The 56,247-nt window shown below is 70.9% G+C and carries 50 protein-coding genes (2 of these 50 cut by a window edge); 23 read left to right on the top strand and 27 right to left on the bottom strand.

The window, feature by feature from the left end; translation table 11 throughout:
• Positions 1-254, bottom strand: the beginning of a protein-coding gene (locus ACX9TP_RS09345; protein ID WP_482979384.1) for a hypothetical protein. The gene continues 307 nt to the left of window position 1, outside the view; the window shows 254 of its 561 coding nt (coding positions 1-254); the start codon lies at positions 252-254; the stop codon falls past the left edge of the window.
• A gap of 211 nt (positions 255-465) precedes the next feature.
• On the opposite strand from ACX9TP_RS09345, the gene ACX9TP_RS09340 reads away from it, so the two are divergent.
• On the top strand, positions 466-1,677 hold the full coding sequence (locus tag ACX9TP_RS09340; protein WP_482979383.1) for a polysaccharide deacetylase family protein: 1,212 nt from the start codon (positions 466-468) through the stop codon (positions 1,675-1,677).
• Between the two features lie 74 nt (positions 1,678-1,751).
• On the opposite strand, the gene ACX9TP_RS09335 is transcribed toward ACX9TP_RS09340, so the two are convergent.
• Together ACX9TP_RS09335 and ACX9TP_RS09330 are read right to left on the bottom strand one after the other, a co-directional pair.
• Complete coding sequence (locus tag ACX9TP_RS09335; RefSeq protein WP_482979382.1) at positions 1,752-2,648, bottom strand: MaoC family dehydratase; 897 nt, start codon at positions 2,646-2,648, stop codon at positions 1,752-1,754.
• 299 nt (positions 2,649-2,947) lie between these two features.
• Entirely contained in the window at positions 2,948-3,433 is a 486-nt protein-coding gene (locus ACX9TP_RS09330; protein WP_482979381.1) for a hypothetical protein, read from the bottom strand.
• Positions 3,434-3,965: 532 nt separating this feature from the next.
• Between ACX9TP_RS09330 and ACX9TP_RS09325 the strand changes: the two genes are divergently transcribed.
• The 6 genes from ACX9TP_RS09325 to rimO all read left to right on the top strand — a co-directional run bounded on the left by ACX9TP_RS09325 (position 3,966) and on the right by rimO (position 12,275).
• Positions 3,966-6,872, top strand: a complete 2,907-nt coding sequence (locus ACX9TP_RS09325; RefSeq protein ID WP_482979380.1) for a serine/threonine-protein kinase — start codon at positions 3,966-3,968, stop codon at positions 6,870-6,872.
• Positions 6,873-6,975: 103 nt separating this feature from the next.
• A complete protein-coding gene (locus ACX9TP_RS09320) occupies positions 6,976-7,458 on the top strand; it encodes a hypothetical protein (RefSeq protein ID WP_482979379.1) in 483 nt (160 codons plus the stop codon).
• Between the two features lie 108 nt (positions 7,459-7,566).
• Positions 7,567-9,207, top strand: a complete 1,641-nt coding sequence (locus tag ACX9TP_RS09315) for a ribonuclease J (protein ID WP_482979378.1) — start codon at positions 7,567-7,569, stop codon at positions 9,205-9,207.
• A 21-nt stretch (positions 9,208-9,228) separates the two neighbouring features.
• Positions 9,229-9,726 (top strand): YajQ family cyclic di-GMP-binding protein, encoded by a 498-nt coding sequence (locus tag ACX9TP_RS09310; RefSeq protein WP_482979377.1) that lies wholly within the window; start codon positions 9,229-9,231, stop codon positions 9,724-9,726.
• A 12-nt stretch (positions 9,727-9,738) separates the two neighbouring features.
• Positions 9,739-10,845: a hypothetical protein gene (locus tag ACX9TP_RS09305; protein ID WP_482979376.1), complete on the top strand. Its 1,107-nt coding sequence runs from the start codon at positions 9,739-9,741 to the stop codon at positions 10,843-10,845.
• A 32-nt stretch (positions 10,846-10,877) separates the two neighbouring features.
• Positions 10,878-12,275, top strand: coding sequence for a 30S ribosomal protein S12 methylthiotransferase RimO (rimO, locus tag ACX9TP_RS09300; RefSeq protein ID WP_482982139.1), 1,398 nt, complete (start codon positions 10,878-10,880; stop codon positions 12,273-12,275).
• 120 nt (positions 12,276-12,395) lie between these two features.
• Here rimO and ACX9TP_RS09295 read toward each other — a convergent pair whose 3' ends face one another.
• From ACX9TP_RS09295 to rplU, 7 genes are all read right to left on the bottom strand, one after another.
• Entirely contained in the window at positions 12,396-13,364 is a 969-nt protein-coding gene (locus tag ACX9TP_RS09295; RefSeq protein ID WP_482979375.1) for a hypothetical protein, read from the bottom strand.
• A 130-nt stretch (positions 13,365-13,494) separates the two neighbouring features.
• Positions 13,495-15,153 (bottom strand): hypothetical protein, encoded by a 1,659-nt coding sequence (locus tag ACX9TP_RS09290; RefSeq protein ID WP_482982138.1) that lies wholly within the window; start codon positions 15,151-15,153, stop codon positions 13,495-13,497.
• 43 nt (positions 15,154-15,196) lie between these two features.
• Positions 15,197-16,087 carry a LolA family protein gene (locus ACX9TP_RS09285; protein ID WP_482979374.1) on the bottom strand — a complete coding sequence of 297 codons (891 nt, stop codon included), beginning with the start codon at positions 16,085-16,087 and terminating at the stop codon, positions 15,197-15,199.
• Between the two features lie 78 nt (positions 16,088-16,165).
• Entirely contained in the window at positions 16,166-16,843 is a 678-nt protein-coding gene (locus ACX9TP_RS09280; protein ID WP_482979373.1) for a TrmH family RNA methyltransferase, read from the bottom strand.
• Between the two features lie 4 nt (positions 16,844-16,847).
• Positions 16,848-18,272, bottom strand: coding sequence for a GTPase ObgE (gene obgE, locus ACX9TP_RS09275; protein WP_482979372.1), 1,425 nt, complete (start codon positions 18,270-18,272; stop codon positions 16,848-16,850).
• A 125-nt stretch (positions 18,273-18,397) separates the two neighbouring features.
• Positions 18,398-18,670: a 50S ribosomal protein L27 gene (gene rpmA / locus ACX9TP_RS09270; protein ID WP_163996080.1), complete on the bottom strand. Its 273-nt coding sequence runs from the start codon at positions 18,668-18,670 to the stop codon at positions 18,398-18,400.
• A gap of 38 nt (positions 18,671-18,708) precedes the next feature.
• Positions 18,709-19,017, bottom strand: a complete 309-nt coding sequence (rplU, locus tag ACX9TP_RS09265) for a 50S ribosomal protein L21 (RefSeq protein ID WP_163996081.1) — start codon at positions 19,015-19,017, stop codon at positions 18,709-18,711.
• A 257-nt stretch (positions 19,018-19,274) separates the two neighbouring features.
• On the opposite strand from rplU, the gene ACX9TP_RS09260 reads away from it, so the two are divergent.
• Positions 19,275-19,625, top strand: a complete 351-nt coding sequence (locus tag ACX9TP_RS09260) for a hypothetical protein (RefSeq protein ID WP_482979371.1) — start codon at positions 19,275-19,277, stop codon at positions 19,623-19,625.
• A gap of 50 nt (positions 19,626-19,675) precedes the next feature.
• Here the strand turns inward: ACX9TP_RS09260 and ACX9TP_RS09255 are convergent, their stop codons facing one another.
• On the bottom strand, positions 19,676-22,042 hold the full coding sequence (locus ACX9TP_RS09255; RefSeq protein WP_482979370.1) for a serine/threonine-protein kinase: 2,367 nt from the start codon (positions 22,040-22,042) through the stop codon (positions 19,676-19,678).
• Positions 22,043-22,217: 175 nt separating this feature from the next.
• On the opposite strand from ACX9TP_RS09255, the gene ACX9TP_RS09250 reads away from it, so the two are divergent.
• Positions 22,218-23,180: an isopenicillin N synthase family dioxygenase gene (locus tag ACX9TP_RS09250; protein WP_482979369.1), complete on the top strand. Its 963-nt coding sequence runs from the start codon at positions 22,218-22,220 to the stop codon at positions 23,178-23,180.
• Between the two features lie 26 nt (positions 23,181-23,206).
• Positions 23,207-24,265, top strand: coding sequence for a carbon-nitrogen hydrolase family protein (locus ACX9TP_RS09245; protein ID WP_482979368.1), 1,059 nt, complete (start codon positions 23,207-23,209; stop codon positions 24,263-24,265).
• Here ACX9TP_RS09245 and gatB read toward each other — a convergent pair.
• From gatB to ACX9TP_RS09225, 4 genes are read right to left on the bottom strand one after another with little or no spacing between them, the layout of a single operon-like run.
• A complete protein-coding gene (gene gatB / locus ACX9TP_RS09240; RefSeq protein ID WP_482979367.1) occupies positions 24,262-25,701 on the bottom strand; it encodes an Asp-tRNA(Asn)/Glu-tRNA(Gln) amidotransferase subunit GatB in 1,440 nt (479 codons plus the stop codon). The genes ACX9TP_RS09245 and gatB overlap by 4 nt on opposite strands.
• A gap of 34 nt (positions 25,702-25,735) precedes the next feature.
• Positions 25,736-27,196: an Asp-tRNA(Asn)/Glu-tRNA(Gln) amidotransferase subunit GatA gene (gene gatA / locus ACX9TP_RS09235; RefSeq protein WP_482979366.1), complete on the bottom strand. Its 1,461-nt coding sequence runs from the start codon at positions 27,194-27,196 to the stop codon at positions 25,736-25,738.
• 18 nt (positions 27,197-27,214) lie between these two features.
• Complete coding sequence (gene gatC / locus ACX9TP_RS09230; protein ID WP_482979365.1) at positions 27,215-27,502, bottom strand: Asp-tRNA(Asn)/Glu-tRNA(Gln) amidotransferase subunit GatC; 288 nt, start codon at positions 27,500-27,502, stop codon at positions 27,215-27,217.
• Between the two features lie 20 nt (positions 27,503-27,522).
• Entirely contained in the window at positions 27,523-27,858 is a 336-nt protein-coding gene (locus ACX9TP_RS09225) for a TFIIB-type zinc ribbon-containing protein (protein ID WP_482979364.1), read from the bottom strand.
• Between the two features lie 250 nt (positions 27,859-28,108).
• Between ACX9TP_RS09225 and ACX9TP_RS09220 the strand changes: the two genes are divergently transcribed.
• From ACX9TP_RS09220 to ACX9TP_RS09210, 3 genes are all read left to right on the top strand, one after another.
• Entirely contained in the window at positions 28,109-31,213 is a 3,105-nt protein-coding gene (locus ACX9TP_RS09220) for an FtsK/SpoIIIE family DNA translocase (RefSeq protein WP_482979363.1), read from the top strand.
• Positions 31,214-31,343: 130 nt separating this feature from the next.
• Entirely contained in the window at positions 31,344-31,628 is a 285-nt protein-coding gene (locus ACX9TP_RS09215; protein WP_482979362.1) for an antibiotic biosynthesis monooxygenase family protein, read from the top strand.
• A gap of 51 nt (positions 31,629-31,679) precedes the next feature.
• Positions 31,680-32,921: a THUMP domain-containing class I SAM-dependent RNA methyltransferase gene (locus ACX9TP_RS09210; RefSeq protein WP_482979361.1), complete on the top strand. Its 1,242-nt coding sequence runs from the start codon at positions 31,680-31,682 to the stop codon at positions 32,919-32,921.
• On the opposite strand, the gene plsY is transcribed toward ACX9TP_RS09210, so the two are convergent.
• Complete coding sequence (gene plsY, locus ACX9TP_RS09205; protein ID WP_482979360.1) at positions 32,838-33,416, bottom strand: glycerol-3-phosphate 1-O-acyltransferase PlsY; 579 nt, start codon at positions 33,414-33,416, stop codon at positions 32,838-32,840. The two genes, ACX9TP_RS09210 and plsY, sit on opposite strands and share 84 nt — an antisense overlap.
• A 9-nt stretch (positions 33,417-33,425) precedes the next feature.
• Entirely contained in the window at positions 33,426-33,857 is a 432-nt protein-coding gene (locus ACX9TP_RS09200; protein WP_482979359.1) for a DUF2752 domain-containing protein, read from the bottom strand.
• A gap of 89 nt (positions 33,858-33,946) precedes the next feature.
• Here ACX9TP_RS09200 and ACX9TP_RS09195 point away from each other — a divergent pair, with 89 nt between their 5' ends.
• Both ACX9TP_RS09195 and ACX9TP_RS09190 read left to right on the top strand, forming a co-directional pair.
• Positions 33,947-34,501, top strand: coding sequence for a DUF4920 domain-containing protein (locus ACX9TP_RS09195; protein WP_482979358.1), 555 nt, complete (start codon positions 33,947-33,949; stop codon positions 34,499-34,501).
• 9 nt (positions 34,502-34,510) lie between these two features.
• Entirely contained in the window at positions 34,511-35,137 is a 627-nt protein-coding gene (locus ACX9TP_RS09190; RefSeq protein WP_482979357.1) for a hypothetical protein, read from the top strand.
• A gap of 307 nt (positions 35,138-35,444) precedes the next feature.
• Here ACX9TP_RS09190 and ACX9TP_RS09185 read toward each other — a convergent pair whose 3' ends face one another.
• From ACX9TP_RS09185 to ACX9TP_RS09170, 4 genes are all read right to left on the bottom strand, one after another.
• Positions 35,445-36,362 (bottom strand): hypothetical protein, encoded by a 918-nt coding sequence (locus ACX9TP_RS09185; protein ID WP_482979356.1) that lies wholly within the window; start codon positions 36,360-36,362, stop codon positions 35,445-35,447.
• A 94-nt stretch (positions 36,363-36,456) separates the two neighbouring features.
• On the bottom strand, positions 36,457-38,019 hold the full coding sequence (locus ACX9TP_RS09180; protein WP_482979355.1) for a radical SAM protein: 1,563 nt from the start codon (positions 38,017-38,019) through the stop codon (positions 36,457-36,459).
• A 119-nt stretch (positions 38,020-38,138) separates the two neighbouring features.
• The gene (locus ACX9TP_RS09175) at positions 38,139-38,849 is read right to left on the bottom strand and encodes a hypothetical protein (RefSeq protein ID WP_482979354.1); all 711 of its coding nucleotides are present in this window, start codon (positions 38,847-38,849) and stop codon (positions 38,139-38,141) included.
• Positions 38,850-38,879: 30 nt separating this feature from the next.
• Positions 38,880-42,092 (bottom strand): TonB-dependent receptor, encoded by a 3,213-nt coding sequence (locus ACX9TP_RS09170; RefSeq protein WP_482979353.1) that lies wholly within the window; start codon positions 42,090-42,092, stop codon positions 38,880-38,882.
• Positions 42,093-42,319: 227 nt separating this feature from the next.
• Here ACX9TP_RS09170 and ACX9TP_RS09165 point away from each other — a divergent pair, with 227 nt between their 5' ends.
• The 5 genes from ACX9TP_RS09165 to ACX9TP_RS09145 all read left to right on the top strand — a co-directional run bounded on the left by ACX9TP_RS09165 (position 42,320) and on the right by ACX9TP_RS09145 (position 45,573).
• A complete protein-coding gene (locus tag ACX9TP_RS09165; protein WP_482979352.1) occupies positions 42,320-43,063 on the top strand; it encodes an energy transducer TonB in 744 nt (247 codons plus the stop codon).
• 68 nt (positions 43,064-43,131) lie between these two features.
• Entirely contained in the window at positions 43,132-43,815 is a 684-nt protein-coding gene (locus ACX9TP_RS09160; RefSeq protein WP_482979351.1) for a MotA/TolQ/ExbB proton channel family protein, read from the top strand.
• Positions 43,816-43,949: 134 nt separating this feature from the next.
• Positions 43,950-44,363 (top strand): ExbD/TolR family protein, encoded by a 414-nt coding sequence (locus ACX9TP_RS09155; RefSeq protein ID WP_163996100.1) that lies wholly within the window; start codon positions 43,950-43,952, stop codon positions 44,361-44,363.
• A complete protein-coding gene (locus ACX9TP_RS09150; protein ID WP_482979350.1) occupies positions 44,363-44,869 on the top strand; it encodes an ExbD/TolR family protein in 507 nt (168 codons plus the stop codon). Before ACX9TP_RS09155 ends, ACX9TP_RS09150 begins: the two co-directional genes overlap by 1 nt.
• Before the next feature lie 80 nt (positions 44,870-44,949).
• Positions 44,950-45,573: a DUF2378 family protein gene (locus ACX9TP_RS09145; protein ID WP_482979349.1), complete on the top strand. Its 624-nt coding sequence runs from the start codon at positions 44,950-44,952 to the stop codon at positions 45,571-45,573.
• Here the strand turns inward: ACX9TP_RS09145 and ACX9TP_RS09140 are convergent.
• Positions 45,474-46,145, bottom strand: a complete 672-nt coding sequence (locus ACX9TP_RS09140) for a hypothetical protein (protein WP_482979348.1) — start codon at positions 46,143-46,145, stop codon at positions 45,474-45,476. The two genes, ACX9TP_RS09145 and ACX9TP_RS09140, sit on opposite strands and share 100 nt — an antisense overlap.
• Positions 46,146-46,342: 197 nt before the next feature.
• Between ACX9TP_RS09140 and ACX9TP_RS09135 the strand changes: the two genes are divergently transcribed.
• On the top strand, positions 46,343-47,968 hold the full coding sequence (locus ACX9TP_RS09135) for a YifB family Mg chelatase-like AAA ATPase (RefSeq protein WP_482979347.1): 1,626 nt from the start codon (positions 46,343-46,345) through the stop codon (positions 47,966-47,968).
• Between the two features lie 18 nt (positions 47,969-47,986).
• On the opposite strand, the gene ACX9TP_RS09130 is transcribed toward ACX9TP_RS09135, so the two are convergent.
• Entirely contained in the window at positions 47,987-49,360 is a 1,374-nt protein-coding gene (locus ACX9TP_RS09130; RefSeq protein WP_482979346.1) for an NAD(P)/FAD-dependent oxidoreductase, read from the bottom strand.
• 369 nt (positions 49,361-49,729) lie between these two features.
• Between ACX9TP_RS09130 and recA the strand changes: the two genes are divergently transcribed.
• Complete coding sequence (gene recA / locus ACX9TP_RS09125; RefSeq protein WP_482979345.1) at positions 49,730-50,758, top strand: recombinase RecA; 1,029 nt, start codon at positions 49,730-49,732, stop codon at positions 50,756-50,758.
• Here recA and ACX9TP_RS09120 read toward each other — a convergent pair.
• The 4 genes from ACX9TP_RS09120 to pssA form a co-directional block, all read right to left on the bottom strand.
• Positions 50,755-51,264, bottom strand: coding sequence for a DUF1285 domain-containing protein (locus ACX9TP_RS09120; RefSeq protein WP_482979344.1), 510 nt, complete (start codon positions 51,262-51,264; stop codon positions 50,755-50,757). The genes recA and ACX9TP_RS09120 overlap by 4 nt on opposite strands.
• 57 nt (positions 51,265-51,321) lie before the next feature.
• On the bottom strand, positions 51,322-53,022 hold the full coding sequence (locus ACX9TP_RS09115) for a hypothetical protein (RefSeq protein ID WP_482979343.1): 1,701 nt from the start codon (positions 53,020-53,022) through the stop codon (positions 51,322-51,324).
• A complete protein-coding gene (locus ACX9TP_RS09110; RefSeq protein WP_482979342.1) occupies positions 53,019-54,290 on the bottom strand; it encodes a CinA family nicotinamide mononucleotide deamidase-related protein in 1,272 nt (423 codons plus the stop codon). Before ACX9TP_RS09110 ends, ACX9TP_RS09115 begins: the two co-directional genes overlap by 4 nt.
• Before the next feature lie 154 nt (positions 54,291-54,444).
• Entirely contained in the window at positions 54,445-55,317 is an 873-nt protein-coding gene (pssA, locus tag ACX9TP_RS09105; RefSeq protein WP_482979341.1) for a CDP-diacylglycerol--serine O-phosphatidyltransferase, read from the bottom strand.
• A 113-nt stretch (positions 55,318-55,430) separates the two neighbouring features.
• Between pssA and ACX9TP_RS09100 the strand changes: the two genes are divergently transcribed.
• Positions 55,431-56,247 carry the 5' portion of an alpha/beta fold hydrolase gene (locus tag ACX9TP_RS09100; RefSeq protein WP_482979340.1) on the top strand. Its footprint extends 302 nt past the window's final position, so only the first 817 of its 1,119 coding nucleotides appear in the window; it begins with the start codon at positions 55,431-55,433; the stop codon falls past the right edge of the window.

Genomic DNA, 56,247 nt, shown 5'->3' with positions numbered 1-56,247 from the left:
TTGAAGAGGCCGGGCACGTCCCGCAGGTCCACGTGCACCACGACGATGGGCTTCTGCTCGCGCACGGCGTAGATGAACTTGTAGACGGTCTGACGCAGCTCGTCACGAGTGCCACGGTTGGCATAGAGCACCAGCGTGGGACGCCCCTGCCCGATGGGAACCTCCTTGCCGAATACGTCCTTGAGCTCGGCGGCCTGGGCGGGAATGGCCCCAAGCAGTCCCAACAGACATGCGAGCGCCGCGATCTTCCTCATGTGACATATCCCTTTCGTGAAGTGCTGCGAGTCCTGACGAACAGGGTGAAGCGCGCCTCGAATCCCGCTGCTTTTCCGCCGCTTTACGCCCACGGACGCGGGCGCCATGCGAGGACTGGCGGGCCTGCCTGCTCGATTGCCCGGCGCACGGGACGTCTGCTATCGCCCCCACCCCACGCCACACCTGCGTGGCGCCTGGAGGGGGCACCCCATGTTGGACTCGCGCAAGGCCTTGAGAGGGATTGTCACGCTGTGCTTCCTGGCGCTGGCGCTGCCCGCGTCCGCCGCCAATCCCTTCGAGCAGGGGATGGTGACCATCACCCTGGATGACGGCTGGGCCACGCAGTACACGAAGGCGCGTCCGGCGCTCAACGCGCGGAACATGGACGCCACCTACGCGCTCATCACCCAGGCCCTCGCGCAGGGCTGGGGCGGCTACATGACGCCGACCCAGGCGCGGACGCTCGTCAGCGAGGGCAACGACATCGCCAGCCACACGCTCACGCACCCGGACCTGACGACGCTGACCGCGCCCCAGCTCACCTCCGAGCTGCAGGACTCGCAGGCGTGGCTGGTGAGCAACCTGAACCTGCCCGCCGTGCCCCACTTCGTGGTGCCCTACGGCATCTACGACGGCACCGCGCTCGCGGGCATCAAGCAGCACTACGCCAGCAGTCGCACCGTGAGCGCCGGCCGCAACTTCCGCGACACGGTGGTGTACGAACTGCGCGCCAATGACGTGGCGCGCTCGGTGACGGTGGCCACGGTGCGCGGGTGGATTGACCAGGCCATCGCCGAGAAGAGCTGGCTCATCCTCGTGTTCCACGAGTTCGTGGACGGCACGCCCACGCGCGACACGCAGTACAAGACGGCCAACTTCGCGGCCATCCTCGACTACATCCGCACGCGCGGCGCGCTCACCGTTACGCTGGCCCAGGGCGTGGCGATGATGGAGGGGAAGACGGAGCCGGACCCGACGGTGGGCCTGCCCATCTACACGGACGCGCTGGAGGGCGGCTTCCAGGACTGGAGCTGGGCGACGCACTCGCTCGACGAGACGGGCGTGGTGCACGCGGGCTCCAGCGCCATCCGCTTCGAGCCGGACGACTGGGCGGGGCTGATGTTCCACCACCCGGGGGTGGACCTGTCCGGGTACCAGGCCCTGGAGCTGTGGGTGCACGGCGGCACCACGGGCGGGCAGTCCGTGCAGGTGGTGCTCCATGACGGCACGCAGACGCTCGGGGCCGTGTCGCTGGACTCGGCGCTGGGGGCGCCCATCGCCGCGGGCACGTGGCAGAAGGTGACGGTGCCGCTGAGCAGCCTGGGAATCTCTTCGGGGACGCTGGTGGACCTGTACTTCCAGGACGCGTCGGGCGGGGACCAGGGCACGCTGTACCTGGATGACGTGTCGCTGATTCCCTGAGCGGCCGTGAAGCGTGGGGCCCCGGGGCGCGGCTTCAGGAGCCGCCGCAGCCCCGGGGAATGGGCAGACGAGGCTCAGGCGCCCGGCGTCAGCTCGCCGTGGACGTGGGGCTGCCCGTCCTCTGCCCTCACGCGGTAAGCCACCGCGCCGTCCTGCCGCGGTGCGGTCTGGAACACCACGCGCGAGGGGAGCAGCAGCGGGCGGCGGAACTCCGAGGTGAGCGTGAGAGCGCCGGCCTCCGCGGCCTCGCCCATCTCCGCCACGCAGCGCCCCACGGTCCACATGCCGTGAACGATGGCGCGCGGGAAACCGAAGAAGCGCGCGGTGAGGGCATACAGGTGGATGGGGTTGTAGTCCCCCGAGGCCTTCGCGTACCGCCGGCCGGTATCCTCGGGCACCGTCCAGCTCGCGGGGCGGCTGTTCGCGAAGAGCGTGTCCTCTTCCGTGGCGGCGGACATGCCCACGGGCTTCGGCTCGCGCGGGCGCGCATCGGCGCCGGGGAGGCGACGGAGCATGGTGGTGAGGGCGCTCCAGACGGGCGTGCCCTCCACCTCGACGTGGGTGTGCAGGTCCAGCTCGCGTCCCAGCCGCACCTCGCGCTGGCCCTCCACCCACGTGTGCACGGAGAGCGCGGTGCCTTCCACGAGCCGGCGGTGCTGGTGGATGCGATTGCGCACGTGAATCATGCCCAGCAGCCGGTAGGGAAAGTCCGGGTGGTTGAGCAGCGCGATGTGCAGCGGCGCGGCGAGCACCTGGGGAAAGGGCAACGGCAGATGGCCGTCGGCGGGGAAGCCGCAGACCTCGCGGTAGCGCGCGAGCTGGACCGGGTCCGGCGAGAAGTGCCGCAGCTTCACCTCCAGCCGGGGCACCTCGCCGGGGCGCGAGGGGCGGCGGGCCACGGCGGCGCGCAGCAGCTCCCGCGCGAGCGGCGGAGGCGAGGTGAGCTCGAGGACACGCGAAGTGGCGGACACGAAGGACTCCTGTCGGGAATCGGCCGGACGCGCCGCATGGCAGCATGCGTCGCAGCCGACGGGAAGCGGAGTCTCGGGCCCGGTGCACGGGAATCCACTCGGATGGCGGGCCCTGCCTGAAGTTGCCTGGGGAAAGCAAGTCCCCGGGCTCCGGGGTGGGCCCCTTCTCACGGACACGGAGCGTGGGGGAACATCCCGGCCGTGTCCTGCTTCGATGAGAAGACCGCCCGTTCGCTCGCCGCCGGGATGCTTCCCTCCGTGGAGGCCAATCGGCTGCGTCGCCACGCGGAAGGGTGCCGTCAGTGCGCGGCGCTCCTGGCCCGGGTGACGCCTCCGGGCACGGCTTCGCACCGGCGTGTCCCCGCGCCGGAGGACGAGGTGACGGGCAGGAATACCGCCGCACCGGGAAGCGACGCGCTGGGCGGCGGCGATGAGGAGCGTGTGACAGAGCCCATCGTCATCGCCCGGCTCTCGAAGGCGTGGACGGGCGCGAGCCAGGGCTCATCGGAAGCGCGCACGGAGGTCAACGTCGCGCCCGAGCCCGCCACGCTCGTCTCGCCGCAGCCCGAGCCGCGCGTTCCCGCGACGATTGTCTCGCCGCCGCCCGAGCGGCCCGAAGCACCGACGATTGTCTCGCCGCCGCCGGCCCCGGGGGCTGCACGGGCGAACCCGGGGCACGCGTCGGTTCCGCCCACGAGCTCGACTCCTGGCAACGGCGCCGCGCAGCCCGCGCCCTCGAAGCCAGGCAAGCGGTCCGCGACGCCCGTGCCCGCCGAGCCAGTCACCGCGTCTTCACCTCCATCCGCGACGTCAGAGGCGAGTCCCGCCGCCGTGCCGCCTGCCTCCGTCGGGCGAGCAGCCGCGACTCCGAACGCTGCCGCGGGCCCGGCCCGCACCGCCCCGCCCACGCCTGCCGCTGCTCCTGCCCACGCCGCTGCCCCTGCGGCCCCGCATGCCGCCTCTGCCCGCGCCGCGCCTGTGCCTTCCGCGCCGAGCCACAGCGCCGCGCCCGGGCCCGGGCCTGCCGCTGTTGCTCCTGGCCACGCCGCTGCCCCAGCGTCCCCGCATGCCGCCGCTGCCCGCGCCGCGCCTTCCCCTTCCACACCGAGCCACAACGCCGAGCCCGGGCCCGCGCCTGCTGCTTCTCCTGGCCACGCCGCTGTCCCAGCGTCCCCGCATGCCGCCACTGCTCGCGCCGCGCCTGCCCCTTCCGCACCGAGCCACACCGCCGCGCCCGGGCCCACACCTGCTGCAGTTCCTGGCCACACCGCCGCGCCCGCCCCTGCCGCCGCGAGCCCCGCCACCCCGCCCGCGCAGGTGACGCTGATAGTCCCGCCTCCCGCGCCCCCCCAGGGCGCCAGCGTCCGCATCCCTCCGCCCTCGCAGCCCCCGGGCGCCAGCGCACGCCCCGCTCCGCCGCCCAGCGCCAGCCCCCGCGCCCCTCCACCCGAGCGCGCCAGCCCCGAGCCCTTCTCCCCCGCCGACGCAATCCCCACCGTCCCCGGACGCAAGGTCCCCGCGGACCGCGAGCCGCCCTCACGCGCCTCGGTGGGCCGCTACCACATCCTCGACAAGCTGGGCTCCGGCGCCATGGGCGTCGTCTACAGCGCCTATGACCCGGAATTGCACCGGCGCGTCGCCATCAAGCTGCTGCACCCGGATGCCGACACCGTGGTCCGCGCCGACGGAGCCTCGCGCCTGCTGCGCGAAGCCCAGGCCATGGCCCGCCTCTCCCACCCGAACGTCGTCTCCGTCCACGACGCGGGCACCTTCGCCGGGCGCGTCTTCATCGCCATGGAGCTGGTGGACGGCCTGTCGCTGCGCCACTGGCTCCGCGCCGAGCACCGCACCTGGCGCGAGGTGCTGGAGGTCTTCCGCCAGGCCGGACGGGGACTCGCGGCGGCCCATGCGGCGGGCCTCGTGCACCGCGACTTCAAGCCCGCCAACGTGCTCGTCAGCCAGGAAGGCCGCGCGCAGGTGACGGACTTCGGGCTGGCGCGCACCACCGCGGACCTCGAGGCGGCGGAGGCGGGCCGGCGCACCGCGCCCGCGAAGGTGCCCATCCTCCAGAATGACCTGCTGGAGTCGCCCCTCACCGAGGCCGGCCTCGTCATGGGCACGCCCGCGTACATGCCGCCCGAGCAGCATGAAGACGGGCGCACCGACGCGCGCGGAGACCAGTTCAGCTTCTGCGCCTCCCTCTACGAAGCCCTCTACGAACAGCTTCCCTTCGAGGGAAAGCGCTCGGCGGAGTACCTCCTCGAGGTGAGCGCCGGCCGCGTGCGCCCGCCGCCCCGCGGCAGCCGCGTTCCCGCCTGGCTGCTCCGCGCCATCTCACGCGGCCTGTCCCCCGCCCCCGAGGCCCGCTACCCGTCCATGGCGGTGCTGCTGGACGAGCTCGGCCGGGACCCCTCCGCGGCCTGGCGCGTCCGTGGGGCCGTGGCCGCCGCCGCGCTGCTGCTCACCGGCGCCGTGGGCGTCACCTGGTGGATGGGCAACAGCCGTCAGGCCCTGTGCCTCGGCGCCGAGGCGCGGCTGGCCGGCGTCTGGGACGCGCAGCGCAAGGCCGACCTCCAGAAGGCCTTCACCGCCACGGGCCGGCCCCACGCCTCCGCGGCCTTCACCCGCGTGGCGGCGGCGCTCGACGGCTTCGCGCGCGAGTGGACCGGCATGCACCGCGAGGCCTGCGAGGCCACCCGCGTGCGCGGCCACCAGTCCGACGAGGTGCTGTCGCTGCGCATGGCCTGCCTGGACCGGCGCCGCTCCGCGCTCGACGCGGTGACGGGCGTGCTCGCGCAGACGGACGTGGAGTCGCTCGACGCCGCGCTGGACACGGCGCAGCGGCTGCCGCCCGTGTCCGGCTGCGCGGACGTGGAGGCCCTGCAGCGCGGCCTGCCCGAGTCCCCCGAGCAGCGCGAGCGCGTCCAGTCCCTGCGCGCCCACGTGGACCGCGCCACCGCGCTGGTGGACGCGGGCCGCTATGCCCGGGCCCGGGAAGAGCTGAAGACGGCGCTGGAGCAGTCGCGAGCGTCCGGCGCCCGGCCGGTGCTCGCGGAGGCACTGGAGCTGGAGGGCCGGCTCGGGCTCGTCACGGGCGACGAGGCCCGCGCCCAGGCCGCGCTGCGCGAGTCGCTGCTCACCGCGCAGGCCCTGCGCCATGACGAGCTCGCCGCCCGTGCCGCCGCGCGCCTCGTCACCACTGTCTCCTCCGAGCCCACGCTCGAGGAGTGGAGCGTCGCGCAGGCCCGCTCCTCCATCGAGCGCGCCGGCGGTGCCCCTGAACTGGAGGCGCTGCTCCAGACGAGCCTGGGCCGCAACGCCTTCCTCCGGGGCCAGTACGCCCAGGCCGCCGAGGCCTTCGGCCGCTCCGCCAGGCTGCGCGAGAAGTCCTTCGGCGCCGAGCACCTGCTCACCGTGGAGTCGCTCCGCAACCAGGCCGCGGCCCTGTCCCGCACGCCGGACACGGAGCGCGCCGCGGGCCTGCTGCGCAGCGTGCTGGAGACGACCGAGCGGGTGATGGGCCCGGACCATCCACAGACGGCCATGGCCGCCAACGCCGTGGGCTACCACCTGGTGTCCAGCCGCCGCTACGAGGAGGGCATGCCCTTCCTGCAACGGGCCATCACCCTGGAGGAGCAGGTGCTGGGCCCCGACAGCGCCACGCTGAGCTATCCGCTCAACAATCTCGCGGACGCGCTGGAGGCGCTCGGCCGCCATGCGGAGGCCCGCCCCCTGCGCGAGCGCGCCCTGGCCCTGGACCTGAAGGCCTACGGCCCCGCGCACCCGGAGACGGCCACCGACTTGACGGCGCTCGGTGAGCTGGCCCTGCGCGAGGGCCGGCCGCGCGACGCGGTGGACTTCGCCCGGCGCGGCGTGGAGGCCTACGAGGCCTTCCAGAAGGACCACCCGGACGTGGCCGCGCCGCTCACCACGCTGGGGCAGGCCCTGCTGGCCCAGGGACAGTCGCGCGAGGCCCACGCCTCGCTGGAGCGCGCGCTCGCCCTGCGCACGAGCAACCCCGGCCCGGGAGAGGACCTCGCGAAGACGCGCTTCGCCCTCGCCCGGGCCCTGGCCGCGAGGGACGCTCCCCGCGCCCGCGCGCTGGCCACCCAGGCCCTGGACTTCTACGCCTCGGATGCCGCCACCTTCTCCGCCGAGGCCGGCCATGTCCGGGAGTGGCTGAAGGGCCGGCGTCACGGGTCTCCCCGGACCCAAGCCCCCTGACCTGCCGCGTCGGCGCTTTGCCAAGCACTTCCGGAGGCCCTCGCCCCGATAACCAGGGCAGAAGGTCTACGCGGGTGTCGTTCCACCCGACCGGAGTCACGCCGTGCGCATCCCGTCCCAGCAGGCGCCCACCAGCCCCGCCGTCTCGCGTCCCGCCGCCGCCCTCCTGTCCGCCGCCTCCGCGCGGACGCCGGCCTTCCGGGCCCTGTTCCCGCAGCTCCGGCTGCTGGGGCACGTGCTGAAGGAGCTGCTGCCCCAGACGCCGCGCTGGCCCATGCCGTCCACGCCCCGCCCCGCGGGTCCGCGCAAGGGCCAGGGTGAGCCTGTCGTGGACCGCTTCGCGCCACCCGCCGGCCGGGGCATCCCCATCCGCATCAGCGCGTGCGGGCCCCGCCTCCCCACGGCGCCCCTGCCGCTCAGGCCGTGGCACGGCTCGCCCCTGAAGCCCTGGTGTGGCACCGCGCAGAAGCCGTGGGTCCACCTGCCGCACGTCTTCCTGCCGTTCCTCCGGCTCGGGCGCGCCGCCTGCCAGGTGGTGGACTGCGGCGGGACGCGCGGCAAGGGCATCCCCATCCGCATTTCGTGAGGCGCCGCCGGCCAGGGGGGCTGGCGGACGGGCATGGTCGCCCTCCTGCCTCCTCGCCATGCAACTTTCCACCGCGCGCGACGGCGTGAGTCCTTAGACTCCCGTCAAATGCTTCACGTCATTCCCCTGGGCGGTCTCGGCGAAATCGGCCTCAACTCCATGGTCGTCGCCTGTCGCGGGGAGATGCTGCTCATCGACGCCGGGCTGATGTTCCCCTCGGCGGGGATGCCCGGAGTGGACATCATCATCCCGGACTTCACCCACCTGAAGCAGAACGCCGCCCAGCTCAAGGGCGTGGTGCTCACGCACGGCCACGAGGACCACCTCGGCGCGCTCCCGTACCTGCTCAACGAGGTGCCCGTCCCCGTCTACGGCACGCGCTTCACGCTGGCCATGGCGCGCCACCGGCTCCACGAGATGGGACTGGACGCGGACCTGCGCGAAATCGAGCCGCGCGAGCCCTTCCCCGTGGGCACCGCGTTCAAGGTGGAGGCGAGCCGCGTCACGCACACCGTGCCGGACGCGGTGGGCTACATCATCCGCACCCCCGAGGGCACGCTCATCCACACCGGGGACTTCAAGCTGGACCCGGACCCCATCGACGGGCTGCGCACGGACCTGGAGCGCTGGGGCGAGGCCGGTGAAGAAGGCGTGCTGTGCCTCCTGTCGGACTCCACCAACTCCGAGCTCACCGAGGAGACGGGCAGCGAGCGCGTGGTGGAGCAGACCTTCGAGCGCCTCTTCACCGGCGCCACCGGCCGCATCGTCGTCGCCCTCTTCTCCTCCAACCTGCACCGCGTGCGGCACCTGCTGGCGCTGGCCGAGCGGCTGGGGCGCAAGGTGGCCCTCCAGGGCCGCAGCATGATTCGCAACGTGGAGATGGCGCGCGAGCTGGGCTACCTGGACGTGCCCGACTCGCTCTTCATCCACCTGGACACAGTGTCGCAGCTGGCGGCCCACCGCGTGCTCGTCATCACCACCGGCGCGCAGGGCGAGCCCCGCGCGGGCCTGTCGCAGCTCGCCTCCGGCGACGGCCCCGTGCGCCTGGACCCGGGCGACCTGGTGGTGCTCAGCTCGCGCCCCATCCCCGGCAACGAGCGCTCCGTGGGCGCCCTCATCGACGACCTCCAGTGGCGCGGCGCGAAGGTCGCCTACGCGCAGCTGGAGCCGGGAGTCCACGTCTCCGGCCACGCCAGCCGGCCGCAGCAGCGGCGGGTGCTGGATTTGGTCCGCCCGCGCCACTTCGTCCCCGTCCACGGAGAGGGCCGCCACCTGCACCGGCACCTGGCCACCGCGCGCGAGGCCGGGATGGAGCCCGCGCAGTGCCTGCTGGCGCAGGACGGGGACGTGGTGACGTTCGACGGGGGCCGGGGCCGCTTCAGCGGCAGCGTGCCGTCGGGCCGCATCCTCAAGGACCGCTCCAGCAGCGGCATCATCACCCCGGACGCACTCCAGGAGCGCGTGAGGCTGTCGGAAACGGGCATGGTGGCGGCCGTCGTCGTGCTCCAGCGGGACAACCAGAAGCTGGTGGCCGGGCCGCAACTGTCAGGCCAGGGACTGAACCTGGACGAGCAGGTGATCCTTCCCCGGGTCGCCCAGGAGGCCCGCGCCCTCTTCGAGGCCCTGTCGCCCCAGCTCCGGGGGGATGACGCCCTGGTGCGAGAGGAACTCACCCGGGCGGTGCGCCGCGCCTTCAAGCTGTACACCTCCCGGCGGCCCCTGGTGGTGCCCATGGTCGTCCGGGTGTAGGTATGGTAAGGGCCGCAGCCGATGCCATCCTTCGACGTCGTCTCGAAAATCGACCTCGCCGAGCTCGACAACGCGGTCAACCAGACCAAGAAGGAGCTCAGCACCCGCTATGACTTCCAGGGCACCCAGGCGGACGTCGTGGTCGCCCCGGACCATACCGCCATCACCGTGAAGGCCAACAGTGAAGAGCGCGTCCAGGCCGCCAAGGAGGTGCTGCTGGTGAAGCTGGCCAAGCGCAACATCAGCCTGCGCGCGCTGGAGTACGGCGACATCGAGAAGACGGGCCTGCACAACGTGAAGCAGGTCATCAAGCTCCAGCAGGGCATCCCCGTGGAGAAGTCCAAGGAGCTGGTGAAGCTCCTGAAGGACTCGAAGATGAAGGTGCAGGGCTCCATCCAGGCGGATCAGCTCCGGGTCACCGGGAAGAACCGGGACGACCTCCAGGCCGCCATCGCCCTGTTCCGCCAGGAGCAGGACCGACTGAAGCTGGACATGCAGTTCACCAACTTCCGCGATTAGAGAAGACGCCCCATGCGCGCCGCCGCCGCCCTGTCCCTCTTCATGCTCTGCGCCCCGGCCGTGGCTTCCGCCCAGGAGGCGGAGCGCGTCTCGAAGCCCGTGCCCTCGCTGGCGAAGGCTCCGAGCTTCCAGGGGGGCCTCAAGGGCCTCGCCTCGCCGCTGGTGCTCAAGCCCGCGCCCGCGGCGGGGGCCAGCGCGTCCTTCACCGCGAAGGTGGGCTTCCGCAAGGACACCCTCTTCGTGGGCGTGGAGGCCACGGACGACCAGCTCGGCGCGGCCGACCTGCTCACCGTGTCCCTCTTCTTCCCGGGCGCCGGCCCCACCGCCACCGGCCACACGTGGCGCTTCGCCTTCGACGGCAAGCGCGCGTCGGGCGCGGAGAGCGGCACGCCGGCCTTCGCCCAGGAGAAGGTGAACGCGGCCGTGCAGCGCCGGGGCAACACGCTGGCGCTGATGGCCGCCATCCCCGTGCGCGCCTTCCCCCGCTTCCCCGCGAAGGACCCGCTGGTGATGGATGTGTGCCTCACCTACGAGGACCAGGACGGCACGGGCGGCAAGACGACGTCCGTCTCCAACTGCCAGAGCGGCACCATGGTGGGCGACGCGCTCCGGCTGCCGGACGACGTGCGCAAGGCGCTCAAGCTCAAGCCGCCGGAGGCCGTCACCGCGCTGGAGCCGGCGAAGGACGGCTGGCTGGGCTGGGACGCGTTCAGCTACCCGGCCTGGGCGCAGGCGGACGTGGCCCTGACTCCCGCCTCGCTGCGCGCGCTGGTGGTGCCCCAGGCGCTGGACGCGGAGAAGATGGGCGTGAATGTCCCGGAGACGCTCAGCCTGCCGGACGGGCGCCCGATTGTCTCGGTGCTCACGGGGAAGAATCCGTATGCCGTCGACGGTCGGTGTGACTCCGAAAGTGAATTGCGGCTGGGGCTGTACCTGGTGACAGGGAAGACGGCGCTTCGAGTGCTCGAGTGGCCGGCTGCCACCTGCGCGCTGGGCCGGGCCGCTTCGATGGAGCTTGATGAAGAGGGAGCGCTGGCCATCGGTTACTCGAACGGCGCGACCATGAACTTCGCCTGGAGTGGAGACCACTTCGAGCGAACCGAACTCGGAAAGCGGTAGACGCAGTGGAAGACACCAAGAGCCTGTACATGATGACCCTCGGCTGCCCGAAGAACCGGGTGGACTCCGAGGTGATGCTGGGCACGCTGCAGCACCACGGCTACAAGCTGGTGCAGGAGGCCTCCGAGGCCCAGGTCATCGTCGTCAACACGTGCGCCTTCATCGGCCCGGCGAAGCAGGAGTCGGTGGACTCCATCCTGGAGATGGCGGAGCTGAAGAAGTCCGGCGCCTGCCAGACGCTGGTGGTGACGGGCTGTCTGTCCCAGCGCTACGGCCAGGAGCTGTCGAAGGAGATGCCGGAGGTCGACCACTTCCTGGGCACCAGCGCCTACGCCCAGATTGGTGACCTGCTCGCCGCCGAGGCGTCGCCGCGTCAGGTGATTCCGGACCCCGACTACATCCACGACGCCAACACGCCGCGCGTCAACTCGATGCCGAAGTACACGGCGTACCTCAAGGTGTCCGAGGGCTGCGACAACGCCTGCGCCTTCTGCATCATCCCCACGCTGCGCGGCGGGCAGCGCTCGCGTCCCATCGACGACATCCTCGTCGAGGCGAAGCGGCTGGCGGAGAGCGGCGTGCAGGAGCTGAACCTCGTCGCGCAGGACCTCACCGCGTACGGGCATGACCTGCCGGGCAAGCCGAAGCTGCATGATCTGCTCAAGGCGCTGGTGCAGGTGGACGTGAAGTGGATCCGCCTCCACTACGCCTACCCGCGCGTGTTCCCGGACGAGCTCATCGAGGTCATGGCGTCGGAGCCGAAGATTGCCCGCTACCTGGACATGCCGGTGCAGCACGTCAGCGACAAGCTGCTCCTGTCCATGAAGCGCGGCCGCAACTCGGAGTTCCTCAAGGGCCTGCTGACGAAGCTGCGCGAGCGCGTGCCCGGGCTGGTGATGCGCACCTCGCTCATCGTCGGCCTGCCGGGGGAGACGGAAGAGGACTTCGAGATGCTGAAGGAGTTCGTGAAGGCGCAGCGCTTCGAGCGGCTGGGCGTCTTCCAGTACTCCGACGAGGAGGGCACCGCCGCGTACGATTTGCCGGACAAGGTGCCGCAGAAGACGATTGAGCGCCGGTGGCGCGAGGTGATGGCCATCCAGAAGCGCATCAACCGCGAGCAGAACAAGAAGCTCGTGGGGAAGCGGCTGGAGGTGCTGGTGGAAGGCCCCGCGCCGGAGACGGAGCACCTGCTGGTGGGCCGCCACCAGGGCCAGGCGCCGGACATCGACGGCCTCGTGTACATCAACGACGGCCTGGCGTACCCGGGGGAGCTCGTCACGGTGGAGGTGACGGAGGCCCACGACTACGACCTGGTCGCTCGCGTGGTGGAGCGCCCGGACCCGAAGCAGCGCACGCACACCGCCCGCGACGCGCACCCCGCGCCGGTTCCGATGACGCCGAAGCCGCGCCCGGCGACGCGCGCGGAGTAGTGAGTCACCCGGGCCGTGGCGAGCACGCCACGGCCCGTGCGGTGCGACGCGCTCACTTCGTGGGCGTCGCCTCCCAGATGATGCGACGCCCCGGCAGCGCGTTCGTCAGGCCCGACGCGCTCACTTCGAGGGCGCTTCCTCCAGGAGGATGCGACGGCCGGGGCTGACGTCCTGCAGCCGCTCGCGCAGCTTCTCCCGCTCCTTCTGCATTCCCTTCGGTAGCGCGGCCAGCTTCTCGTGCAGCTCGCGCGCCGTCTCGTCGTACCAGTCCTGGCGCGTGGTGCCGCCCGACTCGAGGTAGTGCGCGGCGCCCGCCAGGAGCACGCAGGCGTTCTCCCAGCCCGGGTCCTGTCCGGGGCCGCCCTCGTTGCGGGTGAGGAGGACAGCCTGGCCCAGCGTCGTCCCTGGCGCGAGGTACACGTTGACGAGGGAGAACGCCGAGGTGCCCGAGGGCTCGCGCAGGCTGAGCCAGAGGAACCAGTAGCGCCCCTCGGGCGCGGGGGACTCCACCGCGTAGATTTCGGTGATGGGCGCCAGGCCGCCGCCGGGCAGCCGGCCCACGAGGCCGACCTCCTCGGGCACCACCAGCACCAGCGAGTCCACGGGGAGCTTCAGCCCGTCACAGGGCAGCGTGGGCGGGGTCTCCCTCAAGAAGCGCCGCGCGAGGTCCGCCGTCACCTCGTAGCGCTGACGGCCGCGCTGCTCGTGGGCGACGAGGTGCCAGTGACGGAGCACGGTCTGGAAGGTGGACTGGCGCAGCCGCTCGCGGGCTTCGGGCGCTTCGACCTTGTGCCGCTCGCTGATGTCTTCGAGGGCGAAGCGCATTGCGTCCGCCATCTCCTGGTCCTTCATCAGGTCGACGTAGCGCGTGTAGCCGACGCGTGCGGCCACGCGCTCGACGACGGCGAGGAGCGCGTAGCGGACGGCGCCCGCGCCCTCCTCCTTCGTCAACTTGCCCCGCTCCACGTCCTTCACGAGCGCGCGCTGCATCCGCGCGAAGCCCTCCTTCTCCAGGTAGAGGCGGGCCAGCTCGATGGAATGGCGCTGCTCTGTGTACTGACGGTCGAATTCGGTCGGGGGCGGTCGCATGGGGAGGACAGTCGTGGGACGTGAAGGCCGGAGGAGAACGCAGGCCCCGCCGACTGTCCAGGCAACCGGCGTGGGACTGTCACGGCCCCCCGTCAGTCCGCCAGCCCCCCACCCCACCCGCCGCCGTCCGCTACCTCGGGTCCTCGGGCTCCAGCTCGCGCTCCTCGGGGGGCGGCGCTCGCGAGGGCGACGTACGGGAGGGCAGCCCCACGCCCTCGCCCAGGGGGGTGGGCTGACACTCGCAGACGGTGCGGCGTGAGGCCGCCTCGGTGACGAAGGCGCAGGCCGTGGGGCACTCGGGCTGGCGGCCCTCCTCGAACAGGGCCAGCCTGAAGCCTGTGGCAGGGGCCAGCGCCGCATGGCAGGCGGGCAGCGCCTGCGCCAGGGAGGCCCAGGGCAGCCGGTGCTGCGTCGTGAGTCCCCGGCTGGTCGGGGGGAAGCTCAGGCCCACGCCGCAGCCCGTTTCCAACCGCTGGCCATCCGCGCCCACGGGCTCCAGGTGCAGCCGCCCGCCCTCGGGCAGGTCGCGGTGGACGACGCCACTGACGGACACGCTGCCGTCCGGCTCGCGGCGCACGTGCAGGCCGTAGCAGCCCTCTTCGCTGAAGGTGCCGCCCGGGCTGGCGCACTGCTGGCGCTCGACAGCAGGCGAAGCCGGCGCGACGGGCACGGCCGCGGAAGGAGCCGGGGCCGGAGCTGAAGCCGGCGCGGAGGGCGCAACTGCGGAAGGAACCGAGCCCGGAGCTGAAGCCGGCGCGGAGGGCGCAGCTGCGGAAGGAGCCGAGCCCGAAGCTAGCGCGGAGGGAGCATCTGCGGAAGGAGCCGAGCCCGGAGCTGGCGCGGCGGGCGCATTCGCGGAAGGAACCGAGCCCGGGGGCAGAATCGATGCGGGAGGCTCGGCCGGAGCCGAAGGTGCCGCCTTCGGCCCCACGCGCGGCCGGCGCAGCACCAGCGCCCCACCCTTCGCGTCGAGCGTCGCGGTGAAGCGGCCCCAGACGTCCGGCCCCAGCCGCCCCAGGCTGCTCGGCGAATCCCATCGCCCCGCCGCCTCCACCACCAGCGGGCGGGCCCCCACGCCATCCGCCACCTCCACCGCGTCCACCGCGAAGGTGCGCGCCGGCAGGTTGGCCGCCGTCTCCAGCGGCTGCAGGCCCTGCGCCTCCGCCGGCCCCACCGCCAGCCGGGAGAACGGCTCGCGCGAGCCCAGGACGAAGGGCCCCGTCAGGTCCGCCTCCCCCTGCCGCACACGCGCGGCCAGCAGCGGCCAGTCCCCCAGCGGCTCGCGGCTGAGCTCCACCACGTGCACCTCGCGCGAGGCCTCGGACGCGGCGGCCTCCGCGGCATACGCCTCGCGCGGGCGGGACGCGGAGAAGGAGACCTCGCGGCGCAGCGGGTCCACCGTGAGCGCGTAGGGCTCCAGGACGTCCGCGCCCAGCGTCACCGCGCAGGCCCGCTCGCCGGACAGGCCCGCGGTGCGCATCGGCGATGCCACCGGGCCCACGGAGAAGGCAGGCAGCCGCACCACCGGCCAGGAGCGGAAGCCGCCCGCGGGCTCCGGCGCGCGCACCGTGCCCTCGGGCGCGGGCAGCGGCCCCTCGAAGCACCCCTTCGAGACGAGCGAGAGGGGCCGGGCCACGTCCAGCACCACCGGCACGGCGCGCGTGCCCAGCCGCCCCGCCACGGTGAGCCGCAGCGCGGGCGACGCCAGCAGCGGCAGGGTGTGCCCCGCGAAGCCCTGGGAAGGCGCGGGGGCGGAGGCCGTGGCGCCTCGATGGCACCCGGCCAGCATCAACACACCCGAGAGGAGGAACGCGCCGCGCACGTCCCGCAGGTTACTGCTTCTTGCCCTTGGTGAAGTCGTCCACGCGGGTGTCGTCCGGCACGTCCAGCTTGAAGCTGTCCGCGGCGATGCCCACGTTCGTCTTCAGGCCCAGGAAGGAGATGGTGTTCTCGCTGCCGTCCGGGTCCACCACGGTGCTCTTGAGCACCTGCGCCGTGGCCGGGTCCACCTCCAGGCGCACCTGGCGGAAGCGAGGCTCGGTCTTCAGCGGGTCCAGCACCAGCAGCGTGCCCTTGCAGTCCTTGCACGCGCCCTTGGTGATGGCGAACTCGTCCGCCAGCTTCCCCTGGCCGAAGAGGAACGTCACCGAGGCGGAGAGCTGGCTCGTGTCCACGCTGCCCACCGTGAGGCTCTGCGCCGCCGCGTCGTACGCGTACACCTTGTTGCCGGCCAGCACGAAGGTGCGCGCGGTGGGCTTCTGGTACTCCCAGCGCATCAGGCCCGGCTTCTTGTAGGTGACGGTGCCCTCGGACGTCTGCGTGCGCCGGAAGGTCTTGTACTTGTAGTCCTGCCGGAAGCCGGAGCGGAAGTCGCCCGTCTTCTCGTAGAAGGCCTGCATCCGGTCCACCAGCGTCTTCACCTCCGGCGTCATCGCCGGGGCCGGCTTCGCGGGCGCCGCCTCCGTGGGCTTGCCCTGCGCAGCGGCCGCGGGCTTGCCGGGCTCGGCGGGCTTCGCCGGAGGGGTGGCGGGGGCCGGCGTCTCCGCGGCCTTCGTCCCCTGGGGCGCCTTGCCCGCCTCACCCGCGGGCTTCGGGGTGGCGGGAGCCGGCGTGGCCTGGGCCACCACCACGGGCTTCACCGCGCTGGCGGTGGGAGCGGCCGGCGCAGTGGAGGCCGGCGTGACGGCGGACAGCAGCGTGGCGAGCAGGGTTTCCAGGAACATGGCGTGCGTCTCCAGGCGGGCCGTGTAGGCCAGCGGCGTCCATCTACCCCATACCGACGGGGGAGAGGGGCACGGCATTCATGGCTGCGTCTTGAAGATGCGCTTCCTCTGTTTGATGGACAGCACGTAGAAGCGCTCGCGAAGGGCCTCGGCCTCCTCGGGAGGCAAATCCCCCGAGCTCCCCAGGTGCTCGTCCCGCCAGGCGACCGCCCGGCTGATGCAGGCCGACGCGGCGGCGGAGATGTTGAGGCTCTGGCTGAAGCCCCGCATGGGCACCCAGAAGGTGCCGTCCACGGCGTTCAGCACCTCCTCGCTCACCCCGCGCCGCTCGTTGCCGAAGACGAGCGCCGTCTTCGCCTCGAAGCGCATGGAGTAGAGGCTGGTGGCGCCCTCGCGGATGGCGGAGGCGTAGAGGAGGAAGCCGCGCGACTTCAGGTGCTCGCGGCACTCGGCGAAGCTCTTGTAGAGCTTCACGTCCAGCCACTTGTCACACCCCTGGGCCACCTTCGAGTTGGGGACGAAGGGGGCCTCGGGGTTGATGACGACGTGCACCTCCTGGACGCCGAAGGACTCGCAGGTGCGCAGCACCGCGGCCATGTTGAAGCTGTCCTCCAGCCGGTCCAGGACGACGGTGAAGTTGCGCGTGCGCTGGCTGATGACCCTGTCGATCTTCTCCTTGCGCGCATCGAGCAGGAACTGCTCTGGCTCGTACTGCTCCTTCTCGAAGCGCTCGTAACCAGCACCGCCGCCGGACATTGCCTCAGGACCTCCTGCCGCCGGGCTTGCGCGCCGGTGCCTTCTTCGCGGTCCGGACCGGCTTCGCGGCCGGCCGCTTCTTCGCCACCGCCCCGCGCTTCGCGGGAGCCTTGCGCGCGGCCATCTTCTTCACCGCGGCCTTCTTCGCCGGAGCCGCCTTCTTCGCGGATGCAGCCTTCTTCGCGGCGGAGCCCGCGGCCTTGCGCGCCGGGGCCTTCTTCACCGCAGCAGCGGCCTTCTTCGCCGGGGCCCTCTTCACCGCAGCAGCGGCCTTCTTCGCCGGGGCCTTCTTCGCCGGAGCAGCGGCCTTCTTCGCCGGGGCCTTCTTCGCGGCGGCCTCTCGCGCCGGAGCCGCCTTCGCCACGGACGCGCCCTTGCGCGCCGGCGCGGCCCGAACGGGCTTCTCCACGTGCAGCTTCTCCGTGCGACCGGTGAAGAGCACCTCCGCCACGGAGTCCATCAGCGCCTGCATGCCCTCGCCGGTGACGCAGGACACGGGGTAGACGCGGACGCCGCGCGCGCGCAGGGCCTCGGTGAAGGCGGCCAGCTTCTCCTGCGCGTCGGGCAGGTCCAGCTTGTTGGCGGCCACCACCTGCGGCTTGGACGACAGCTCCTGGCTGTACTTCGCCAGCTCCGTGTTGAGGATGTCGAAGTCGTGCAGCGGCTCGCGGCCCTCGCCCTGCGCCCCCATGTCGATGAGGTGGATGAGCACCTTGCAGCGCTCCACGTGCCGCAGGAACTGGTGCCCCAGGCCCACGCCCTCGCTGGCGCCCTCGATGATGCCGGGGATGTCCGCCATCACGAAGGACAGGCCGTCCTTGTACTGGACCATGCCCAGGTTGGGGACCAGCGTGGTGAAGGGGTAGTCCGCAATCTTCGGACGCGCCCGGCTCACCCGGGAGATGAAGGTGCTCTTGCCCGCGTTGGGGAAGCCCAGCAGCCCCACGTCCGCCAGCAGCTTCAGCTCCAGCCGCAGCGTCTTCTCCTCGCCCTTCGTCCCGTCCTGCGCGAAGCGCGGCGTCTGCCGCGTGGACGTGGCGAAGTTCATGTTGCCCAGGCCGCCCCGGCCGCCCTGCGCCGCCACCCAGCGCTGCCCGGGCTCGCCCAGGTCCACCAGCAGCTCCTCCGTCCCCGCGTCCTTCACCAGCGTGCCCACCGGCACCCGGAGAATCATGTCCTCGGCGCCACGACCGTTGCAGTCGTTGCCCATGCCGTGCTCGCCGGACTTCGCGAAGTGGTGCTGCTGGTAGCGGTAGTCGAGCAGCGTGGTGAGCTGCGGATCCGCCACGAAGATGACGGAGCCACCATTGCCACCGTCTCCCCCGTTGGGGCCGCCCCGCTCGATGTACTTCTCACGCCGGAAGGAGACGGAGCCGTTACCGCCATCGCCCCCCTTCACGAAGATGCGGACCTCATCGACGAACTTCATAAAGACTCCTGGAAAAACGCAGAGCGGGCCGCCCTCGCGTCCCGCCGCCGAAAAGGGCGCGTGGACTGGAGAAGCGACCCGCTCGTGGGTGCCACACGGCTGCCGGCCAGGCGGCCGGCGAACCGTCAGGCGCTCGGCTGGGCAGCGGCCGGGTAGACCGAGACCTTCTTCTTGTCGCGGCCCAGGCGCTCGTACTTCACCACGCCGTCGACCACCGAGTAGAGGGTGAAGTCGCGGCCGAGCTTCACGTTGGAGCCGGCGTGGATGACCGTGCCCACCTGGCGAACCAGGATGCTGCCGGCCGACACCGTCTCACCGCCGTACACCTTCACACCACGATACTGCGGGTTGGAATCACGCCCGTTGCGCGAAGAACCCTGTCCCTTTTTATGGGCCATGACACCTTGCTCCTGAAGTTTGAGGGAATCCGTCCGGACTAGCCGGCGATGGAGGTGACCTTCACCTCCGTGTACGGCTGACGATGGCCACGGCGGCGCGTCCAGCCCTCCTTCTCCTTGCGGAAATGGAGGACGCGGCGGTGCTTGTCCTGAGCCAGGACCTTGCCCACCACGCGAGCGCCCGAGACGGTCGGCTTGCCCACCTTGGGGCTGTCCGTACCACCCAGCATGAGGATGTCCGTGAAGGTCACCTCGGCGCCGATGTCTCCCGCGATCTTCTCGATCCGGAGCACATCGCCCTCGGCGACGCGGTACTGCTTCCCGCCCGTGCGAATGACTGCGTACATCGTCTAACCCCTGTCAGCTTTCGGGTTGGGTCAACCCTTGGAATCGACCGCGCATTTCGGACGGGTCCACCATCCAATTGCGCCAAAGGCGGCGGGATTTACGGGATGTGCCCTGGGGAGTCAAGGCGGATGAAGGATCATCCCTCACACCCACGGGTGGTTTACACCCCCCTCGAACCAATGTTAACTGGAAAGCGGGCCTACGGCGGCCAGCACGGGTGCCGTTCTACCAACCTCTATTCGAGGGGGAATCCACAATGAAGAAGATCATGATCGGCCTCGTGGCCATGTCGTCTCTCGTGTTTGGCACCGGCTGCGGCGGCAACTACTGCGACGACGCGGCGGACGCCTATGAGGGCCTGGCCGACAAGGCCGATGACTGTGACCAGATCAAGGCCCTGCTGGGCGAGCTCGAGTTCTCCGACTCCGACATCGAGGAGTGCAAGGAGGACATCGAGAACTGCTCGGATGGCGACAAGGACAAGCTGGACGACTCCATCGACTGCATCAACGACATGCCGGACTGCGAGTCGGGCAAGGAGTCGGACTGGATCGCCAAGCTGCAGGCCTGCGCCGACAAGACGGAAGGCGTGAGCTGCGGCGAGTAGTCATCGCCGCCGTCTGCTGATTCGACGGTGCCTCGGGGCCCGGCTCCCTCTCAAGGGGACCGGGCCCTGTCATTTCTCGGCGTCACAGCGGCGGCCCGGGCCGCCAGGGCCCGGCGGACCACCCGGTAGCGCTGGAGCAGCCCCGGCTCGAGCGGGTCCAGCGCCAGGCCGCGCTCGTAGTGCTCCAGCGCCCGGGCGAGCTGGCCGTCGCGCTCCAGGCCGCCCCCCGTGAGGAAGTGGACGCGCGCGGGGCCCGCGGCCTGGGGATGGCGGGCGAGGAACTCGCGCCGCAGGGACTCCAGCTGCTCCGCGGAGAGCCCCGCCTCCAGGCACCGCGCCACGCCCGCGTGGTTGCCCCGCTCCGCGTCGTACAGGGCCCGCTGCACGGGGGCGCCGAGCGCGTCACCGGCCTCGCGGACGCGGACCCGCACCGCGTCGAGCTGGGCGCGCTGCGAGGGGGACAGGGGCCGCTGGCGCAAGGACTCCATGGCGGCCCAGGCCTCGCGCGTCCGGGCCCGCACGGCTTCCATGTCCGCGTCCGGAGGCAGCCCCAGCACGGCGTAGTGGTCCCCGGCCGAGCGCTGGCGCCACGCCTCCAGCACCCGGGCCGCCTCGGCGTCATCCCCCCTGGGCCCGGGCGTCGGGCGGCGCACGGGCTCGCCCTTGAGGAGCTGATCCACCGCGGCCTTGAGGGCGGCGGTGGCCTCCACGAACTGGACGCCGAAGCCGGTGGGCATGCCCCAGACGCGAGCCTGCTCGGGAGGCACCTGACGCACCACCTCGCACAGCACCGACTGGGGTCCGGACTCCAGCTCCAGCACCACCGACAGCCGGGCGCACAGGGGCGGCAGCGAGCCCTCGGTATGCAGGAACAGGCCGCCCCGGGACAGGTCCGAGCCCGTCAGCCGCGCGGGCGCCTCGCCCTGGCGCAACACCACCTGCACCGGGAGCTCCACCGCGCGAGGCCGGGAGGGCGTCGCGGCCTGGGCGGGAGGCGCGGACGGGTGCGCGTCCGCGCCCCGCTGACCGCCCCCGGGGACCGGCGCGGAGGGCGGGGACGACGCCCGCTCCGGCGCCTCCGACCCTGGCGCCGCAGGAGACGACCGTGCCCCGCCCCGGCCCGGTGTCCCGGAATCCGGCGTGGCCGTAGAGGCGTGTGCCCCGCCCCGGCCCGGTGCCCCGGAATCCGGCGTGGCCGCAGAGAAGTGTGCCCCACCCCGGCCCGGTGCCCCGGAATCCGGTGTGGCCGCAGAGGCGTGTGCCCGCCCCGGACCTGGCCGCTCGGAACCCGCCGCCGCCGGAGAGGCGTGGGCCCGCCCCTGCTCCAGCGCTTCCGCCCCCGGCGCGGCCGGAGAGGACTGCGCCTGCTGTCGCCGCGCGCCGCTGGAGGGCGTCGGAGCCCGCGCGGGCGGTGTCGCGGCGATGGCGCCGGCCTCGCGGGCGTCTTCGGCGATGGCGCCCTGCAGCGCGGCGCGAAGGGCGGAGGCGGACGGATAGCGGTCCTCGGGCGCCTTGGCGAGGGCGCGCAGGATGACGCGCTCCACGGCCGCGGACACGCCCGGGTGCACCGAGCGGGGAGGCGGCGGCACCCGCGTCTGGTGGGCCACGAGCTGTGCGGCAATGCCCTCGTCGTTGAAGGGCAGCCGCCCGGTGACGAGCTGGTAGGCGATGACGCCCACCGCGTACAGGTCCGCGCGCCCGTCCAGGCGGCGGCCCACGGACTGCTCCGGAGCCATGTACTCGGGCGTGCCCACGATGATGCCCGCATGCGTCTGCGGCATCTGCGCGTCGAGCAGCTTGGCGATGCCGAAGTCCAGCACCTTGACGAAGGGCGAGCCACGCCCGCGACGCACGAGGAAGACGTTGTCCGGCTTGAGGTCGCGGTGGACGATGCCTCGCGCGTGCGCGGCCTGGAGCGCGTCACACACCTGCACCAGCACGGACACCACCGCCGCGGCCGGCAGCGGCGTGCCCACCCACGCGGACAGGGGCGCACCGTCCAGGTACTCCATGATGAGGTACGGGCGCGGCGGCGCGGCGTTCAGGTCGAAGATGCTGACGATGTTCTCGTGGCCGATGAGATTCACGGCCCGCGCCTCCGCGTGGAAGCGCTGAACCAGCTCCGGGTACATGGCCAGGTGGTCGTGCAGCACCTTCACCGCCACCTTGCTGCCAATCGACACGTGCTCGCCCAGGTACACCGCCCCCATGCCGCCCCGGCCCAGGCGGCGCACCAGGCGGAAGCTGCCGAAGCGCTGCCCCACCAGCGGGTCCACCTCCTCGCCCGTCGGGGCACACCGGTTCCGGGGCGTCCCCCCGCCCTCCGCGTCGGCGCGCACGAGCGTCGAGCAAGGTGCCTCCGCCCCATGCCACCGGCCGCACGCCTCACACTCCCCACCGCTGCTCACCTCGGCCATACCGCTCCCCCCGGCCTGCCTGCACAGCTTGGACACCGGGGAACTCACGCATCCACTGTCGGTAAAGGCGGATGTCTCGTAGTACCGAGCCAACCGGCGCCGGGGTCTCAGGCAAGCGTCCCGCGCAAGACGCCTCTCCTGCCGAGAATTCATCAGCTGGATAGAGTGCGCCCCCATGTCTTCCACCGCACGTCGCATCCCCACCGTCGACCTCTCCCACTACCGCACCGGCACGCCCCGGGAGCGCGCCCGCTTCGTGCAGGTGTTCGGCGATGGCCTCAAGGAGTTCGGGTTCGTCACCGTGGAGGGCCACGGCGTCGACGACGGGCTCATCCGCCGCACCTACTCGGACGTGGAGCGCTTCTTCGGCCTCCCCGAGGCGGTGAAGGCCCGCTACGCGGACACGGAGCGCGGCGGCCAGCGCGGCTACATCGGCTATGGCCAGGAGCACGCCAAGAACCGCAAGGTGGGCGACCTGAAGGAGTTCTGGCACGTGGGCCGCGAGCTGCCGCGAGGCCACCGCTACCACGACGTCTACGGCGCCAATGTGTGGCCGGAGGAGGTGTCCACCTTCCGCGAGCACACGCTGTCGCTCTTCTCCGCGCTGGACGGCGCGGCGGGGGTGATGCTCCAGGCGCTGGCCGAGTACTTCGGCGTGGAGCGCGACACGTTCCGCGACATGGCCACGGACGGCAACTCGGTGCTGCGGCTCATCCACTACCCGCCGCTGAAGGAGCGCTTCATCCCCGGCGGGGTGCGCGCCGCCGAGCACGAGGACATCAACCTCATCACCCTGCTCTGCGAGGGCACCGCGGGCGGCCTGGAGCTGCTCACGCGTGACGGCGAGTGGCTGCCGGTGGACACGCTGCGCGGGCAGATTGTCGTGGACTCGGGCGACATGCTCAGCCGCGTGACGAACAACGTCATCCCCGCCACCACGCACCGGGTGGTGAATCCGCGCAGCACGGCCGAGGACACGGTGCGCTACTCGATGCCCTTCTTCGTGCACCCGTACGCGGACTGTGTGCTACAGCCGCTGCCGTGCACGCAGACGCCGGACAACCCGGCACGCCATGCACCCATCACCGCGGATGCGTTCCTCAAGCAGCGCCTGCGGGAGATTGGGCTGTTGAAGTAGCGCGCCCCTCCGCCATGGACAGGCCCGTGACCGCATCCCACGTCGAGCTCTTCGCCGTCCAGCCGCGCGTCGCGCTGGAGGACTACGCCTCGCCCGGGTCCTTCGCCGCGAAGCACCGCGCATTGGCCGCGCGCGTGGATGCCCTGCGCGCGAGGGACGCCAACGGGCAGCCGCTCCACCCCGCCCTCGCGGTGTGGCCGGAGATGGTGGGCGCCGCGCTGGGACTGATGGGGCACCTGCCCCGCGTGCGCCGCTGCCGCACCACGAACGCCGCCATGACGCGCATGGCGCTCGCCGAGTGGTGGGCCATGTGGAGCACGTGGCGCCGCCTCCGCCCCCCGACGATGGAGGAGTGCCTCTACGCCGCGGTGGCGCCGCGCGTGCACCGCGCCATGTGGGAGACCTTCTCTGGCATCGCGAAGGACTTCGGCCTGTGGGTGGTGGCGGGCAGCGCACTGCTACCGGCCAACCGCCTGGGCCCGGACACACGGGACTTCGAGCCGGACGGCGCGCGCACGTACAACACCAGCTACACGTTCTCACCTGAAGGCCGCTGCGTGGCGGTAACGCGCAAGGTGAACCTGGTGCCCACGCAGGAGGACGTGCTGCACCTCAGCCCGGGACGGCCCGAGGACCTGCCCGTGCTCCAGACGCCCTTCGGCCGGCTGGGCACGCTCGTCTGCTACGACGGCTTCCGCGAGCCCCACACCGCGAAGGAGCCGTACTTCGTCCCCTGCGCGCAGTACCTGGACGCGCTGGGGGTGGACGTCATCGCCCAGCCGTCCGCCAACGCCTGGCCGTGGGACGCCCCGTGGGCCTTCAACGACACGGGCGCGGGTGAGTCCCAGCTCCGCCGCGAGCAGTGGTTCAACGAGGGGCTCTACACCCAGCTGCGCGCCCTCACCCGCGTGCGCTACGCCGTGAATCCGCAGCTCGTGGGCGGCTTCCTCGACAACACCTTCGAAGCGCCCTCGCTCATCCTGGAGCGCCCCGCGCCGGGCGAGGTGCGCGTGCTCGCCCAGTCCGCGACGCCCCGGGACGAGGACGTGCTCCACGTCACCGTGCCCCTGCCCGCGCGCGGTTAGTCGCCGAGCTTCTTCTTCAGCAAGTCGTTCACGAGGGCGGGGTTGCCCTTGCCCTTCATCGCCTTCATCACCTGTCCCACGAAGAAGCCGAACACCTGCTTCTTGCCGGCGCGGTACTTCTCCACCTCGCCCGCGTTCTTCGCGAGGATGTCGTCCACCACCGCTTCAATCGCGCCCGTGTCGCTCACCTGCGCCAGGCCCTTCTCCGCGATGATGTCCGAGGGCGACTTGCCCGTGCGGAACATCTCCCCGAGCACGTCCTTGCCCGCATTCGCGGACACCGTGCCCTTGTCCACCGCGCCCAGCAGCTCGGCCAGCTGCACCGGGGTGAAGCGCAGCGCGGACAGCGGCGTGCCCTCCTCCTTCAGCAGGCGCATCAGCTCGCCCAGGAACCAGTTGGAGAGCTTCTTGCCGTCCGCGTAGTGCGCCGCGCACGCCTCGAAGAAGTCCGCCAGCGGGCGCTCGGCGGTGAGGATGCGCGCGTCGTAGGCGGGCAGTCCGTACTGGCTGGTGAAGCGCGTCAGCTTCGCGCGGGGCAGCTCCGGCAGCGCCTTCGCCGCGGCGTCGATGGCCGCGTCGCTCACGTGCAGCGGCGCCAGGTCCGGTTCCGGGAAGTACCGGTAGTCGTGCGCCTCCTCCTTGCTGCGCATGGAGCGGGTGACGCCCTTGTTCACGTCCCACAGGCGCGTCTCCTGGCTCACCTTCCCGCCGGACTCGATGACGTCCACCTGCCGCGAAATCTCGTACTCCACCGCCTGCTTGAGGAAGCGGAACGAGTTGAGGTTCTTCAGCTCGCAGCGCTGGCCGTAGGTGGACGAGCCCTTCGGCATCACCGACACGTTGGCGTCGCAGCGGAAGCTGCCCTCCTCCAGGTTGCCGTCGTTGACGCCCAGGTACACGAGCACGTCGCGCAGCGCCTTGAGGTACTCCACCGCCTCGTCCGCGTCGCGCAGGTCCGGCTCGCTGACGATTTCGAGCAGCGGCACGCCCGCGCGGTTCAGGTCCACCAGGCTCTGGCCCCCGCCCGCGTCGTGGACGTTCTTCCCCGCGTCCTCCTCCATGTGGATGCGGCGCACGCGGATGACCTTCTCACCCTGCGGCGTGTCGATGACGAGCCGGCCGTGCTCGCAGATGGGCAAATCGTACTGCGTAATCTGGTAGCCCTTCGGCAGGTCCGGATAGAAGTAGTTCTTCCGGCTCCACACGCTCGTCTTCTTGACGGTGCACTCCAGCGCGAGGCCGGTGCGCACGGCGAACTCCACCACGCGCTGGTTGAGCACCGGCAGCACGCCCGGCATGCCCAGGCACACCGGGCAGGTGTTGCGGTTGGGCTCGGCGCCGAACGCGGTGGAGCAGCCGCAGAAAATCTTCGACTGCGTGAGGAGCTGCGCGTGGACCTCGAGGCCGATGACGGGCTGGAAATCGCTCACGGGCATGGCGGTGTCACCAGGGCGTTCGGCCCGGCGTGCCCTACAGGGGCGCCGGGCGGCGGAAGAAGTCGTGCTCGCGCTCGAAGGCGCGGGCGATGCGCAGCAGGCGGGCCTCGTCGAACGGCCGCCCCAGAATCTGCAAGCCCACCGGCAGGCCCGCCTTCGTGAAGCCGCACGGCACGGCCAGGCCCGGCAGGCCCGCCAGGTTGCACGGCAGCGTGAAGACGTCCATGAGGTACATGGACAGCGGGTCGTCCGCCTTCTCGCCCAGCTTGAAGGCCGGCACCGGAGACGTGGGCGACAGCACCGCGTCCACCTGCTGGAACGCCTTCGTGAAGTCCTCGCGGATGAGGGTGCGGACCTTCTGCGCGCGCAGGTAGTAGGCGTCGTAGTAGCCGGCGGACAGCGCGTACGTGCCCAGCATGATGCGGCGCTTCACCTCCGACCCGAAGCCCCGCTCGCGCGTCTGGGCGTACAGCTCCTTGAGGCCGCGCGCGTCCTTCGCCCGCTGGCCGTAGCGGATGCCGTCATAGCGGGCCAGGTTGCTGGACGCCTCCGACGAGGCGAGGAGGTAGTACGTGGCCAGCGCGTACTTCGTATGGGGCAGCGACACGTCCACCAGCGTCGCGCCCAGCCGCTCGTACTCGCGCAGGGACTCGCGGATGGAGGCCTCCACCTCCGGGTCCATGCCGTCGATGAAGTACTCGCGCGGCACGCCCAGCTTCAGGCCGCGCACCCCGGCCTCCAGGTCCGCCGAGTAGTCCGGCGTCTCCACGGCGGCCGAGGTGGAGTCCTGCGAGTCATGCCGGGCAATCACCTGGAGGAGCGCCGCCGTGTCCGCCACCGTGCGCGCCATGGGGCCCGGCTGGTCCAGCGACGAGGCGTAGGCGATGACGCCGTAGCGCGACACGCGGCCGTAGGTGGGCTTGAGGCCCACGGTGTTGGTGAAGGCCGCGGGCTGGCGGATGGAGCCGCCGGTGTCCGTGCCCAGCGCGCCGAACACCTCGCGCGCCGCCACCGCCGCGGCCGAGCCGCCCGACGAGCCGCCCGGCGTGCGGGACAAATCCCAGGGGTTGTGGCTGGGGAAGTACGCGCTGGACTCGTTGGACGAGCCCATCGCGAACTCGTCCATGTTCAGCTTGCCCACCAGCGGCAGGCCCGCGTCCTTCAACAGGCGCACCACCGTGGCGTCATAGGGCGGGACGAAGCCCTCCAGGATGCGCGAGCCCGCCGTGGTCTCCACGCCTTCCGTGAGGAAGATGTCCTTGAGCCCCAGCGGCACGCCGTCCAGGGCGCTGGCGGGGCTGCCGGCCTTGCGGCGCGCGTCGCTGGCGCGGGCGGCGGCGAGGGCGCCGTCCTCATCCACGCGCAGGAAGGCGCGCACCTTCGGGTCCACCTGGCGGATGCGCTCCAGGCACGCGCGGGTGGCCTCCTCGGAGGAGACCGCCCGCTCGGCCAGCTTCGCCGCCAGCTCCAGCATCGTGAGGTCCGTGAGCTGCATTGACGTGGAGCCTCCGGGCTATTCGATGATTTTGGGCACGGCGAAGCTGGTGCCCGACTTCGCCGGCGCGTTGGCCAGGGACTTCTCCGGCGGCAGCGACGGCCGCGTCACGTCCTCGCGCAGGAGCGAGGCCGCGAGCGTGGCGTGAGACGTGGGCTCCACGGCCTCCACGTCGAGCGACTGGAGCTGCGCCACCGCGTCCAGCACGGCGGACAGCTGCGTGGTGAAGCGCTGCTCCTCCTCCGGAGTCAGCGCCAGCCGCGCCAGCGTGGCCACGTGGCGCACCTGCTCGAGCGTGAGGGCCATGGACGCGTGCCTCGCAGGGGCTACTTGTTCTTGAACAGGTTGAGGATGGCGCCCATCACCTTGCCGCTGCCCTCGTGGCCGTGGCGGTTGATGAGCTGGTCCAGCTCGCCCGCGTCCAGGAAGACGCCGTGGCAGTTGAAGCAGGTGTCGATTTCGACGTTGCCCTGCTTCAGCGTGTGCAGGTCCATGCCGCACTTGGGGCACTTCATGTAGTGCAGCTGCTTGAGGTCCTCGCGCTGCTTCGCCGCGGTCTCCGCGGCCTGCTGGATGGCCAGCTTGCGCTTCTTCTCAATCTCCTCCCGGGCGAAATACTCCTCCTCGGTGGAAGACGGCTTGTCGGTTCGGGCGTCAGCCATGGGGTGCTCCTTGGGCGAAGTCCAACCGTCCCGCGACGCGTCGCGTCCGGGCGGCGTTGATGGCGGCAACATACCCCCTCCGTGGAGGGGCGCAGCCGAAATGTAGGCGTCCCGTCCGCTGTCTTCCGCTCCCCTCTCACGACGGCTGGCGGACTGCTGGAAAATTGACCGCCCCCCCTCCCTCCCTACACTCGCGACGGGCATTGCTACAGCCCGCTACGCGACTGAGACGCGCAGAGGGAAGAGGGTCATGACGGCGAAGAAGGGTCGGGCGGAGAAGGCGGTCCTGTCCCGGCAGGAAATCGCGACGCGGCGCAGGCAGCTTGCGGACAAGCGGATGAAGGCTGGCTCGGGCGGCAGTGTCGCCGGGCGGGCCATCACCGGTGTCTTCATCCTGGCCGCCTCGCTGTTGTCCCTGCTGGCGGTGGCCACATTCGATGCGAGGGACAGGGTGGGTCCGGGCTTCCGCAACGCGGTGGGGCCCATGGGGCACCTCATCGCGGAGTCGCTGCGGGGGATGCTGGGCGTGTGCGCCTACCTGATTCCCGCGGGTGGCATCTACGCGGCCATGGTGCTGTTCGTGGGCAGCAGGGACCGCAAGCGGGCGCCGCAAATCATCAGCCTGGTGATGCTGACGGCCAGCGTGTCCGTGCTGGCGCAGCTCATCTTCGCGGGTGACAAGGGCTGGGCGCATCCTCCGGGTGGCGCGCTGGGCGCGGGCCTGGGCGGGGTGATGGAGGGGCTGTTCTCCACCGTCGGCACCGTCATCCTCGTGACGGCCATCAGCGCCGCCGCGCTCATCGTCGGCACGCAGTACACCTTCCTCAAGCTGTGCTCGCTGGCGTGGGCCGGCATGTGCGTGCTGGGCAACCGCATGCGCGAGTCCTTCCTCGTCTTCTGGGAGGCGCAGAAGGTCGCCTACAAGGAGCGCCAGGAGCGCGCCGCGCAGGAGAAGGAAGAGGAGGCCGCCTTCCTCGCGCAGCTCGAGTCGGATGAAGAGGAGCTCGCCGAGGCCGAGCGGCTGGCCGCCGAGGCCGAGGCCGCCGAGGCGGAGGCCATGGCGGAGGAGGCCGTGCGCCTGGCCCGGCAGAACGAGAAGGAGCAGGCCGCCGCCGCGAAGCTGGCCCTCAAGGAGACCCGCGAGCGCGAGAAGCTGGAGAAGCAGCTGGCGGCGAAGAACCCCGTGCGCGGCGAGGAGGAGGACGAGTCGCTCCCGCCGGTGTCCCTCACCGCCGTCACCGAGAAGCCGCCCACGCGCGCCGAGAAGCGCCTGGGGCCCGGCGCGGACCCGGCCTGGGCCGCGTCGTTCCTCGCGCCCGAGCCCCGTCCGGTGCCCGCCCTCGCGGAGAACGCCGAGCCCCCGCGCCGCGGCCGCAAGACGCCCAACATCGTCACCGGCCCGCAGCCGTCCACGCCGCCCGTGTCCGCGCAGGCCCTGGCCGCCGCGCAGGCCCAGGACGCCGAGCCCGTCGCTCCGGCGGTGGTGCCTCCCCTCGCCGCGACTCCGGTGCAGCCCGCCGCGGCTCCGGCGGCTCCGGCCGCCATCGTCCCGGCGCCCCCGGCCGCGCTGGCCGCGCGCATGCCGCTCATCGTGGAGCCCAAGGCCCCGCCCAAGCCCACCGCGAAGAAGAGCCAGGACCAGTTCGAGTTCGTCGGAGACCGCAAGAGCTTCTCCCTGCCGCCGCTGGACGTGCTCGAGTGCGACAAGCAGGAGCGCTCCGCGCTGGACAAGGACGCCTTCCTCATCACCGCGGAGAAGCTGCGCGCGAAGCTGGCGGACTTCGGCATCGTCGGCGAGGTGGTGGAAATCCGCCCCGGCCCCGTCGTCACCATGTACGAGTTCCTCCCGGGGCCCGGCATCAAGGTGAGCAAGATTGCCGCGCTCGCGGACGACCTCGCCATGGCGATGGAGGCCATGCGCGTGCGCATCGTCGCCCCCATCCCCGGCAAGGGCGTGGTGGGCATCGAGGTGCCGAACAAGGACCGTGAGACGGTCTACCTCAAGGAGATTGCCGAGCAGGACGCGTTCAACAAGGGCGCGAGCAAGCTGACCATGTGCGTGGGCAAGGACATCGAGGGCATGCCGTACGTCCTCGACCTGGCCAAGGCGCCGCACCTGCTCATCGCCGGTACCACGGGCTCCGGCAAGTCGGTGGCCGTGAACTCCATGATCATGAGCATCCTCCTCAAGGCCACGCCCGAGGAGGTCCGCTTCATCATGGTGGACCCGAAGATGCTGGAGCTGTCCGTCTACGAGGGCATCCCCCACCTGCTCCTGCCGGTGGTGACGGACCCGAAGAAGGCGGCGCTCGCGCTGCGCTGGGCCGTGGAGGAGATGGAGCGCCGCTACCAGCTCTTGTCCGAGGCCGGCGTGCGCAACATCGGCGGCTACAACAAGCTGGTGGAGAGCACCGCCACCGAGGTGAAGGACGCGGCCGCCGAGCCCGCCCCGAAGAAGAAGTCCAAGCCCAAGAACGTGCTCGTGCTGGACGCGCCCGCCACGGGCAGCGAGGGCATGGGCGTGGCCGCGCCCCGCGACGATGACGAGGACATGCGCGAGGCGGTGGTGTCCGAGGCGTCCGCCGAGGTGCCCGAGGTGGAGGCCGAGCCGGAGGATGGCGAGGACGCCGCCCTGGAGGCCGCCGCCGAGGAGAAGGCGGAGAAGAAGCAGCGCACCAAGCTGCCGTACATCGTGGTCATCATCGACGAGCTGGCGGACCTGATGATGGTGGCCAGCCGCGAGGTGGAGACGTACGTGGCCCGCCTGGCGCAGATGGCGCGCGCGTCCGGCATCCACCTGATGGTGGCGACGCAGCGTCCGTCCACGGACGTCGTCACCGGCGTCATCAAGGCCAACTTCCCCACGCGCGTCAGCTTCATGCTGCGCTCGAAGCCGGACTCGATGACGATTCTGGGCACGGTGGGCGCCGAGGCCCTGCTGGGCATGGGCGACATGCTCATCATGCCGCCCACCAGCGCGCACCTGCAGCGCGTGCACGGCGCCTTCGTGTCGGAGAACGAAATCAAGCGCGCGGTGGACCACCTCAAGGCCCAGGGCAAGCCCGTCTACGACGAGTCCATCCTCAAGCCGCGCGACGAGGAGGGCGAAGGCGGCGGCGGCGAGGAGGACGAGCTGTCCGACGAGCTGTACGACCAGGCGCTCGCGACGGTCAGCGAGATGCGGGCCGTCTCCATCTCCATGCTCCAGCGCAAGATGCGCATCGGTTACAACCGCGCTGCTCGCATGATTGAGCGCATGGAGCGCGACGGCGTGGTGGGCGCGGCGGACGGCGCCAAGCCCCGCGAGGTGCTCATCCGCGGCGTGGGCGACATGCCCGGCGCCGGGGCCATGTAGCGAACAAGCGGCCCGAGCGGCCGTCGCGCCCGGGGGAACGGGCGCCACGGCCAGGGCGGTTGTTGCTCACGGGGGCGTTCGGGGTTTCCACCCGGGCGCCCCTTCTTCTTTCGCGAAGAGACGCGTGTCCATGATTGTCGCCATCTCCCGCTTCCGCCCCGCGCCCGAGGACGCGGACCGCCTGGTCGCCCGCTTCCAGGAGCGCACCCGGCGCGTGGACGCCTACGAGGGCTTCCTGGGCCTGGAGGTGCTGCGCTCGTTCGAGCGCTCACCCGAGCTGCTGCTGGTGACGCGCTGGCGGGACAGGGAGGCGATGCGTGCCTACTTCCAGTCAGAGGACTTCCGAAAGGCGAAGGAGGCCAGCGCCGAGCAGGAGGGCGCCACCTTCGCCATCTACGAGGTGGTGGGCACTTGATGCGCGTTGCCGGTTCCCAACGGGCCCCGCGTCGTCTATGGGCGGTATCCCATGGCTGAACGCATTGCCCTGTACGCCACCGCCGCTCGCGGCACCGAGGACCTCCTCGCGGATGAATTGAAGGAGCTCGGCGCGCGCCGCATCCGCCAGGACCGCGGCGGCGTGCGCTTCATGGCCACGCTCGACGAGGCGCTGATGGTGTGCCTCTGGTCCCGCATCGCCATGCGGGTGCTCTACCCGCTGGGCGCCTTCGAGGCCCACGGCGCGGAAGGCCTCTACGAAGCCGCCGTGAGCATCCCCTGGGAGGAGCACCTCAACCCGGACACCACCTTCGCGGTGGATGCCACGCTGAAGGACAGCGAGCACAGCCACTCCGGCTTCGTCGCCCTCAAGGTGAAGGACGCGATTGTCGACCGCATCCGCGACGCGGTGGGCGCCCGGCCGGACGTGAATACGAGGGACCCGGACGTGCGCGTGGTGGCGCACCTGGCGCGCGAGACGCTGTCGCTCTCGTTGGACTTGTGCGGCGAGCCCCTGCACCGGCGCGGCTACCGCGTGCGCCCCACCCCGGCGCCCCTCAAGGAAACGCTGGCCGCGGCCCTGCTGCGCGCAGCGAGCTACACGGGCGAGGAGGCGCTGGTGGACCCGATGTGCGGCTCCGGCACGCTCCTCATCGAGGCGGGGCTCATCGCGCGCAAGCGGGCGCCGGGCCTCAACCGCGACTTCGCGGTGGAGCGCTGGCCGGAATTGGGCACGCGGGCGCGCGAGCTGCTCGCGGACCTGCGCGCGGACGCGCGGCGCAACGAGCGAAAGGTGACGGTGCCGCTGCTGGGCTTCGACAAGGACCCGGAGGCGCTGGATGCCGCCATCCGCAACGTGCGCGCGGCGAAGCTGTCGGAGGAAATCCAGCTCGCCGAGGGCGACGCGACGAAGCTCCCGCCGCTGCCCGCCACGGGCGGCCTGCTCATCACCAACCCGCCCTATGGAGACCGGCTGGGCTCGGGTGGGCAGAAGGGCATGAAGAGCTTCTATTACAAGCTCGGCGAGTCGCTCCGCGTGCCGGGCTGGCGCATCTGGGTGCTCTCCGGCAACCCGGCCTTCGAGAGCGCCTTCCATGCCCGCCCGTCCATGAAGCGGGACATGTGGAACGGCCCCATCGCCTGCACCCTGCTGGGCTACCGGCCCTCGGGCGGCCCCGCGGGGGACGGCTCAGAAGCGCCGCTCGGTGCGCCGCACGAGCCGGTCGATGTTGCCCCGGTGCGTCCACAGCATGAGGAGGAAGAGAACGGCTGAGAGGCCGGCGTACTCCACCTCCCGGGCGGTGATGGCCGACGTGCCCACCGCCGTGGCCCCCGCGGCCAGCGAGCCGAGCGAGCTGACGCGCCACACCGCGAGGATGAGCGCGTACACCACCGCGCCGGCCAGCGCCGCGACGGGCACCAGCACCACCAGCACGCCCAGCGCGGTGGCCACGCCCTTGCCGCCGTGCAGCTTCAGCCACACCGGGTAGACGTGCCCGAGCACCGCGGACAGGCCCACCAGCACGTGCACCATGGGCTGTCCCGGCACCAGCCGCAGCGCCAGTGCCACGGGGAGCGCGCCCTTGAGGGCGTCCAGCAGCAGCACCACGGCGCCCAGCTTCTTGCCCGCCACGCGGGTGACGTTGGTGGCGCCGATGTTGCCGCTGCCCTTCTGGCGCACGTCCACGCCACGCAGCCACCGCGTCAGCAGCACACCGAAGGGGATGGAGCCGGCGAGGTAGCCCAGCACGACGAGCGCGTATGGCACGAAGGGAGGCTATAGCAGCAGGTGGGGGAAGCGCGTCTTCACCACCACGTAGGCGTAATTGACGAGGAGCAACAGGGGCAGCGCCACCCGCACCACGTTCCACTCCCGGGGGGAGAGCTGGACCTCCGGGATGGGCATGGCGAAGACGAGGTGCAGCACCATGGCCACCGCCGCCAGGGCGAACAGGACGGCGGCCACCGTCCCGAGGGGGTTGGCCTCCCAGGCGCCGACGAAGTTGAAGTGCGACACCCGGTCCGCCACCCGCGTCAGCCCGCAGCCGAGGCAGGGCCAGCCCGTCCGCTCGCGCAGCACACAGCCCCAGAAGGGGATGATTTGCGCCACCGGGATGTAGCGGGCCACCAGCAGCCCGACGATGCCGGCGATGCCCAGGGCATCCACGGTGCCGAAGCGGCGGTTGCGAGGGGGGATGAGGACCTTCATGCGCGCCTCACCGGACAGTGCGGGACGGGTGGACTCTAGTACGAGCGCCGGCTTGCCGGAGCAAGGACTTCTGGCTAAGCGTACGGCCCATGAACTCGCTCCGCACGTCCCTGATGCTGCTGGTCGCCGTTCCCCTGGTTTCGCTCGCGGCCGACAAGACGCCCGCCAAGGCCCCGAAGGCCGCCGAGGGCGACTGTCACCACCCCGCCAAGGTCGAGGCCCCGGCCGCCGCGCCCGCCTCCCAGGACGGCTGGAAGCTCACCCGGGGCGAGCCCATCAAGGGCACCCAGGCGATGAAGCTGGCGGACGTGCTGGCGAAGCCCCAGGCGCACGACGGGAAGACGGTCCTGGTGGAGGGCACCGTGCGCAAGGCGTGCGAGCGCAAGGGCTGCTGGATGGAGCTGGCGTCGGACGCGAAGGACAAGAGCCCGGGCGTGCGGGTGACGTTCAAGGACTACGGCTTCTTCGTCCCGCTGGACTCGGCCGGCTCGAAGGCGCGCGTCGAGGGCGTGGTGAAGGTCGCCGAGCTGAGCGACAGCCACGCGCAGCACTACGAGTCCGAGGGCGCCACCGTCCCCCGCGGCGCGGACGGCAAGCCGCGCGAGGTGCAGCTGGTGGCCACCGGCGTCGAGCTGCGCCGCTGACCTGACGACATGGCGCGAAGCTTCAGCATGCGGGGCGTGCAGGGCGCGGCGGACCGCGCCGTCCAGCACGCCCGCAAGTGGCTCCTGGAGATGGAGCCGGACTCCCGCGTGCACGACGTGCAGGCGGACCCGCGCTTCCAGCACCGCGGGGTGGACCTCCTCTGGGAGCTGCCTTCGGGAGAGGTGCGCGGCATCGAGGTGAAGGGCGACCGCAACGCCACCCGCCGCCGCTACTTCTTCGAATTGGTGTCCAACCTGGAGAAGGACACCCCGGGCTGCTTCCTCTACAGCGGCGCGGACCTGCTGGTGTACGTCTTCCTCTCGCAGGGCGAGCTGCACGTGCTGCCGATGCAGGCCACGCGCGAGTGGTTCCTCCCCCGCGCGAAGGAGTACCCGCTCAAGCACGCCTTCACCCAGACGGGCGCCATCCGCTACACGACGGTGGGCGCGGTGGTGTCCGTGCGCGACGTGTCCGAAGGCGTGCCCGGCGTCCTGCGCGTGCCGCTGAAGCGCACCGCCGGCGCCGCGGCGCAGGAGGAAGGCGTCGCGGCCGGGCTGGAGGGGCTGGAGGCTCCGCCGCCCGCCGCTGCCGCCGCGCCCAAGGATGAGGCCGGAGGCCCGGACGGGCTGGGCTGAGGCACACCGGGCTCGCGGGAGCGGCCCGGACGGGCCAGGCTGAGGCGCACCGGGCTTGAAGGAGCGGCCCGGACGGGCCGGGCTGAGGCGCACCGGGCTCGCGGGAGCGGCCCGGACGGGCCGGGCTGAAGCGCACCGGGCTTGAGGAAGCGGCCCGGACGGACCGGGCCAGCGCAGGGGCGGACTCCAGCGCGGCCTTTCGCGCACACGCAGGGCTGCCTGAAGCAGTGCGTGCGCGCGGCACTCATCCGGGGCGGTCGGCAGTCCCTTGTCGGTTCCACCCACCGCGCCGGTTGCTTCGCGTCCCTCAGCGGCCGTGGCGGTGACGCCGGTGGCCGGGGTGAATCTTGTCGTGGGCCGTCTCGAGGCGCTCGGAGATGCGCATCAGGTCCAGGAGCGACTCGCGGTCGTTCTGCGCCTTGTAGATGTGCTCCAGGCGCGGGACGAGGTCCAGCGCCAGGTGCAAGTCCCCACCCTGCTCCGCCGACTCCAGCAGCGTGCGGGCCGCCGCGGCCGCGCGGCCGTGGGCCTTCACGTGGATGAGGCCGTCCACGGCGAGCAGCCGGGCAATGGGGCTGCGCGCGGTGTCCTCGGTGAGCTTCACCAGGTCGTCCGTGGCGCCGTCCAGCTCGCCGCGCGCGGCGCGGACCATGGCGCGGGAGATGCCCTTGCGGTCCGGCAGGAGGAACTCCTCCACGTCGGCGAAGGACTCGGCGTGGCCGGCGTGGCCCGCGGACGCGAGCGCCTCGGCGAGGCTGTCGAACACCTCGGCCTGCTTCTCCGTGAAGGGCGCGAGCGCCTCGCGCATGAAGCGCTCCTGCGGGGCGCCACGCTCATCCAGCGGCATGCGCGAGCGCAGGCCATTCATCTTCTCGAAGGCCTCCGCCACCGGCGCGTCCTGCTTGCCGTCCAGCAGCAGCGCGCACGCGTGCATGAGGCCGGTGAGGGTGTCCGCCAGCTCCATGGGCGCCACCCGGTCCGGCAGCCAGCGGCGCCACAGCTCCACGGCCGCCGCCACCACGAAGTCCTTGAAGGGGCCGGTGCCCTTCCACTTCGGCCTCCACTCCTGGGCGATTCCCAGGGGGAAGGTCGTCTCCGCCAGCTTGCGGAAGTCCTCCTCGCCCACGGGAAGCCCGTAGTGGCCGAGCGTCCCCAGCAGGGCCTCCGTCGAGTACTCCTTCAGGCCCTTCTGCTGCCACGCCTTGTCCACACGCTGCGTGCTCACACGGTTCTCCGCTGCCCTGGACGCCGGCCATCGGCGCCAGCGGTCTTCTAGCGGAACTCGGGGCGGCCGTGCACCGCCCACGTCGCCTTCCCCGTCAGGCGGCGGACGCCGGCGGGGCGACTTCCGGGGGCGCCACCTTGGGGACGGTGGGCCACACCACCGGGTTGCGCCGGCCGTCCTCCACCCGGCGGGCGAGGTACGGCTCGCAGCCCCGCGCCTCGAAGGCACGCTTCCAGGCCGCGAAGCTGCCCCCGGCGCGCCAGGCGTCCATGGCCGCCAGCCCACCCTCCGGGCCACACTGGGCGAGCATGTACTCCACCCACGCCCAGCGCGCGGAGGTGGGACGCACCTCGGCGCGCCCCCGCAGGCCCTTGCGCAGGCGCTCCAGCCGGTTCTCCACCTCGCGGATGCCCGCGAAGGGCGCCCCGTCCAGTGGCGTGTTCCGCTTGGCCACGAAGGGAGCCACCCCCAGCGCCACCGGGAGGATGCGCGACAGCTCCGTGGTGAAGCGGATCAGCTCGTCGATGTCCTCGTCGCCCTCGAAGGGCAGGCCCACCACGTTGTAGACCTTGAGCTGCTTCATCCCCGCCGTCTTGGCGAAGGTGGCGGCCCGGACAATCTGCTCTTCCGAGTGCTTGCGGTCCACCAGGTCCCGCATCCGCTGCGAGGCCCCGTCCGCCGCCACCGTGAGGTTGGTGGCCCCGCCGCGCCGGAGCTGATCCACCAGCTCCTGCGTCAGGCGGTCCGCCCGCAGCGAGGACACGCCCACCTCGCGGCCCGAGTCGACGATGGTGCGCAGCAACTCCACGATGCGCGGGTGGTCCGTCACCGCGGCGCCCACGAGCCCCACCCGCTTCGCCGTCTCCGGGATGAGGGACAGCACGCGCTCCGGCGGCACCGTCCGCATGCCCCCGTTGGTGGTGCGCCGCATGACGCAGTAATGGCAGCCCCGGGAGCAGCCCCGCTCCGGCTCGATGAGGAACATGGAGCGCAGCTCGGTGTGGGGCGTGACAATCTGCGTGCGGGCGGGCAGCCGGGCGTCCGTCGCCTTGGCGACGTAGTACCGCGCCCCACCGCGCCCGGGCACCCGGAAGCCGGGGATGCGCGCCAGGTGCGCCAGCAGCGCGTCCCGGTCGTCGATGGAGGCCGCCGCGTCCACCAGGACGTGGATGAGGTCCTCGGCCTCCCCCTGGACGAGCACGTCCACGAAGGGCTCGAGCGGGTCGGGATTGGAGAATGTCAGCGGGCCGCCGGCCACCACCAGCGGGTAGCGGCCCTCGCGGCGCTCCTCGGCCAGCAGGGGCAGGCCCGCCAGCTCCAGCAGCGAGAAGAGGCCCGTCACCTCCAGCTCATAGGCCACGGAGAAGGCCAGCATGTCGAAGCTGGAGACGGGGTTCTGCGACTCCCAGGTGAACAGCGGAGTGCGCGTGCGCTTGAAGGCCTCCACGTCGTCCGGAAGGAAGACGCGCTCGGCGGTGGCCCCGGGGTGCTCATGCACCTCCCGGTAGATGGCCTGGTAGCCGAGCGAGCTCATGCCCACGTGGTAGGGGCTGGGATAGCAGAGGGCCACCCGGTAGGGCGCCGCCTTGTAGAGCGTGCCCTGCTCGTCCGCCAGCAGCGAGCTGACGTGCTCAATCAGTGAGTAACGACCCTCCAATGCGCCTCCAGCAAAGGTACAGCTGTGTAAACACCGCGGCCCCGGTCGCCACTCCCACGTGGGGGAGGGCTGCCGGGGCCGCGTTGCGCCACCCGAAGGTGGCTCGGCTCAGCTGAGGATTACTCCGCGGAGTCGACGAACGAAGGAATGGCCTTCGACGGGACGCAGATGTGCGCGACGGGCGCGCACGTCATCGCGAAGTCCGGGTTCAGGCCGGAGCCCAGACCGCAGTTCTCCGCAGGCACGTCCGACTCGGGGTCACAACCCACGGCCGGCCACACGGCGCGGACGACGTAGGTCGAGGTGCACCCGTCCTGCGTGTACTTCAGCTCACCGGTCAGCTGCGTGCCGGGGGCGCTCGGAGCCGAGTACACCCGGACGTTGCTGAACTCGTAGGTGATCTCGGTCGCCGTCGCCGTGTCGGTTGCGGCGGCCTTCACGGTGGCGACGGAGAACTCCGGCGCCGCGCAGAAGTCGTTCGCATCCGCCTCGTAGGCGAACTTGCCCGTCGCCGTCTGGCGCGAGGAGGCTTCCGAGTCCCGCAGTGCGCGGGACGCGAGGCCCGCCGGCCGCAGGGTCAGGACGGAGTCCTGCGGACGGTCAGGGTCGACGAACTTGAACACGCCCACCGGCTCGGCCTCGGGAGGCACCGCGGCGCAGTCCGTGACGCCGTCCGCCAGCTTGGGCTCGTCCACCAGGTCGTACTTCATCGACCAGCTGGGCGAGTCCTGGACGAAGCAGCCGGCCTCCGGCTGCTCGAAGTCGCAGCCCGACATCAGGCTGCCCACGCTGCCAACGACCAGCGCAGTCTTGAAGAGGTTCTTGGTCATGTGACTTGGGGTTCCGTGGATGGCTTGGGATTAGAACGTGTACCGGATACCGAAGCGCACCTGACGGGGCGGCTGGTAGCGGGTGGGGTTCTTGAAGTTCTTGTTCACGTCGCCGTCCACGGTGCCGAACAGCGACTCGTCGACGTCCGCGGTGGCCGGGTCGTCCTCGCGCTCGCCACCCTCCTGCCACTCCACCGCGCCCACCGGGTTCTGGATGTCGCCCGGCTTGCCGTTCGGAATCGGCTTCGCGAAGAGGGTGGTGTAGGTCTGGTCCACGAGGTCAACGCCCTGGAAGTTGAAGAGGTTGAACACGTCCAGGGTGAAGGAGACGACGCTGTCCTTGCTGACGCGGTAGTTCACACCGATGTTGGAGTCGATGGTGTTGATCCACGGCGTACGGCCACCGGCGCCACGGGGAAGGACGAAGGCCTCGTCCGTGCCGTAAGCGGCATGCGCGCCGAAGTAGTTGATCGGCGTACCCGAGTTACCGCGGTAGGACAGACCGATGCTCGCGGACAGCGCGCTGGTGACGTTGAACTCCTTCGCGCCGAACACCTTGATGGCGTGCGTGCGGTCGAAGGGCAGCAGACCCGTGCGGTTCTCGAGGAGGCTGACGAGGTCGAAGTCCGAGAGGATGTTCGGATCGAGCTGCGCCGTCTCCGGGCGGAACAGACCGGGGTAGTTACCGTTCAGGCGCGACCAAGTGTAGTTGGCCTGGGCGAGCCACCCGTCCGCGAAGGTGCGGTTCATGTAGACGGTGACGGCGTCGTAGTTACGCACCGGCTTCGGGAACTCCTTGGCGAAGCCCGAGCCCGGGTTACCGAGGAAGTACGTGTTGCCGTCGTCGCGGCTCATGTCCTCGATGACCGCGTTCATGTCGCGGTGCGTGTAGCTGGCGCCCACGCGGGTGTTGGCCAGGACCTCGTACTCGCCGCCCACGACGACTTCGTCGGAGGACTGCGGGGTGATGTCCGGGTCGACCGGCGTGCTCTCCGTCTTGCCACCCGTGTACAGGCGGTTCGGATTGCGGCTGGTCTCCGCGATGGGGATGACGTTGTCCGTGGACTGGCAGGCCGTGCGCTGGCTCTCCAGGCTGGTCGGGTCGCACCCCGCCGCTCCGCTGCCGGGGTCCGCCATGCGGCGGGTCGCGCCGATGCGGCGCTCGGGCGGGAAGCTGCGGTCGAGCAGGTTGAGCGGAACGGCCTCGTAGTACCGAGCGAAGTTCACGAAGAACTTGGCGCGGCCGTTGGCGAACGGGTCGAGGATGGCGCCCACGCGGGGCGACCACTGGTTGCCCAGGATGAGGGCGAGGTCGCCGTTGCCGCCGTACATGGCCTGCACGTCGTAGCGCACGCCGAGGTTCAGCGTGACGCGGTTCGCGATGGACCAGGAGTCCTGCACGAAGCCGCCCACCGTGGTGCCGGTGGACTTCGACTGCTGGGTCAGCTGGGTGATGGGCGTGTCAGGGCCCGTCTGGTAGCCGTAGCGACGGAAGTCGCTGAGGCGGCCAACACCGGCCTCCTGGTAGAACACGCCGCCGCCGTACGCCTTCGTCTGGTCGTACACCAGGAACTCGGTGTCCACGCCAGCCTTCAGCACGTGGGTGCCGATGGCGTTCAGCAGGTAGGTGGCCTTCGCGTTGGCCTGGTAGCGGTCCAGCTTCGCGTCGCTCATGAAGCCGGGGCCGCCCACCGCGTAACCGGTGACCGGGCAGCGCTGCAGCGTGTGCGGACCGTCCGCGTCCGTGTAGGAGTACGGGTCGCAGGCACCCTCCTGCCCGGCGGGCAGGCCCTCGAACGCCGTCAGCGGGCGCACGCGGGTGTAGTTCATGCGGGAGTAGCCCGCCAGGCCATCAGCGCTGCCCAGCTTGCTGCCGTCCGCAGGCAGGGTGGAGGCGGTCTGGTGGAACCAACCGAGGTTGGCGTCGACCAGGACCTTCTTGTCCATGAACGCGCCGGCGTACTTCAGGCCGAGCGACGTGGTGTTGTTGTTGGACTCGGTGAGACCGAAGTCACCCGGACGCGACGTCAGGGCGCCCGGCAGCAGGCCCGTGCGGGGATCCAGCGCCAGCTTGCCCGCGCCACCCGTCGAGGACGGGGTGCCGTTGAGGGCGAAGGAGACGTTGTGATCCTGGTTGAGCAGGTACGTCAGCTTGCCCATGAACTGCACGGAACGGGAGTCAGCGTAGTACTGACGCTCCGAGCCGGGGATGAGATTGGCGATCGTGAAGCCGTTCTCGTCCTTCGCGTAGTCGTTCGTCGCCGTGTCGATCTGCAGGGCGTTGAGCGAACGCGTGTGCTGGTAGCGCGTGAACGACGGCGCGAAGCCGGCGAAGAACCACAGCTTGTCCTTGAGGATGGGACCGCCGAGGGTGGCGCCGAAGTCACCGAGGTTCTGCAGCTCGTTGAGCCCGGTGATGACCGTGCCTTCCTCGCGGACCAGCTTGCGCTCACCCTCGAAGCTGCCCGGGGTCCAGTTGGCGAACACGGAGCCGTGGAACTCGTTCGAGCCCGAGCGGGTCACCGCGTTGATCACACCGCCCGTGGAGCGACCGAACTCCGGCATGTAACCGCCGGTGATGATGTTCACGTCCTGCACGAACTCGATGGACAGCGGGCTGGCGTTCACGCCGTAGGCCGGGTCGTTCGTGGACAGGCCGTCCACCACGTAGCCGTTCTCAGGCGAGGTCGCGCCGTTGATCGAGACGCCGTAGTTGTCGTTCTGGGCGCCAGGCGCCAGCTCGGCCAGCGACTCGAAGGAGCGGGCCGCGCCGCCCTTGCCGCCCGGACGGGCCACCGCGATGCGCTTGATGAACTCCTGATCCACGTTGACGCCCGTGGTCGTGGAGCCCACGTCGATCGTCGGCGGGGTACCGGTGATCTCCACCACCTCACCGAGCGACTCGGGGAGCAGCTCCACGTTCACGCGGATGGTGCGGTTGAGGCGCAACTGGACATCGGCCCGGGCGTAGGGCCGGAACTGCTCCTTCTCGAACCGCAGGGTGTACACACCCGGCGGAAGCTGGGGAATACGGTAGTTGCCCTGTGCGTCGGAAACCACGGTCTGCTCACCCTGAAGGTTGGGCGAGGTCGCGGTGACAACGACGTCAGGAACAGGCTGCCGGCTCTGAGCGTCGATGATCGTTCCGATCATCGTGCTCGACTGCGCGAAAGCCGCCGATCCGTAAAGCAGACCTGCGGCCAGGACAACTCCGGTTTCCCGGAGCACTCGGTTCAAGTGCATACCATACCCCTCCAAGGTGGGCTGCAACCGAAAATGACTCGGGAAAATATCCGAGGTCGGGCAGTTGTCAATAGACCGTTGCTTTTTGGTGACCAGTGGGGCAATTGCGCGATCAGGTCGGAAGCCTTTGACACGCTTGCTTGAACCCGGAACCGGTTTCTGTATGGTGACGCGCCCTTTCACCCGGCAGGGCGTGTCGGTGTCCACTGGTTAGAGGAGTCTAGTTCATGTTCGATTCAGTCCTTGACCGTGGTCAGGGGCCCAAGCCCAAGTTCGGCATTGGGGCCACCATCTCGGTCATCCTCCATGTGGGGCTCTTCGGCCTCGCGCTCTGGCTGTCGACGCGGCCGCCGCCCGTCGAGGAGAAGGAGATCGAGGTCACGCTGAAGGCCACCATGGCCCCTCCGCCTCCGCCTCCCCCGCCGCCTCCTCCTGCGTCGTCCTCCAAGCCGAAGACGCAGCAGAAGAAGCCCAAGAAGCCGGACCAGATCGTCCAGCCGAAGGAGGTCCCGAAGGAGGTTCCCCAGGAGGCCGAGCCGACCGAGGAGCCCCAGGAAGAGGCCACCGAGGAAGAGGTCGAGGGCGGGGTCGAGGGCGGCGTCGCCGGGGGTGTGGTGGGTGGCGTGGTCGGCGGTGTGATTGGTGGTGTGGTGGGCGGTCAGCTGGGTGGTACGGGCACGGACGTGCTCCCCTTCGGCGCCGGCATGACGCGCCCGGAGAAGATCTCCGGTCCTCAGCCGGAGTATACGCGCGAAGCCCTGGAAGCCCGCGTGGCGGGCACCATGATCGTCAAGTGCGTCGTCACGGTGGAAGGTCGTGTGGAGCGCTGCCGGATCATCAAGCCCCTGCCCCACATGGACAAGGCCGTCATGGACGCCCTGATGTCGTCACGTTACAAGCCGGTCACCTTCCAGGGTCGCCCGGTCCAGGTGGACTACACCTTCACGCTGAACTTCAAGCTGCCGCGCTGATCCAGGCACGCCGTACCGAAGCACCGCAGACTACCCCGCGCTCGTGAGGAGGAGCGCTCAACCCAACCATGCAATTCACTCTCGCAGACATCTGGGCGCACACGGGCCTCTTTGCTCGTTGCATCATCTTTACCCTGGCCATCATGTCGGTGGCGTCGCTCGTCGTGATGGCGGAGCGGATGCTCGTCTTCCGCAAGACCCGCGCCGACAGCCGCAACTTCGCCGCGAAGATGGGGGCCATCCTGGCCAAGGGCGACCTGAGCACGGCCGCCAACACCAACCTGGGCAAGGACGTGGGCCACCTGGGCCGCGTGATCAACTCCGGCCTGACGGCGTACCGCATCAGCCCCAGCAACAAGGACATCGCGGTGGAGTCGGTGGCGCGCGCGCTCGAGCGCCAGGCTCAGCGTGAGGTGCAGAGCATGAAGCGCGGCCTCGGCCTGCTGGCGACGGTCGGCTCCACGGCGCCGTTCGTGGGTCTGCTCGGCACGACGATGGGTATCGTCAACGCGTTCCAGCTGATGGCGGCCGCCGGCTCCGGCGGTCTGGGCACCATCTCCGCCGGTATCGCCGAGGCGCTCATCACCACGGCCTTCGGCCTGCTGGTGGCCATCCCCGCGGTGATGGCCTACAACTTCCTGCAGGGCTGGGTGGACGCGCGCTCGGTGGACATCTCCGAGTCGTCCAACGAGTTCCTGGACGTCGTGGCCCGCCACCTGGGCGGCGGCGCGCACTCCTCGCACGCGGCCTGAGCATCCACCGGCGAGCCCCGGGGACGACCCGAGGCCCGCCCTTCAACCGAGCGGCGCTCCAACTTGCGGTGAGGGGTTGGAGCACGCTGGGGTGGTGAGGGCGGGCGCCTCCATCCAGGAAGCAAGGTACACGCATGGGAATGTCAGCAGGCCCCAAGGGGGGCATCAAGAGCGACATCAACGTCACGCCCCTGGTGGACGTGGTGCTGGTGCTCCTCATCATCTTCATGGTCGTCACCCCCATGCTCCAGCGCGGCAAGTCCGTGGAGCTGCCGAAGGCCACCGAAATCGAGAAGGAGGGGGGTAAAGACGCAGACCCCATCGTCCTCTCCATCACCCCGGACAAGAAGGTGTTCGTGGAGAATGATCAGGTGGACGACCAGGCACTCCAGGCCAAGCTGTCGGAGGAGCTGGCGAAGGACCCGGGCAAGAAGATCCTGCTCAAGGGTGACAACACGCTGAACGTCGGCGACGTGCGCAAGGTGCTGGACGTGGCCCGCAAGTCCAAGGCGAAGCAGATCGCGCTCGGCGTAGAGGAGAAGAAGTAATGGCCGGACGCAAGCAGCGGCAGTGGGTGAAGCCCGCTTCCCAGCCGAACTCGGAGATCAACGTCACGCCGCTCGTCGACGTGGTGCTCGTGCTCCTCATCATCTTCATGGTGGTGACGCCGCTCCTGGAGAAGGACATCCTGGTGCGTGTCCCCGACACGGAGGTGGAGGAGGAGCCGCAGCCTCCGGACCCGAACGACCAGCAGCTCGTCGTGCAGCTGGACAAGGACGGCGGCTACTCCATCAACACGGAGAAGATCCAGCCGGCGGACTACGTCAACCGCCTCAAGCGGATGCTGGCGGCCAAGAAGCCGGATGAGAAGATCGTCTTCTTCATGGCGGATGATGCCACCAACTACGGGCGCCTCATCGTAGCGCTGGATGGAGCGAAGGCCGCCGGAGCGAAGGTGCTCGGCATGGCCACCGAGCTGCCGCAGAACGCCATCATCCAGGGCACCGAGGTCGACACCGGCACCGCGCCGCCCGCCCCCGCGCCCGCTCCCTGAGAGCCTCCTCCGCGTAGCCTACGCTCCGGGTTGGAGTCGCGGTTCACTTCGAGAAGCTCGTCGGCTAGAGTCCACGACTCATGGCCGACGAGCTTCTCATCTTTGAGCAGACCATCGAAGCTCTGTTCCTGCGCGCGCTGAGCGGGCGGCTGACGCCCGAGTGCAAGGCGCGGCTTCGCCAGGCCGGCCTGGACGTGGACCAGAAGCTGCGGCCGGCCTACCCCTTCGAATCCTGGATGAACTTCCTGCGCATCACCTCGGAGGAGCTCTTCCCCGGTGAGCCGCTGGAGCAGGGCACCTGGAAGCTGGGCGAGGCCTATATCGAAGGCTTCCGCGAGACGATGCTGGGGCGCGCCGTGCTGTCACTGCTGCGCGTGCTGGGCCCCCGGCGGGCGCTGATGCGCGCCACGCAGAACTTCCGCGCCGGCAACAACTACACCGAGTCCAAGCTGAAGGAGCTGGGGCCGGCGCAGTTCGAGCTGTGGATGAACGAGGTGGGCCCCTACCCGTCCTTCACCGCGGGCATCATCCACGCGGGGCTGCGGGTGGCCGGCGCGCAGGCCATCGTCATCGAGACGTCCGGCTACGACGGCCACGCCTGCACCTACCGCATCAACTGGAGCGAGGCCTCGGTCTCCTCGGGCGTGGCGGGCAGCGGCGACTCCAAGGCGGCCAAGAGGTCCGGGTCCATCATCTCCCTGTAGATGAACTCGGCGATGAGGCCCGTCACCATCCAGATGGGCAGGATGTAGAGCGACGTCATCTCCCCCATGATGGCGCCCGCGTCCCCGTAGTACCAGATGCGGTAGCCGGTGAGCCGCTCCAGCACCAGGCCGGTGACGCCCTCGAAGAGCAGGATGACGATGCCGTAGATGGCGGCGCGCAGGCCGGTGTGCTGGTACAGCATCCACCGGTAGAGCGGCTCGATGAAGCAGAAGCACGCCACGCCGTAGATGAGGAACATCCACAGCGAGCACTGGCCGTACGCGGTGACGACGGGGGTGTCCCAGATGGCGTTGAGCCCGAGCCGGTCATCCACGCGCCACTGGAACCGGAAGAGCGCCTCCAGCACGGGCACGTGCCGGGAGATGCGCACCAGGTTGTAGAAGAATATCTCCGAGCTGAGACCCATCATCCCGTAGAGACAGAAGCGGAACACCCCGAAGGCCAGCTTCATGCGCTGGCCGCGCTTCATGTCCGCTCGGCGGATGCGGACCGGACGGCGTTGACGAGTCTCGGTATCCACTGTGGCCTCTGCCCCCATTGCGTTCCCCACGTGTGAGGCAAGGTACCGGACTCCCCCCGGTCCTGACCAGACCCCGGTTCATTAATCCGGTGCGCTTGGAATCGACGTTCCGGGGGTTGGGACGGTCATCCACCGCGGTGGATTGGGGGGTGGAGCCCTCCGCCTCGGGTAGGCGCCGGTACGCGCATTGCTGAGAGGGAGGGGGCGGGCTTCGGGAAGGACGGGACATGCTGGCGCGGGTGCGGTCGGGGGCGTTGCTGGGCATCGACGCGGTGGTGGTGGAGTGCGAGGTCGACATGGCGCTCGGCCTGCCCTACTTCAACGTCGTGGGGCAGGCGGAAGGGGCGGTGCGCGAGTCGAAGGTGCGCGTCGTCTCCGCGCTGAAGAACACGGGCTTCGAGCTGCCCCAGAAGCGAGTCACCGTGAATCTGGCGCCCGCCGACTTGAAGAAGGAGGGCGCGGCCTTCGAGCTGCCCATCGCCCTGGGCGTGCTGGTGGCGGCGAAGCAATTGGAGGAGTCCTCCGTGGCGCGCCTCCTCTTCGGCGGGGAGCTGTCGCTGGATGGCTCGCTCCGGCCCATCAAGGGCGCGCTGCCGCTGGCCGTGGCGGCGCGCAACCACGGCTTCGAGGGCGTCATGCTGCCGGCGGCCAACGCGCCCGAGGCCGCACTGGTGGAGGGACTGCGAATCCTCCCGGTGACGCACCTGCGCGAGGCGGTGGACCACCTGACGGGGGCGAAGCCGGTGACGCCCTACGTCCGGGTGGAGGACGCCGACGTGCCCGGGCGGGACGGGACGGGGCCGGACATGGCGGACGTGCGGGGCCAGCCGGAGCTGAAGCTGGCCCTGGAGATGGCGGCCGCCGGAGGCCACAACCTGCTGCTCAGCGGACCTCCCGGCTCCGGGAAGACCATGCTGGCGCGGCGGCTGCCCGGCATCCTCCCGGAGATGACCTTCCCCGAGGCGCTGGAGGTGACGAAGGTCTACTCGGTGCTGGGCCTGCTGGCGGAGGGGCACGCGCTGATGCGCGAGCGGCCCTTCCGGGCGCCGCACCACACCCTCTCCGACGCGGGGCTGGTGGGCGGCGGCGCGGCGGCGCGGCCCGGGGAGCTGTCCCTGGCGCACAACGGCGTGCTCTTCCTCGACGAGCTGCCGGAGTTCCGGAAGAACGTGCTCGAGGTGCTCCGCCAGCCGCTGGAGGAAGGCGTCATCCACCTGGCGCGGGCCAACCAGCACATCTCCTACCCGTGCCGGGTGATGCTGGTGGCGGCGATGAACCCGTGTCCCTGCGGCTACTACGGCGTCGCCGGGCGCGTGTGTACCTGCGCGGACTACCGCCGCTTCGAATACAACACCCGGGTGAGCGGTCCCCTGCTGGACCGCATCGACATGACGCTGCAGACGCGGCCGGTGGAGTACCAGCACCTGGCGCGAGCGGACGCGACGGAGCCGCCGAGCCGCTACTACCGCGAGCGGGTCCAGGCCGCGCGCGAGCGCCAGCGGGCCCGCTACCGCGATGAGCCGGGTGTGCACTGCAACGCGCAGCTCCCGCCCCACCTGCTGCGCCGTCACTGCGCCATGAGCTCGCGCGCCGAGAAGATGCTGGAGCGGGCGGTGCGCAAATACGCGCTGTCCGCGCGCGCGCATGACCGCATCCTCAAGGTCGCCCTCACCCGCACGGACCTCGAGGGGCATGCACGCATCGAGGAAGTCGACATCCAGCTCGCCATCGACTTCCGGATGCTGGACCGGGTGAACCACCCGCACGCCACCACGCAGGGGCCCCACGCCTCCCAGGCGGAGTCCTCCGTCCGGTGGACCGGCCCATCCGGACCGGCGAGCCCCCGGGAGTGACGGGGAGCCCCCGGGACGTCAGTGCGCCACGGGCGCCGGGGGCTCCGGGCGGGTGCCGGCGGCCCGGGCGGCGGCTTCGACCTTCATCGCGCCGCCATCCGGAAGCTCCATCCGCGCCGGCGGCCGGTCCAGTCGCGGCGTGGGGCCGGTGATGATGCGGGCCGACTTGGAGAACGTCAGGTACGAGTACGCCCAGTCGAGCAGCACCGCCAGCCGGCTGCGGAAGCCGATGAGGAAGGTGATGTGGATGAGCAGCCAGGCCGCCCAGGCGGGGAAGCCGGACTGCTTGAAGCGGCGGAAGGCGATGCCCACCGCGTGCCCGCGGCCAATCACCGCGTAGGAGCCGCGGTCCCAGTACTTGAAGGGCTGCATGGGCCTGCCCATCAGCCGGTGGCGGATGTTGAGGGCGACCTGCTTGCCCATCTGCATCGCCGCGGGCGCGAGGCCCGGGACGGGCTTTCCATCATCCCCCGTCACGGAGGCGAGGTCTCCGGCGACGAAGATGTCGTCGTGCCCGGGTACCGTCAGCTCGGGCGTCACCAGCACGCGGCCGGCGCGGTCCAGCTCCACGCCCAGCGTGCGGGCCACCGGGGAGGCGGCCACTCCCGCCGCCCACAGCACCGTGCGGGCCGGGATGTGCTCGGCGCCGATGAACACGCCCGTCTCGTCGATGTTGGTGACGCGGGCGCCCGTGCGGACCTCGACGCCCAGCTTCTCCAGCGTGCCGCGCGCCTTGAGGGACAGGTCCTCGGGGTAGACGGGCAGCACGTTGGCCACCCCCTCGATGAGGATGATGCGCGCGTCGCGAGGGTCGATGTTCTGGAAGTCGCCGGGCAGGGAATGGCGGCTGATTTCCGCCAGCGAGCCCGCCAGCTCCACCCCGGTGGGGCCTCCGCCGATGATGACGAAGTTGAGCAGCGCGCGGCGGGCCTCCGGGTCCGTCTCGCGCTCGGCCAGCTCGAAGGCCATCAGGATGCGGCGGCGGATTTCCACCGCGTCCTCGATGGACTTCAGCCCCGGAGCGAACGAGGCCCAGTGGTCATTGCCGAAGTAGGAGTGCGTGGCGCCGGTGGCGACCACGAGGTAGTCGTACTTCAGCTCGCCGTCCGTCAGCAGCACGCGCTTGCCGACCGTGTCCACCCCCGTCACCTCCGCCAGCACCACGCCCACGTTGTGGGGGCCCAGCAGCCCGCGCAGGGGCGCGGCAATCTCGCTCGGGCTGAGCGTCGCGGTGGCCACCTGGTACAGCAGCGGCTGGAACAGGTGGTGGTTGTGCCGGTCCACCAGCGTGACGCGCACGGGCCGCTTGTAGAGGTGCTTCGCGGCATAGAGACCGGCGAAACCTCCGCCGAGGATGACCACATGGGGCAGGTCTTCGCGTTTCGGGCTCACGCGGAGAAACCTCATATCCGCCTCCCCAAACTTCAACGCGAAGCGCCAATTCGCGAGCGACCGGCCGGGCGCTCCCCTGGAGGCATCCAGAAGAATCAGTAACAGCTCGCAATGTCGACATAAGAATACCTTCCCTGACGTCACCCCATGAGGCGGGCCTGGCAGCTCCCGCGTGCGCCGCCTACACCCTCCGCCACGCGGGACTCCGGCCACGCGCGCGGACGGCTGCGGGGCGTCGCCCCCGAGTGAGCGCGGCCCGGCATGGCCGTTGCTCACCTGTCCTCCCGATGCGCCCGGCCCGCGGCTCCAGGCCGCGCCCGCGGCGCAGCATCCACTCACAGACAGGGCGGCGAGGGAGCCGAGGACGCGATGAGCAAGCTCACGGAGAAGCTGAAGGCGGTGGCGGCGGCGGTGGCATCAATCGAGAAGCAGTTCGGCCGGGGCGCGGTGATGACGCTCGGGGGCGAGGGCCGGGAGCAGAAGGTGGCGGTCATCCCCTCGGGCTCGGTGGGGGTGGACCGGGCGCTCGGCGTGGGCGGGTACCCGCGAGGCCGGGTGGTGGAGGTGTTCGGCAACGAGTCCTCCGGCAAGACGACGCTCACGCTGCATGCGATTGCACAGGTGCAGGCCGTGGGCGGCGTGGCGGCCTTCATCGACGCGGAGCACGCGTTGGACGTGTCCTACGCGCGCAAGCTGGGCGTGAAGGTGGAGGAGTTGCTGGTGTCGCAGCCAGACACCGGAGAGCAGGCGCTGGAAATCACGGAGCAGCTGGTGCGCTCGGGGGCGGTGGACCTCATCGTGGTGGACTCGGTGGCGGCGCTGGTGCCGCGGGCCGAAATCGAGGGGGAGATGGGAGACGCGCACATGGGCGTGCAGGCGCGGCTGATGAGCCAGGCGCTGCGCAAGCTCACCGGCGCGGTGAGCCGCTCCGGCACGTGCATCATCTTCATCAACCAGATTCGCATGAAGATTGGCGTGATGTTCGGCAACCCCGAAACGACAACGGGCGGCAACGCGCTGAAGTTCTACGCGTCGGTGCGGATGGAGATTCGCCGCACGGGCAACCTCAAGGACGGGGACGCGGTGGTCGGCTCGAGGGCGCGGGTGAAGGTGGTGAAGAACAAGATGGCACCGCCCTTCCAGGAGGCCGAGTTCGACCTGCTGTACGGCACCGGCATCCACCGCGTGGGCGAGGTGCTGGACCTGGGCGTGGCCACGGGCCTCATCGAGAAGTCGGGCAGCCACTTCAGCCTGCGCGGGGAGCGCATCGGGCAGGGCCGCGAGCGCGCCGCGGAGTGGCTGCGCGAGCACCCGGAGGTGCTGGAGGCGCTCGGCAGGGAGCTCACCGGCACGACGGCCCTCCCCTGCCCTCCTGCCTCCACGGAGGCCGCCGCCTAGGACGAGGCCTGGAGCGCGTCCAGGGAGACCGGGAGGGGCACCCGGCGCTGGCCCGCGCACAGCACGAGGCCGCCGTCGGTCCCCTCCTCTAGGAGCTGACCGAGCTGGTACTGGGCGTCGCGGGAGAAGCGTGCCCTGGAGCGGCCCTGCTTCACCGCGCAGGACAGGACACCGTCGAGGTCCACGTGCAGGGTGGCGGGGTCCAGCGCTTCGGCGGTGCGGTCACTCAAGCGGACGGAGACCCGCTCGTCCGGGGTGACGTCCACCGTGCGCACCTCGTAGGCGGCACCTTCCACCTGGACGTAGCACCAGTCCTTGCCGATGCGCAGCTGGTAGCGGCCCTCCTCGTCCAGCACCAGGGAGCTGTTGAAGAGCTCGATGATTTTCGGGTGCTGGACGGGCTCGTCGTCGTGCCACCAGCGCAGCGTGGCGTCGAGGCGGATGCCGCTGTCCTCGCGGGTGTGCCAGCGCTTGCCGGGAGGGGGCTGTCCGGTGGGAGGTTGCATGGCCTCTCTTATGTGCGCGCGAGGCGCGGAGGATTCAAGCCCGTGAGCCCCGGGCGCCTACCAGTTCCGGACAAGCTCCGTGTAGCCACGGAAGGCCACGGCGCCCCAGAAGTTCACCAGCACGCCGAGCGCCACCGCGGCCAGCACGGCGCGGTTGCGCAGCGACCAGCCGCCGGCGGCGAAGAGCAACAAGAGGTAGGGCGTGTAATCGAGGCTGAAGCGGAAGCCGAACTGCATGTAGCCGGTGTTCTGGTACAGCAGGCCCGGCAGCGCGCACGCGGCCACGGTGAGCCACAGCGGCCAGTGCAGGCGCGGGCGCGTCTTGGGGATGAGCAGGAAGACGAGCAGCGGCAGCGTCAACAGCAGCGTCAGGCCGTGCGGGTCATAGGCGAGGCGCAGCGGCTCCAGCGACACCTTCGGCAGCTTGAGGAACGCGGCCTCCAGGTTGCGCGGCAGGTATTCCCAATGGAACAGGCCCCACTGGTCGATGTCCGCGTTGACGCGGTTGTTGAAGAGGAAGCGGTGGCCGAACTCCCCGGGACGGCCGAAGCGGTAGACGTTGTACGCGGCCGCGAGCAACCCGAGGGGCGCGGCGCCCAGGGCGAACAGGCCCACCTTGCGCGCCGCGGGCTTCCAGCTGCGCCCCAGGGCCTTGAGCTGCGCCAGGCGGGACTCCGGCCCGGGGCACAGTGCCTCCAGGACGAAGAAGACGCCCGTGAAGAGCAGCGGCGTGCGGGTCAGCGTGGCCATGGAGAAGAACAGGCCGGCGAGCACCGGGCGGTGGGCTCGCACCGCGTTGCGCGCGTAGAGGCAGGTGAAGGCCACGCCCATGACCTCGGCGCTGAACCAGACCTCGCCGCGGATGGCGCAGTAGAAGAACAGGGTACCGAAGGCGAGGATGAGCGCGAGGGCGATGTTCTCGTTGCGGTTGCGCGCCGTCTCGCCCTCCTTCGCGAGGAAGCGCAGCAGCGAATAGAAGAGCGCCACCGCCAGCGCACCGACGATGACGTCGAAGGAGGTGTCGTTGAACTGGTAGCCGTGCAGCGCGACGAAGGGCAGCATGACCACGGCGGGGAAGGACGGGAAGCTCACGAACCAGCGGTCGCTCGGAAGCGGCCGGCCCTCGCAGCGGACCTTCTCGCCGTCCACCAGCCGCACACAGGCCCAGTCCTCCAGGTTCGGCAGCACCTGCGGGTCGATGTCCAGCCGGCCGTCCAACCACGACTGCGCCTGGTAGATGAAGTGCGGCGCCGCGCTCTGGCGCAGGAACCGCTGCGAGCTGAAGCTGGCCAGCACCACGAAGGACACCAGGAACAGCATCACCTCCACGCGGTAGGCAGCCAGCCACACGCGCAGGATGTTGAGGGGCAGCCCTCCCGAGGGTGCCGGAGTCGTGCCTCGCGGCGGGACGGGGGCCCCGGATGCCGGGCCCGTGCCGTGCTCGGACGCGGAGGGCGACGGGCTCGCGGTGCCGGCACCGGCCCCGGTGCTGGCGCCCGTGTCGGTGTGGACATGCCCGGAAGTGGACTCCGGCACGGCCTGGCCTTCCCTGGTGAGAGCGGACCCCGGAGCGGCCGTGCCTCCCTTGCCGGCGTGCTCGGAAACGGACGTCGGTGAGGGCGTGCCCCCCGTACCGGCGGCGCGTGTATCGGAACCGGATGCTGGCGCGGGCGTCCCCTTTCCCTCGGTGGGCTCAGCGGTACCGCCCGGGCGCGCGGGGGAGGACGGACGGGGGCGCTTGGACTTGGAGCGACTCATGGGGTGGCGGCCGCGGCGAGCAGGTGCTGCCGCAGCATCTCCAGCGTGTGGGAAGCGGCGAACAGGCGAACGCGGTCGCGGTCGCCGGGGAGGGTGATGCGCTCGCAGCGGGTGGGCATGCCCGCACCCGCCAGCGCGCAGTACACGGTGCCCACCGGGTCCTCCGGCGTGCCGCCGCCCGGGCCCGCGTAGCCCGTCACCGACAGGCCGTATGTGGTGCCACAGGCGGCGCGGACGCCCTCGGCCATGGCGATGGCCGTCTCGCGGGACACCGCCGTGTGGCGCTCCAGCACCGCCGGCGGAACCCCCACCCACGCGGCCTTCATCTTCTCCGAGTACACCACCGCACCGCCGATGAAGACGCTGCTGGCCCCCGGCACCGCGGTGAGTTGCTGGGCGATGAGGCCGCCGGTGCAGCTCTCCGCCGTCGCCAGCGTGGCCTTCGCCCGCCCGAGTCTTTCGAGCAGCGCCGACGCGTACTCCTCCGCATCCGCGCCGAACACGCTCGCGCCCAGCACCCGGCGGCAGTCCGCCTCCGCGGCGGCGAGCGCGGCGTCGGCCTCGGCCTGCGAAGGAGCCTCGGCCATCAACTTCAGGTGGTTCTCCGGCGCGTGCGTGCGGAAGCCGAACACCACCCGGGGGTGGCTCGCGGCCAGGGGCTTCACGTGCTGGTCCAATACCGACTCGCCCATGCCCACCGTGCGCAGCAAGCGGAAGGCGCGGTGCAGGCGGGCGGGCTCCGCCTCCAGCCACGTGCGGATGCGCGGCAGCACCTCGCCGTCCAGCAGGGCCCGGTACTCGCGCGGCACGCCGGGGAGGAAGAAGAGCCGGCAGCGGCCCAGGGTGAGGATGACGAGGGGCGCGGAGCCCACCGGGTTGCGCACCGGCTCGGAGCCCCGGGGGATGCGGACCATGCGCAGCTGCCCCGCGTTGAGGTCGGGGGACAGGCCCCGCGCGGCGTAGCGCTCGCGCAGCCAGCCGAGCACCCGGGCGTCGTCCTCCAGCGGTACACCCGCGGCCGCGGCGGCGCACTCGAGCGTGAAGTCGTCCGCCGTCGGGCCCAGGCCCCCGGACACCACCACCACGTCCGCGCGCGAGGCCGCGGCCAGCAGCGCATGGGTGATGTCCGGCCGCACGTCCCCCACCAGCACCACGCGCTCGACCTTCACTCCCAGGTCGAAGAGGCGGGCCTCCAGGTACGTGCTGTTCGTGTCCGTGATGAGGCCGGTGACGAGCTCGTCACCGGTGCACAGCAGCTCGACGCGCATGGGCCGCGCATCCTAGCGGCAGCGGGCGGCGGCGGCACGGATTGAAGGAGCGCCCCTGCGCCACCCGGCGTCCCGGCATCCACCGGGACACTCACTGCGTGGGGGGACAGCCCTCTTCCTCTCCGGGGCCGCCGACACCGTGACTCAAGGGGGACTACAGGTACGCGGGGCCGTCGTTGCCCGGGCCGGCGTCTTCCTCGGCGTCCTCGTCCTCGTCCTCATCGTCGATGACGGAGGACACGGCCACCGCGGCCACCGCGCCGGCGGCCACCTTGCGCGCCACCAGGTGACTGCGCGCGAGCACCGCGGACTCCACGAGGCCCAGCGCCAGGTAGGCGCCGCAGCAGGCCACCAGCACCCAGGCCGGGTGGAACTGGGTGGCAATCCCCACGCCGCCCAGCACCATCAGCATGAAGACCAGCGCGCTCTTCCGGTTCGGCCGCGTGTCCTTGAAGGTGCGGTAGCGCACCGTCGACACCATCAGCAGCGACAGCCCGGCCACGGCCACGGCCATCGGCATGGCGGCGGACTCGATCAGGGGCGCGCCGCCCGCCGCCGCGTGGTGGGAGATGATGACCGACACCAGCATGCCCGCGGCAACCGGGATGGGCAGCCCCACGAAGAAGCGCCCACCACCGCCGTGCGGGTTGCGCGCCGCCAGCACGTTGAAGCGCGCCAGCCGCAGCGCGCCGCACGCGGCGAACGCGAAGGAGATGAACAGGCCCACGAAGCCCAGCGGCGCGAGCGCCCACTTGTAGACCAGCAGGCCCGGCGCCGCCCCGAACGAGATGACGTCCGCCAGGCTGTCGAGCTGCACGCCGAAGTCGCTCTGCGTCTTCGTCAGGCGGGCCACCCGGCCGTCGCACCCGTCGAAGAACATGGCGAAGAAGATGGCCAGGGCCGCCTGGTAGAGCTGCACGGGGCCGGCCTCACCCGTGCACAGGGTGATGGCATAGAAGCCACAGAAGATGGACGTGACGGTGAACAGGTTGGGCAGCACGAACATCAGTTTCCGTAGCTTCATCATTCCCTCGACTTCCTCTGATGCCCGTGAGTTCCGGCAACAGGACGGCGGGTGAACCGACCTTAGCAGGGTTTTATTTGCGCCAACGTCACCCTGCGGTCCGTTAAGGAGGCGGAATGGATGCTTGGCGGTGGGGCGTGTGGGTGCTGGTCGCCGTGCTCGCCCTGGTGCTGTGGAACGTCATCTGGGTCGCGGCCGTCCGGCGGTGGTACCGCCCCCGGACGGAGCTGCCGCAGACCCTGCGTGTCCGGTGCGACGACGGCTGGGAGCTGACCGTCCACGCTCGGCGCGCGCCGGTGCGCCGCTTCGAGGAGCCGGTGCTGCTGTGCCATGGGCTGGCCGCCAACCGGTTCACCTTCGACTTCGAGCCGCCCTACTCCGTGGCCCACTACCTGGCCGATGCCGGCTTCGACTGCTTCAGCGTCGAGTGGCGCGGCACCGGGCACTCGCGCCTGCCACCCCGGGGCCGACGGTACACGGACTTCACCATCGACGACCACATCCTGCATGACGGGCCGGCGCTGCTGGAACTGGCGCTGAAGGAGACGGGGGCGAAGCGGGCCTTCTGGCTCGGTCACTCGCTGGGCGGGCTGGTGGGCTACGGGGTGGCGCAGGGCCCGGAGGGGCCGAAGCTGGCCGGGCTGCTCACCCTGGGCGCTCCCGTCCACTTCAAGTCCGGGCCGCTGATGCGCGCGCTCATCTCCCTGGGCGTGCGCGCCGCATGGCCCGCGCGCTTCCGGCAGGAGTGGATGAGCGCCAGCCTCGCGCCCTTCCTCGGCTACGTCACCCTCCCCCTCTCCGACCTGATGGTGAACCCCGAGCACATCCCCCCGCGCATCCAGCGGCAGGTCTACGCGAACATGATGTCGTCGATGAGCCGCAAGGTGCTGCTCCAGTTCCAGGACTGGATAGAGCACGATGCGTTCCGCTCCT

It is taken from the genome of Pyxidicoccus sp. M15, from assembly GCF_056858435.1.
Note: the sequence above shows the minus strand (reverse complement) of the source record. Positions and strands in the feature narration are given on the sequence as shown.

Bases quoted from the DNA above. Each gene is read 5' to 3' on its own strand.
- ACX9TP_RS09340 (WP_482979383.1), top strand. From the start codon at position 466: ATGTTGGACTCGCGCAAGGCCTTGAGAGGGATTGTCACGCTGTGCTTC.
- ACX9TP_RS09315 (WP_482979378.1), top strand. From the start codon at position 7,567: ATGCTTCACGTCATTCCCCTGGGCGGTCTCGGCGAAATCGGCCTCAAC.
- ACX9TP_RS09310 (WP_482979377.1), top strand. From the start codon at position 9,229: ATGCCATCCTTCGACGTCGTCTCGAAAATCGACCTCGCCGAGCTCGAC.
- ACX9TP_RS09305 (WP_482979376.1), top strand. From the start codon at position 9,739: ATGCGCGCCGCCGCCGCCCTGTCCCTCTTCATGCTCTGCGCCCCGGCC.
- rimO (WP_482982139.1), top strand. From the start codon at position 10,878: ATGACCCTCGGCTGCCCGAAGAACCGGGTGGACTCCGAGGTGATGCTG.
- ACX9TP_RS09295 (WP_482979375.1), bottom strand. From the start codon at position 13,364: ATGCGACCGCCCCCGACCGAATTCGACCGTCAGTACACAGAGCAGCGC.
- ACX9TP_RS09290 (WP_482982138.1), bottom strand. From the start codon at position 15,153: ATGCTGGCCGGGTGCCATCGAGGCGCCACGGCCTCCGCCCCCGCGCCT.
- ACX9TP_RS09285 (WP_482979374.1), bottom strand. From the start codon at position 16,087: ATGTTCCTGGAAACCCTGCTCGCCACGCTGCTGTCCGCCGTCACGCCG.
- ACX9TP_RS09280 (WP_482979373.1), bottom strand. From the start codon at position 16,843: ATGTCCGGCGGCGGTGCTGGTTACGAGCGCTTCGAGAAGGAGCAGTAC.
- obgE (WP_482979372.1), bottom strand. From the start codon at position 18,272: ATGAAGTTCGTCGATGAGGTCCGCATCTTCGTGAAGGGGGGCGATGGC.
- rpmA (WP_163996080.1), bottom strand. From the start codon at position 18,670: ATGGCCCATAAAAAGGGACAGGGTTCTTCGCGCAACGGGCGTGATTCC.
- rplU (WP_163996081.1), bottom strand. From the start codon at position 19,017: ATGTACGCAGTCATTCGCACGGGCGGGAAGCAGTACCGCGTCGCCGAG.
- ACX9TP_RS09260 (WP_482979371.1), top strand. From the start codon at position 19,275: ATGAAGAAGATCATGATCGGCCTCGTGGCCATGTCGTCTCTCGTGTTT.
- ACX9TP_RS09255 (WP_482979370.1), bottom strand. From the start codon at position 22,042: ATGGCCGAGGTGAGCAGCGGTGGGGAGTGTGAGGCGTGCGGCCGGTGG.
- ACX9TP_RS09250 (WP_482979369.1), top strand. From the start codon at position 22,218: ATGTCTTCCACCGCACGTCGCATCCCCACCGTCGACCTCTCCCACTAC.
- gatB (WP_482979367.1), bottom strand. From the start codon at position 25,701: ATGCCCGTGAGCGATTTCCAGCCCGTCATCGGCCTCGAGGTCCACGCG.
- gatA (WP_482979366.1), bottom strand. From the start codon at position 27,196: ATGCAGCTCACGGACCTCACGATGCTGGAGCTGGCGGCGAAGCTGGCC.
- gatC (WP_482979365.1), bottom strand. From the start codon at position 27,502: ATGGCCCTCACGCTCGAGCAGGTGCGCCACGTGGCCACGCTGGCGCGG.
- ACX9TP_RS09225 (WP_482979364.1), bottom strand. From the start codon at position 27,858: ATGGCTGACGCCCGAACCGACAAGCCGTCTTCCACCGAGGAGGAGTAT.
- ACX9TP_RS09220 (WP_482979363.1), top strand. From the start codon at position 28,109: ATGACGGCGAAGAAGGGTCGGGCGGAGAAGGCGGTCCTGTCCCGGCAG.
- ACX9TP_RS09215 (WP_482979362.1), top strand. From the start codon at position 31,344: ATGATTGTCGCCATCTCCCGCTTCCGCCCCGCGCCCGAGGACGCGGAC.
- ACX9TP_RS09210 (WP_482979361.1), top strand. From the start codon at position 31,680: ATGGCTGAACGCATTGCCCTGTACGCCACCGCCGCTCGCGGCACCGAG.
- ACX9TP_RS09200 (WP_482979359.1), bottom strand. From the start codon at position 33,857: ATGAAGGTCCTCATCCCCCCTCGCAACCGCCGCTTCGGCACCGTGGAT.
- ACX9TP_RS09195 (WP_482979358.1), top strand. From the start codon at position 33,947: ATGAACTCGCTCCGCACGTCCCTGATGCTGCTGGTCGCCGTTCCCCTG.
- ACX9TP_RS09190 (WP_482979357.1), top strand. From the start codon at position 34,511: ATGGCGCGAAGCTTCAGCATGCGGGGCGTGCAGGGCGCGGCGGACCGC.
- ACX9TP_RS09175 (WP_482979354.1), bottom strand. From the start codon at position 38,849: ATGACCAAGAACCTCTTCAAGACTGCGCTGGTCGTTGGCAGCGTGGGC.
- ACX9TP_RS09170 (WP_482979353.1), bottom strand. From the start codon at position 42,092: ATGCACTTGAACCGAGTGCTCCGGGAAACCGGAGTTGTCCTGGCCGCA.
- ACX9TP_RS09165 (WP_482979352.1), top strand. From the start codon at position 42,320: ATGTTCGATTCAGTCCTTGACCGTGGTCAGGGGCCCAAGCCCAAGTTC.
- ACX9TP_RS09160 (WP_482979351.1), top strand. From the start codon at position 43,132: ATGCAATTCACTCTCGCAGACATCTGGGCGCACACGGGCCTCTTTGCT.
- ACX9TP_RS09155 (WP_163996100.1), top strand. From the start codon at position 43,950: ATGGGAATGTCAGCAGGCCCCAAGGGGGGCATCAAGAGCGACATCAAC.
- ACX9TP_RS09150 (WP_482979350.1), top strand. From the start codon at position 44,363: ATGGCCGGACGCAAGCAGCGGCAGTGGGTGAAGCCCGCTTCCCAGCCG.
- ACX9TP_RS09145 (WP_482979349.1), top strand. From the start codon at position 44,950: ATGGCCGACGAGCTTCTCATCTTTGAGCAGACCATCGAAGCTCTGTTC.
- ACX9TP_RS09135 (WP_482979347.1), top strand. From the start codon at position 46,343: ATGCTGGCGCGGGTGCGGTCGGGGGCGTTGCTGGGCATCGACGCGGTG.
- recA (WP_482979345.1), top strand. From the start codon at position 49,730: ATGAGCAAGCTCACGGAGAAGCTGAAGGCGGTGGCGGCGGCGGTGGCA.
- ACX9TP_RS09120 (WP_482979344.1), bottom strand. From the start codon at position 51,264: ATGCAACCTCCCACCGGACAGCCCCCTCCCGGCAAGCGCTGGCACACC.
- ACX9TP_RS09115 (WP_482979343.1), bottom strand. From the start codon at position 53,022: ATGAGTCGCTCCAAGTCCAAGCGCCCCCGTCCGTCCTCCCCCGCGCGC.
- ACX9TP_RS09110 (WP_482979342.1), bottom strand. From the start codon at position 54,290: ATGCGCGTCGAGCTGCTGTGCACCGGTGACGAGCTCGTCACCGGCCTC.
- pssA (WP_482979341.1), bottom strand. From the start codon at position 55,317: ATGATGAAGCTACGGAAACTGATGTTCGTGCTGCCCAACCTGTTCACC.